Origin of the sequence: Streptomyces sp. NPDC002994 (assembly GCF_040611155.1) — a bacterium.
Taxonomy (GTDB): domain Bacteria; phylum Actinomycetota; class Actinomycetes; order Streptomycetales; family Streptomycetaceae; genus Streptomyces.
The window spans coordinates 1-52,300 of the sequence record NZ_JBEXNQ010000040.1 but is presented as its reverse complement, the minus strand read 5'-3'; the positions used below and the strand labels follow the sequence as shown (position 1 = coordinate 52,300).

General features: G+C 70.8%; 48 protein-coding genes and 1 pseudogene. 29 read left to right on the top strand and 20 right to left on the bottom strand.

The window, feature by feature from the left end; translation table 11 throughout:
• Nucleotides 1-137 precede the first annotated feature (137 nt).
• Nucleotides 138-419 (bottom strand): HPr family phosphocarrier protein, encoded by a 282-nt coding sequence (locus ABZX79_RS34960; protein ID WP_355267126.1) that lies wholly within the window; start codon nucleotides 417-419, stop codon nucleotides 138-140.
• A 156-nt stretch (nucleotides 420-575) separates the two neighbouring features.
• Between ABZX79_RS34960 and ABZX79_RS34955 the strand changes: the two genes are divergently transcribed.
• Genes ABZX79_RS34955 through ABZX79_RS34940 form a run of 4 tightly spaced genes read left to right on the top strand, consistent with a single transcriptional unit; the run spans nucleotide 576 to nucleotide 6,086 of the window.
• Complete coding sequence (locus ABZX79_RS34955) at nucleotides 576-3,506, top strand: GNAT family N-acetyltransferase (RefSeq protein WP_355267117.1); 2,931 nt, start codon at nucleotides 576-578, stop codon at nucleotides 3,504-3,506.
• A 60-nt stretch (nucleotides 3,507-3,566) separates the two neighbouring features.
• Entirely contained in the window at nucleotides 3,567-4,154 is a 588-nt protein-coding gene (locus ABZX79_RS34950) for a DUF5998 family protein (protein ID WP_355267114.1), read from the top strand.
• Nucleotides 4,154-5,341, top strand: coding sequence for a nucleotide pyrophosphatase/phosphodiesterase family protein (locus ABZX79_RS34945; RefSeq protein ID WP_355267111.1), 1,188 nt, complete (start codon nucleotides 4,154-4,156; stop codon nucleotides 5,339-5,341). Before ABZX79_RS34950 ends, ABZX79_RS34945 begins: the two co-directional genes overlap by 1 nt.
• 58 nt (nucleotides 5,342-5,399) lie before the next feature.
• Nucleotides 5,400-6,086, top strand: coding sequence for a thymidine kinase (locus ABZX79_RS34940; RefSeq protein ID WP_355267108.1), 687 nt, complete (start codon nucleotides 5,400-5,402; stop codon nucleotides 6,084-6,086).
• On the opposite strand, the gene ABZX79_RS34935 is transcribed toward ABZX79_RS34940, so the two are convergent.
• Nucleotides 6,064-6,864: a VOC family protein gene (locus ABZX79_RS34935; RefSeq protein WP_355267105.1), complete on the bottom strand. Its 801-nt coding sequence runs from the start codon at nucleotides 6,862-6,864 to the stop codon at nucleotides 6,064-6,066. The genes ABZX79_RS34940 and ABZX79_RS34935 overlap by 23 nt on opposite strands.
• A 256-nt stretch (nucleotides 6,865-7,120) precedes the next feature.
• Between ABZX79_RS34935 and ABZX79_RS34930 the strand changes: the two genes are divergently transcribed.
• Nucleotides 7,121-7,948, top strand: coding sequence for a sulfurtransferase (locus tag ABZX79_RS34930; RefSeq protein ID WP_355267102.1), 828 nt, complete (start codon nucleotides 7,121-7,123; stop codon nucleotides 7,946-7,948).
• Between the two features lie 83 nt (nucleotides 7,949-8,031).
• On the opposite strand, the gene sepH is transcribed toward ABZX79_RS34930, so the two are convergent.
• The 3 genes from sepH to ABZX79_RS34915 all read right to left on the bottom strand — a co-directional run bounded on the left by sepH (nucleotide 8,032) and on the right by ABZX79_RS34915 (nucleotide 12,077).
• Nucleotides 8,032-9,099, bottom strand: a complete 1,068-nt coding sequence (gene sepH / locus ABZX79_RS34925) for a septation protein SepH (protein ID WP_355267099.1) — start codon at nucleotides 9,097-9,099, stop codon at nucleotides 8,032-8,034.
• A gap of 442 nt (nucleotides 9,100-9,541) precedes the next feature.
• Nucleotides 9,542-10,870 (bottom strand): D-arabinono-1,4-lactone oxidase, encoded by a 1,329-nt coding sequence (locus ABZX79_RS34920; protein ID WP_355267096.1) that lies wholly within the window; start codon nucleotides 10,868-10,870, stop codon nucleotides 9,542-9,544.
• On the bottom strand, nucleotides 10,821-12,077 hold the full coding sequence (locus ABZX79_RS34915; RefSeq protein ID WP_355267093.1) for an MFS transporter: 1,257 nt from the start codon (nucleotides 12,075-12,077) through the stop codon (nucleotides 10,821-10,823). The genes ABZX79_RS34920 and ABZX79_RS34915 overlap by 50 nt, the downstream gene beginning before the upstream one ends.
• 108 nt (nucleotides 12,078-12,185) lie before the next feature.
• On the opposite strand from ABZX79_RS34915, the gene ABZX79_RS34910 reads away from it, so the two are divergent.
• Together ABZX79_RS34910 and ABZX79_RS34905 are read left to right on the top strand one after the other, a co-directional pair.
• Complete coding sequence (locus tag ABZX79_RS34910) at nucleotides 12,186-13,325, top strand: ferrochelatase (protein WP_355267090.1); 1,140 nt, start codon at nucleotides 12,186-12,188, stop codon at nucleotides 13,323-13,325.
• A gap of 28 nt (nucleotides 13,326-13,353) precedes the next feature.
• Nucleotides 13,354-14,157 (top strand): inositol monophosphatase family protein, encoded by an 804-nt coding sequence (locus tag ABZX79_RS34905; RefSeq protein ID WP_355267087.1) that lies wholly within the window; start codon nucleotides 13,354-13,356, stop codon nucleotides 14,155-14,157.
• A gap of 141 nt (nucleotides 14,158-14,298) precedes the next feature.
• Here ABZX79_RS34905 and ABZX79_RS34900 read toward each other — a convergent pair whose 3' ends face one another.
• Nucleotides 14,299-14,472 (bottom strand): hypothetical protein, encoded by a 174-nt coding sequence (locus ABZX79_RS34900; RefSeq protein WP_214972965.1) that lies wholly within the window; start codon nucleotides 14,470-14,472, stop codon nucleotides 14,299-14,301.
• Between the two features lie 300 nt (nucleotides 14,473-14,772).
• Between ABZX79_RS34900 and ABZX79_RS34895 the strand changes: the two genes are divergently transcribed.
• From ABZX79_RS34895 to ABZX79_RS34880, 4 genes are all read left to right on the top strand, one after another.
• The gene (locus ABZX79_RS34895; protein WP_028814147.1) at nucleotides 14,773-15,426 is read left to right on the top strand and encodes a response regulator transcription factor; all 654 of its coding nucleotides are present in this window, start codon (nucleotides 14,773-14,775) and stop codon (nucleotides 15,424-15,426) included.
• A gap of 6 nt (nucleotides 15,427-15,432) precedes the next feature.
• Nucleotides 15,433-16,665, top strand: a complete 1,233-nt coding sequence (locus ABZX79_RS34890; protein ID WP_355267083.1) for a HAMP domain-containing sensor histidine kinase — start codon at nucleotides 15,433-15,435, stop codon at nucleotides 16,663-16,665.
• 393 nt (nucleotides 16,666-17,058) lie between these two features.
• On the top strand, nucleotides 17,059-17,355 hold the full coding sequence (locus ABZX79_RS34885) for a DUF4193 domain-containing protein (protein ID WP_355267080.1): 297 nt from the start codon (nucleotides 17,059-17,061) through the stop codon (nucleotides 17,353-17,355).
• 12 nt (nucleotides 17,356-17,367) lie between these two features.
• Nucleotides 17,368-18,258: a hypothetical protein gene (locus ABZX79_RS34880; RefSeq protein WP_355267077.1), complete on the top strand. Its 891-nt coding sequence runs from the start codon at nucleotides 17,368-17,370 to the stop codon at nucleotides 18,256-18,258.
• On the opposite strand, the gene ABZX79_RS34875 is transcribed toward ABZX79_RS34880, so the two are convergent.
• Nucleotides 18,255-18,713: a DUF3093 domain-containing protein gene (locus ABZX79_RS34875; protein WP_355267074.1), complete on the bottom strand. Its 459-nt coding sequence runs from the start codon at nucleotides 18,711-18,713 to the stop codon at nucleotides 18,255-18,257. The two genes, ABZX79_RS34880 and ABZX79_RS34875, sit on opposite strands and share 4 nt — an antisense overlap.
• A gap of 124 nt (nucleotides 18,714-18,837) precedes the next feature.
• On the opposite strand from ABZX79_RS34875, the gene ABZX79_RS34870 reads away from it, so the two are divergent.
• The 10 genes and pseudogenes from ABZX79_RS34870 (at nucleotide 18,838) to ABZX79_RS34825 (ending at nucleotide 26,809) form a co-directional block, all read left to right on the top strand.
• Nucleotides 18,838-19,380, top strand: coding sequence for a PaaI family thioesterase (locus ABZX79_RS34870; RefSeq protein WP_355267123.1), 543 nt, complete (start codon nucleotides 18,838-18,840; stop codon nucleotides 19,378-19,380).
• Nucleotides 19,377-19,892 carry a dUTP diphosphatase gene (gene dut / locus ABZX79_RS34865; protein WP_355267071.1) on the top strand — a complete coding sequence of 172 codons (516 nt, stop codon included), beginning with the start codon at nucleotides 19,377-19,379 and terminating at the stop codon, nucleotides 19,890-19,892. Before ABZX79_RS34870 ends, dut begins: the two co-directional genes overlap by 4 nt.
• A 1-nt stretch (nucleotide 19,893) precedes the next feature.
• Nucleotides 19,894-20,667 carry a DUF3710 domain-containing protein gene (locus tag ABZX79_RS34860; RefSeq protein WP_355267068.1) on the top strand — a complete coding sequence of 258 codons (774 nt, stop codon included), beginning with the start codon at nucleotides 19,894-19,896 and terminating at the stop codon, nucleotides 20,665-20,667.
• A 119-nt stretch (nucleotides 20,668-20,786) separates the two neighbouring features.
• Nucleotides 20,787-20,966, top strand: a complete 180-nt coding sequence (locus tag ABZX79_RS34855; protein ID WP_355267065.1) for a hypothetical protein — start codon at nucleotides 20,787-20,789, stop codon at nucleotides 20,964-20,966.
• Nucleotides 20,967-21,068: 102 nt separating this feature from the next.
• Nucleotides 21,069-21,326 (top strand): annotated as a pseudogene (locus tag ABZX79_RS34850) (potassium-transporting ATPase subunit C); the annotation flags it as partial.
• Nucleotides 21,327-21,436: 110 nt separating this feature from the next.
• The gene (locus ABZX79_RS34845; protein WP_355267062.1) at nucleotides 21,437-22,171 is read left to right on the top strand and encodes an ABC transporter ATP-binding protein; all 735 of its coding nucleotides are present in this window, start codon (nucleotides 21,437-21,439) and stop codon (nucleotides 22,169-22,171) included.
• Nucleotides 22,172-22,250: 79 nt separating this feature from the next.
• Nucleotides 22,251-24,794: a sensor histidine kinase KdpD gene (locus tag ABZX79_RS34840; RefSeq protein ID WP_355267059.1), complete on the top strand. Its 2,544-nt coding sequence runs from the start codon at nucleotides 22,251-22,253 to the stop codon at nucleotides 24,792-24,794.
• A 52-nt stretch (nucleotides 24,795-24,846) separates the two neighbouring features.
• Nucleotides 24,847-25,533 (top strand): response regulator, encoded by a 687-nt coding sequence (locus ABZX79_RS34835; RefSeq protein ID WP_355267056.1) that lies wholly within the window; start codon nucleotides 24,847-24,849, stop codon nucleotides 25,531-25,533.
• Between the two features lie 85 nt (nucleotides 25,534-25,618).
• Nucleotides 25,619-26,017 (top strand): OB-fold nucleic acid binding domain-containing protein, encoded by a 399-nt coding sequence (locus tag ABZX79_RS34830; protein ID WP_215134322.1) that lies wholly within the window; start codon nucleotides 25,619-25,621, stop codon nucleotides 26,015-26,017.
• A 3-nt stretch (nucleotides 26,018-26,020) separates the two neighbouring features.
• Nucleotides 26,021-26,809, top strand: coding sequence for a DUF3159 domain-containing protein (locus tag ABZX79_RS34825; RefSeq protein WP_355267052.1), 789 nt, complete (start codon nucleotides 26,021-26,023; stop codon nucleotides 26,807-26,809).
• 76 nt (nucleotides 26,810-26,885) lie between these two features.
• Here the strand turns inward: ABZX79_RS34825 and ABZX79_RS34820 are convergent, their stop codons facing one another.
• On the bottom strand, nucleotides 26,886-27,563 hold the full coding sequence (locus tag ABZX79_RS34820; protein WP_214972985.1) for a TrkA family potassium uptake protein: 678 nt from the start codon (nucleotides 27,561-27,563) through the stop codon (nucleotides 26,886-26,888).
• Nucleotides 27,560-28,231: a TrkA family potassium uptake protein gene (locus ABZX79_RS34815; protein ID WP_355267049.1), complete on the bottom strand. Its 672-nt coding sequence runs from the start codon at nucleotides 28,229-28,231 to the stop codon at nucleotides 27,560-27,562. The genes ABZX79_RS34820 and ABZX79_RS34815 overlap by 4 nt, the downstream gene beginning before the upstream one ends.
• Before the next feature lie 333 nt (nucleotides 28,232-28,564).
• On the opposite strand from ABZX79_RS34815, the gene ABZX79_RS34810 reads away from it, so the two are divergent.
• A complete protein-coding gene (locus ABZX79_RS34810; RefSeq protein WP_355267046.1) occupies nucleotides 28,565-30,616 on the top strand; it encodes an APC family permease in 2,052 nt (683 codons plus the stop codon).
• Nucleotides 30,617-30,700: 84 nt separating this feature from the next.
• Nucleotides 30,701-32,041: a TRAM domain-containing protein gene (locus ABZX79_RS34805; protein ID WP_355267043.1), complete on the top strand. Its 1,341-nt coding sequence runs from the start codon at nucleotides 30,701-30,703 to the stop codon at nucleotides 32,039-32,041.
• Between the two features lie 320 nt (nucleotides 32,042-32,361).
• Here ABZX79_RS34805 and ABZX79_RS34800 read toward each other — a convergent pair whose 3' ends face one another.
• From ABZX79_RS34800 to ABZX79_RS34775, 6 genes are all read right to left on the bottom strand, one after another.
• Entirely contained in the window at nucleotides 32,362-33,006 is a 645-nt protein-coding gene (locus ABZX79_RS34800; RefSeq protein WP_355267040.1) for a 4'-phosphopantetheinyl transferase superfamily protein, read from the bottom strand.
• Between the two features lie 162 nt (nucleotides 33,007-33,168).
• Nucleotides 33,169-34,290, bottom strand: coding sequence for a DegT/DnrJ/EryC1/StrS family aminotransferase (locus ABZX79_RS34795; protein WP_355267037.1), 1,122 nt, complete (start codon nucleotides 34,288-34,290; stop codon nucleotides 33,169-33,171).
• 7 nt (nucleotides 34,291-34,297) lie between these two features.
• A complete protein-coding gene (locus tag ABZX79_RS34790) occupies nucleotides 34,298-35,329 on the bottom strand; it encodes an NAD(P)-dependent oxidoreductase (protein ID WP_355267034.1) in 1,032 nt (343 codons plus the stop codon).
• A gap of 8 nt (nucleotides 35,330-35,337) precedes the next feature.
• Nucleotides 35,338-36,585: a cytochrome P450 gene (locus ABZX79_RS34785; protein ID WP_355267031.1), complete on the bottom strand. Its 1,248-nt coding sequence runs from the start codon at nucleotides 36,583-36,585 to the stop codon at nucleotides 35,338-35,340.
• 55 nt (nucleotides 36,586-36,640) lie between these two features.
• A complete protein-coding gene (locus tag ABZX79_RS34780; protein WP_355267028.1) occupies nucleotides 36,641-37,261 on the bottom strand; it encodes a dTDP-4-dehydrorhamnose 3,5-epimerase family protein in 621 nt (206 codons plus the stop codon).
• A 10-nt stretch (nucleotides 37,262-37,271) separates the two neighbouring features.
• Nucleotides 37,272-38,042, bottom strand: a complete 771-nt coding sequence (locus ABZX79_RS34775; protein ID WP_355267025.1) for a TylF/MycF family methyltransferase — start codon at nucleotides 38,040-38,042, stop codon at nucleotides 37,272-37,274.
• A gap of 351 nt (nucleotides 38,043-38,393) precedes the next feature.
• Here ABZX79_RS34775 and ABZX79_RS34770 point away from each other — a divergent pair, with 351 nt between their 5' ends.
• The 5 genes from ABZX79_RS34770 (at nucleotide 38,394) to ABZX79_RS34750 (ending at nucleotide 43,519) form a co-directional block, all read left to right on the top strand.
• Nucleotides 38,394-39,608: a cytochrome P450 gene (locus ABZX79_RS34770; RefSeq protein ID WP_355267023.1), complete on the top strand. Its 1,215-nt coding sequence runs from the start codon at nucleotides 38,394-38,396 to the stop codon at nucleotides 39,606-39,608.
• A 39-nt stretch (nucleotides 39,609-39,647) separates the two neighbouring features.
• A complete protein-coding gene (locus ABZX79_RS34765) occupies nucleotides 39,648-39,875 on the top strand; it encodes a ferredoxin (RefSeq protein WP_355267020.1) in 228 nt (75 codons plus the stop codon).
• Entirely contained in the window at nucleotides 39,872-40,867 is a 996-nt protein-coding gene (locus tag ABZX79_RS34760) for an NAD(P)-dependent oxidoreductase (protein WP_355267017.1), read from the top strand. The genes ABZX79_RS34765 and ABZX79_RS34760 overlap by 4 nt, the downstream gene beginning before the upstream one ends.
• A gap of 95 nt (nucleotides 40,868-40,962) precedes the next feature.
• Nucleotides 40,963-42,150, top strand: coding sequence for a hypothetical protein (locus ABZX79_RS34755; protein ID WP_355267014.1), 1,188 nt, complete (start codon nucleotides 40,963-40,965; stop codon nucleotides 42,148-42,150).
• A gap of 100 nt (nucleotides 42,151-42,250) precedes the next feature.
• Complete coding sequence (locus ABZX79_RS34750) at nucleotides 42,251-43,519, top strand: glycosyltransferase (protein ID WP_355267012.1); 1,269 nt, start codon at nucleotides 42,251-42,253, stop codon at nucleotides 43,517-43,519.
• A 95-nt stretch (nucleotides 43,520-43,614) separates the two neighbouring features.
• On the opposite strand, the gene ABZX79_RS34745 is transcribed toward ABZX79_RS34750, so the two are convergent.
• From ABZX79_RS34745 to ABZX79_RS34725, 5 genes are all read right to left on the bottom strand, one after another.
• Nucleotides 43,615-44,460, bottom strand: coding sequence for a putative RNA methyltransferase (locus tag ABZX79_RS34745; protein WP_355267009.1), 846 nt, complete (start codon nucleotides 44,458-44,460; stop codon nucleotides 43,615-43,617).
• Between the two features lie 93 nt (nucleotides 44,461-44,553).
• A complete protein-coding gene (locus ABZX79_RS34740) occupies nucleotides 44,554-46,836 on the bottom strand; it encodes an NDP-hexose 2,3-dehydratase family protein (RefSeq protein WP_355267006.1) in 2,283 nt (760 codons plus the stop codon).
• Between the two features lie 153 nt (nucleotides 46,837-46,989).
• Nucleotides 46,990-47,988 carry a dTDP-glucose 4,6-dehydratase gene (gene rfbB / locus ABZX79_RS34735; RefSeq protein ID WP_355267003.1) on the bottom strand — a complete coding sequence of 333 codons (999 nt, stop codon included), beginning with the start codon at nucleotides 47,986-47,988 and terminating at the stop codon, nucleotides 46,990-46,992.
• Between the two features lie 50 nt (nucleotides 47,989-48,038).
• Nucleotides 48,039-48,926, bottom strand: a complete 888-nt coding sequence (gene rfbA / locus ABZX79_RS34730) for a glucose-1-phosphate thymidylyltransferase RfbA (protein ID WP_355267120.1) — start codon at nucleotides 48,924-48,926, stop codon at nucleotides 48,039-48,041.
• Nucleotides 48,927-48,972: 46 nt separating this feature from the next.
• Nucleotides 48,973-50,217 (bottom strand): cytochrome P450, encoded by a 1,245-nt coding sequence (locus ABZX79_RS34725; RefSeq protein ID WP_355267000.1) that lies wholly within the window; start codon nucleotides 50,215-50,217, stop codon nucleotides 48,973-48,975.
• A gap of 515 nt (nucleotides 50,218-50,732) precedes the next feature.
• Between ABZX79_RS34725 and ABZX79_RS34720 the strand changes: the two genes are divergently transcribed.
• Nucleotides 50,733-52,300: polyketide synthase (locus ABZX79_RS34720; protein ID WP_355266997.1), on the top strand; the 1,568-nt coding region annotated here is incomplete at its 3' end.

Below are 52,300 nucleotides of genomic sequence, written 5' to 3'. Positions count from 1 at the left end.
TCTCGGCGCTCTTGGGGGGGTTTTACTTCCGCACCCCGCTTTTGGCGGCCCACACCACCACACAAAACACTGCGCGCGCGGCCACCCCCATCCCCCCCCCCCACGGCTCCTTCGTGAGAATTCGCCCGACCGAGTGGTCAGACGGTCTCGGGAAGCTCGTCCAGGCCCTCCGAGACCAGCTTCGCCAGGCGGTCGAGAGCGGCGTCGGAGCCGTCGGCCCCGGAAGCGAGCACGATCTCTTCGCCACCCTGCGCGCCCAGGCCGAGCACCGCGAGCATGGAGGCGGCGTTGACCGGCTTGCCGTCGGCCTTGGCGATCGTCACGGGCACACCCGAGGCGGTCGCGGCGCGAACGAAGATGGAGGCGGGCCGGGCATGGAGGCCTTCGGCCCAGCCGACGGTGACACGGCGCTCAACCATGGTGTTGCCCTTCATGTTCTAACGGTTGTCTAGACCAGTCTCTCACGGTGCGCGGGGCAGCCGTGCCCCCGGCCCGGCGCCGCCCCGCTCCGAGGTCCAGTCTGCCGCCTCAGCCTGCCTCGCCCCGAGCGGGGCCGCGACCCGTAGGCTTTCGTCATGCAGCCCCCGCTGGAGCAGGCCCTGCCGGATCACAACGGGCACCACGCGTACCCGGCTCACTGGGAAGCCGACGTGGTGCTGCGTGACGGAGGTACGGCGCGCATCCGACCCATCACCGCCGACGACGCCGAGCGCCTGGTCAGCTTCTACGAGCAGGTGTCGGACGAGTCGAAGTACTACCGCTTCTTCGCGCCGTACCCGCGCCTTTCCGCCAAGGACGTCCACCGCTTCACCCACCACGACTACGTGGACAGGGTGGGGCTGGCCGCCACGGTGAGCGGTGAGTTCATCGCCACCGTCCGGTACGACCGCATCAACGCGCAGGGTCGCCCCTCTTCCGGCCCCGACGCCGACCTGGCCGAGGTCGCCTTCCTGGTCCAGGACGCGCACCAGGGGCGCGGTGTCGCCTCCGCCCTTCTCGAACACATCGGCGCGGTCGCGCGGGAGCGCGGCATCCGGCGCTTCATGGCGGAAGTACTGCCCGCCAACTCCAAGATGATCAAGGTCTTCACGGACGCCGGCTACACCCAGAAGCGCAGCTTCGAGGACGGCGTCGTCCACCTCGAATTCGACCTCGAGCCGACGGACCGATCCGTCGCGGTGCAGCGCGCCCGCGAGCACCGCGCCGAGTCCCGCTCCGTGCAGCGCCTGCTCGGCCCCGGCTCGGTCGCGGTCGTCGGGGCGGGGCGCGCGCCGGGCGGCGTGGGGCGTACGGTCCTGCGCAATCTGCTCGCCGCCGGATTCACCGGCCGTACGTACGCCGTGAACCGGGCCTTCCCCGAAGACCTCACCGAGCTGGACGGCGTGCCCGCCCACCGCTCCGTCGCCGGGATCGGCGAGGCCGTCGACCTCGCGGTCGTCGCCGTACCGGCCGAACGGGTGCCGGAGGTGGTCGCGGACTGCGGCGAGAACGGCGTCCAGGGGCTGGTCGTCCTGTCCGCCGGGTACGCCGAGAGTGGCGGCCAGGGGCGGGCGCGGCAGCGCGAACTGGTGCGGCAGGCCCGTTCGTACGGCATGCGCATCATCGGGCCGAACGCCTTCGGGATCATCAATACGTCGGAGGAGGTACGCCTCAACGCCTCCCTCGCGCCGGAGCCGCCCGCGCGCGGGCGCATCGGCCTGTTCACGCAGTCCGGCGCGATCGGCATCGCGCTGCTGTCGGGGCTCTACCGGCGGGGCGCCGGCCTTTCGTCATTCATCTCGTCCGGCAACCGGGCGGACGTCTCCGGCAACGACTTCCTCCAGTACTGGTACGACGACCCCGACACCGACGTCGTCCTCCTCTACCTGGAGTCGATCGGCAACCCGCGCAAGTTCACGCGACTCGCCCGGCGCACGGCGGCGGCGAAGCCGGTCGTCGTGGTGAAGGGCGCGCGCCACAGCGGGAGTACGCCGCCGGGGCACGCGGTGCCGGTGCCCGCGACGCGCATCCCCGACGCGACGGTGTCCGCGCTGCTGCGGCAGGCCGGGGTCATCCGCGTCGACACGGTGACGGAACTCGTCGATGCGGGGCTGCTGCTCGCGGGCCAGCCGCTGCCGGCCGGGCCGAGGGTCGCGATCCTCGGCAACTCGGAGTCCCTGGGCCTCCTGACGTACGACGCCTGCCTGGCGGAAGGCCTTCGCCCGCTCCCGCCGCTCGACCTCACGACGGCCGCGACTCCGGCGGACTTCCGCGCGGCGCTGGCCGAGGCGCTGGCGGACGGGGGGTGCGACGCGGTCGTGGTGACGGCGATCCCGTGGGTCGGCGAGGGCGGAGTGACGGAATCCGGCGACGGAGAGGTCCTGGCGGCGGCGCTGCGGGAGGCGGCGGCGTCGGGGCCGGCGAAGCCGGTGGCGGTGGTGCACGTGGAGATGGGCGCGCTGGCGGACGCGCTCGCCGCTGCGACGAGCACGGCGCCCGTCCAGAACCGGGGCGCCGCCCCGGACCCCGGTCCTCACACGCCGGACGGGCCGGATGTGGCCGGGAGGATGCCCGCCGCGCGAGAAAATCAAGCCCGTCCGGCGACTGAGGACACGGCCGAAGGGCCTCCGGAGGCCGCCGGGCGGCGGATCCCCGCCTACCCCGCCGCCGAGCGCGCCGTCCGCGCCCTCGCGGAGGCCGTCAAGTACGCGCAATGGCGACGGCAGGCCGCCGAGCCCGGGCGGGTGCCCGAGTACGACGACATCGACGAGGCCGGGGCGGCGGACCAGATCCACGCACTGCTGGACGCGGGCGGGCGCGCGGGCGACACCGGCCCCCGCTCCATGCCCCTGACCGGCGACGCCGCCCGCGAGCTCCTCGGGCGGTACGGCATCGACGTACGGCCCACCCTGCCCGCGCCCCGCCCCGACGACGCCGTCGCGGCGGCCGGCCGGCTCGGTTACCCCGTCGCGCTCAAGACCACCGCCCCGCACCTGCGCCACCGCCCCGACCTCGGCGCCGTACGCCTGGATCTGGCCGACGAGACGGAACTTCGCAGGGCCTACGAGGAGTTGACCGGAGCCCTCGGCAAGCCGGAAGAGCTCCAGCTCGTCGTCCAGGCCATGGCCCCCCGCGGCGTCGACACCGTCGTCAAGGCGTCCATCGATGCCGCGGCCGGCGCCGTCCTGTCCTTCGGGCTCGCCGGAGCCGCCTCCGAGCTGCTCGGGGACATCGCGCACCGGCTGGTTCCGGCCACCGACCGGGACGTCGCCGAGCTCGTCAGGTCGATCCGGACCGCTCCCCTCCTCTTCGGCTGGCGCGGCTCGGACCCCGTCGACACCGCCGCACTCGAAGAGCTCCTGCTGCGCGTGTCACGGCTCGTCGACGATCACCCGGAAGTGGTTGGGGTCGCCCTCGAGCCCGTGGTCGTCGCCCCGCACGGCCTGTCCGTCCTCGGCGCGACCGTACGTCTCGCACCCCCGCCCGCCCGCGACGACCTCGGCCCCCGCCGCCTCCCCAGCTACTGACCGGGGCGGTCATCCACAGACCCGGCATCGCGGTCCCCGGAGCCCCGTAGGATGGAGGGCATGGCGAAGACCGGTACGACGACCCAGGGGCTGCGCGCGGCGATCGAGCGCAGCGGCTACTACCCGGCCCTCGTGGCCGAAGCGGTGGAGGCCGCTGTCGGCGGCGAGCCGGTCTCTTCATTCCTCGTGCACCAGGAGACGACGTTCGACTCCAACGAGGTCCGCCGGCACGTCACGGTCCTCGTCCTGACCGGCAACCGCTTCATCGTCAGCCACACCGACGAGCAGGCGGCCGACACCACCTCCCCGGCGCCGTACGCCACCACCTCCACCGAGTCGGTCAAGCTCGACCGGATCTCGTCGGTCGTGGTCAGCCGCGTCGTCGCCAACCCGGAGAAGTACGTGCCGGGCACGCTGCCCCGCGAGGTCGTCCTGACCATCGGCTGGGGCGCCGTATCCCGTATCGACCTGGAGCCCGCCGCCTGCGGCGACCCCAACTGCGAGGCGGACCACGGCTACACCGGCAACAGCACCGCCGACGACCTGAGCCTGCGCGTCAGCGAGGCCGGCGACGGCCCGGACACCGTGCGCCAGACGCTCGCGTTCGCGCAGGCGCTCTCCGAGGCGACCGCCGCGGCCGACCGCTGATGGCACTGCCCGCCTGGTCCGACCCGGTGCCGCTCGCCCTGGACACCGCGCCCGTGCCCGAGTACGGCAGCGGTTCGCTCGCCGACCTCCTGCCCACCCTCGCGGCAGGCATGGACGTACCGGGGACGACCGCGACGATCCCCGAGCTGACGCCCGCCGACCGGAACTGCGTGTTCCTCATTGACGGTCTCGGCTGGGAGCAGATCAAGGCGCACCCGGAAGAGGCCCCGTACCTCCACTCCCTCCTCGGCAGCTCGCGCGGCGGCACCGGCCGCCCGCTCACGGCCGGGTTCCCCGCCACCACCGCGACCTCGCTCGCCTCGGTCGGCACCGGCCTGCCGCCCGGCGCGCACGGCCTGCCCGGTTACACCGTCCGGGATCCCGACACCGGCTCGCTGATGAACCAGCTGCGCTGGAAGCCGTGGACCGACCCGCACCTGTGGCAGCCGTACCCCACGGTCTTCCAGCTCGCCGACGCCGCGGGCGTGCACACCGCGCAGGTGTCCTCCCCGGACTTCCAGCACACCCCGCTCACCAAGATCGCGCTGAGCGGCGGCACGTTCCGTGGCAAGCTGACCGGCGAGGACCGGATGGATCTCGCCGCCGAGCAACTGGCGGCGGGCGACCGGTCGCTGGTCTACACGTATTACAGCGAGGTCGACGGCAAAGCCCACCGCTTCGGCATGGACTCCGACGCCTGGCGCGGCCAGCTGATGTACGTCGACCGGCTCGCCCAGCGCCTGGCCGAGCAGCTGCCGCCCCGCGCCGCGCTGTACATCACCGCCGACCACGGCATGATCGACATCCCCTTCGACGAGGAGTCGCGCATCGACTTCGACGAGGACTGGGAGCTGAGCGCCGGCGTCGCCCTGCTGGGCGGCGAGGGACGGGCCCGTCATGTGTACGCCGTCCCGGGAGCCGAGAACGACGTGCTCACCGTCTGGCGCGAGGTGCTCGGCGAGCAGTTCTGGGTGGCGAGCCGGGACGAGGCGATCGCGGCCGGCTGGTTCGGCCCGGTGATCGACGAGCGGGTTTACGGACGCATCGGTGACGTCGTCGCCGCGTCCCACGACGACGTCGTGGTCATCGCGTCACGCCGTGAGCCGCACGAGTCCGCGATGGTGGGCATGCACGGTTCCATGACGGCCGCCGAGCAGCTCGTCCCGCTCATCGAAGTCCGCTCGTAACCGCAGCAGCAGCACGCGCGCCCCGCCCCGCACAGACCCGAAAGGCCCTCAACCCCTCATGCCCGAGCTGGTGTTCTTCTCCGGAACGATGGACTGCGGAAAGAGCACCCTCGCTCTTCAGATCGAGCACAACCGGTCCACGCGCGGCCTCCAGGGCATGATCTTCACGCGCGACGACCGGGCCGGCGAGGGCAAGCTCTCCTCCCGCCTCGGCCTGGTCACCGACGCCGTCGAGGCCGCCGAGGGCTTCGACTTCTACGCGTACCTCGTCGCCCATCTCTCCCAGGGCAACCGCGCCGACTACGTGATCGTGGACGAGGCGCAGTTCCTCGCCGGCGAGCAGATCGACCAGCTCGCCCGCGTCGTCGACGACCTCGACCTCGACGTCTTCGCCTTCGGCATCACCACCGACTTCCGCTCCAAGCTCTTCCCGGGATCGCAGCGCCTGGTCGAACTCGCCGACCGGGTCGAGGTGCTTCAGGTCGAGGCGCTGTGCTGGTGCGGCGCGCGGGCCACGCACAACGCCCGCACGATAGGCGGCGAGATGGTCGTCGAGGGCGCCCAGGTCGTCGTCGGTGACGTCAACCAGTCCCCGGACGAGGTGGGTTACGAGGTGCTGTGCCGCCGTCACCACAGGCGCCGGATGACGGCCGCGGCCGCGCACGCCGGGGCCCTGTCGCCCGACGTGCTGCCCGTCGACCCGCTCTCCCTCGCCGACCCCGTCAGCCGCTCGGCGGCGTCGTAGCGGACCGTACGATCGTGAACACCGCGCCCTCCGGATCCGATACGGTCGCCACCCGGCCGGCGGCCGTGTCGTGGGGCGGCTCCAGTACGTGCCCGCCGAGCTCCGTCACCAGCCGGGCCCACGCGTCGGTGTCCTCGACCTCGAAGTACGTCATCCAGTGCGCCCCCCTGTCGCGCGGCAGAGCCTGTCCCACCCCGCGCACGGAGGCCACCGGCCGGCCTTCGAGGCGCAGCGTCAGATGGCCGAAATCGGCCGGTGCCCCCGCTGCCTCCGCTTCTACCTCGTAGCCGAATACCGCCTCGTAGAACTTGCCGACCGTCGACGTCTCACGTGTCAGCAGCTCGTTCCAGACCGGCGTGCCATGGGTGCCGGCCAGTGCGGTGCCCAGATGCGCCGAGGCCTGCCAGATCCCGAAGACCGCGCCCGCCGGGTCCGAACCGATCGCCATCCGGCCGGCGTCCGCCGCGTCGAGCGGCCCGACACCGACGGTGCCGCCGTGGCTCCTGATCGACTCGGCCGTGACATCGGCGTCGTCGGTGGCGAGGTACGGCGTCCAGGCGATCGGCAGATGCCGGTCGGGCGGCAGTTGTCCGATGCCCGCGATCTCCTTGCCGTCGAGCATCGCCCGTACGTACGGGCCGAGCTGCTGCGGTCCCGGCCGGAACTCCCAGCCGAACAGCGCTCGGTAGAACTCCTGCGTGGTGGCCAGGCCGTGCACCATCAGGCTCACCCAGCAGGGCGCACCGGGCGTCGGCCGCCGGGTCGCTGCCTCGGTCATCGTCACTCTCTCCTCGGACCATCGTGGTGGTGGTCGTGCGGGAACGGGCGCACCCCGTCATGAAGCTGTGAATCCGTGAACCAGTGGAGGGGCGCGCCCGTGCAGATGCTTGCACCACCTGTCGTGCCGCGCGTCCCGGCCGCGCCGCTTTCTGTGAGTTCCCGCAGGAGAATGCCCGATTTGGCATTTCCCCACCCGTTCCGGCGCCATGGCCGTACGGTGTCGGTCGTACGGAGGGCTGCGCGAGGATGGCCGTATGAATGCCATCATCACCGCAGCCGAACTCGCCGGCGAGCTCACCGGAGACCGGCCGCCGGTCCTCCTGGACGTCCGTTACCAGCTGGGCGGACCGCACGGCCTCGCCGCGTACGAGGCCGGTCACATCCCCGGAGCGGTCTATGTCGACCTCGAAGCGGAACTCGCCGGTCCGCCGGGCTCCGGCGGCCGCCACCCGCTCCCCGACGTCGAGGCCTTCGGTGCCGTCATGCGCCGCGCGGGCGTCCGTCACGACACCCCGGTCGTCGTGTACGACGGCGGGCAGGGCTGGGCCGCGGCGCGCGCCTGGTGGATGCTGCGCTGGACGGGCCACCCCGGCGTAAGGGTCCTGGACGGCGGTCTCGCGGTGTGGGAGGGCCCGGTCGAGGCCGAGGTCCCGGCCCCGGCTACCGGCGATTTCCAGCCAGTTCCCGGCGCCGTACCACTCCTTGACGCCGACGGCGCCGCCGAGCTGGCCCGCACCGGGCTGCTGCTCGACGCGCGGGCGGGGGAGCGGTACCGGGGCGAGGTCGAGCCGATCGACCGGATCGCCGGCCACATCCCGGGCGCGGTCTCCGCCCCCACCATGGAGAACGTCGGTCCCGACGGCCGCCTGCTCCCCGCGTCGGAGCTGGCCGCCCGCTTCAAGTCGCTCGGCGCCGAGGAAGCCCCGGCGGTCGGCGTCTACTGCGGCTCGGGGGTCTCCGCGGCCCAGCAGGTGCTGGCGCTGGAGGTCGCGGGCATCCCGGCGGCGCTGTACGTGGGGTCGTGGTCCGAGTGGTCGGCCGACGAGTCCCGCCCCGTCGCGAGCGGAGCCGGATCCCGGTAACTCGGCGGGCCGTACCGCGCGCCGTAACTCCGCATGCGCAGAGGCCCGTACGCGATCCGTACGGGCCCCTCCGCTCAAAGCGTCTAGTCCTGCTTCTTGCGGCGCGTACCGAAGACGATCTCGTCCCAGCTCGGTACGGCCGCCCGCCGCCCGGGACGGACCCCGTCGGCCTCGGCCTGGCGGTCCGTCGTACCGGTGAGCCGGTCGCGGTGACCGGCGACAGCGCGCGGCATGAGCACATCGGCGTACGCCGAACCGGCTCCGGAGGCGGCGGACGCCGCGGGCTCCTCGGCCTCCGGCTCCTGCGCGGCGTCGGGCTCGGTCGTCGGCGGCTCCGGCGGCGGCGCGGGACGCTCGGGCACCACCATGTCGCCGCGGAAGCTCGGTACCGCCTCCAGCAGACTGGTCAGCGAATCCCGCTCCTCCTCAGGATCGGGCACGGGCGCGGTGGGCCGCTCCATCTGCCGGTCCATCTGCCGGTCGAGCGCGCGGTCCAGCGGCCGGTCGCGGGGCAGCCGGGCGATCCGCGGTACGAACGGGAAGCTCGGCTCGGGCGCTGCCGCCATCGCCGTGTCGTCCGTCTCGCCGATCAGCGCGCGCGCCTCGTCGTCCACGGCCTGCACGAGCCGCCGGGGCGGGTCGTACGTCCAGCTCGCGGAGTGGGGCTCGCCCGCGACGCGGTAGACCAGCAGCACTTCCCACGTACCGTCGTCGCGCCGCCAGGAGTCCCACAGGACCGTTTCCTTGTCGGCGCCGCGCAGCAGCAGCCGCTCCTGCACCGCCTCACCGAGCTGGGGTCCGGTCCCGGTGTTCTCACCGGGGCGGCGTACGGGCGTCTTCCTGGCGCGCTCGGCCATGAAGGCGCGCTCGGCGAGCACGGGTCCTTCGAACCGGCGGACCCGGTCCACCGGGATGCCGGCGTGCTGCGCGACCTCTTCAGCAGAGGCACCGGCGCGTATACGCGCCTGGATGTCGCGAGGACGGAGGTGGCTCTCCACCTCGATCTCGATCTGGCCGAGACGGGCGCGGTCGTTGCGCACCGCGGCACGCAGCCGCTCATCGATCGGAAGCGTGTACTCCGTGCTGTCAGCAGCCTTCAGCACCAGTCGTGTGCCGTCATTCGAGACGGCCACGACACGCAGTTCGGGCATGGGAACCTCCCGGGTGGTGCCTGCCGACGTCACGTGCGTCGCTGCTTCCGCTAGTCGAGTGTGGCCTGCCCGGGTGCAGCCTGCCACAACCTTGCCCAGTTGCCCGGCGTGTCGGGCATCAGCCCGGGATCGCCGTTATGGCACGGTTACCATTTCGCCACTCATAGTGACCACTTCGTCACTGTCAGCAGCGGGCGTCCGCGATGGGGGCCGGACCCAGGGCTCGCCACAGTACTCCATTCGGGCCATGGGGGTGGACCGGCGCGCCACCGAAGTTCTCTTGGGGTACGGGAGTTGAGCCCGTCGGTTTGCCGCCGAGTGCCCTCTGTAGTGGCCTGCTTCACAGAATCGCCCGAAACGGAACTATCTACTTCTCCCAAATGTCCCTTCATGGTGCGAGGTTGAACAGATGGGCCAGATGGGTGAGATGGAACAGATGGGCCTAGTCGCCCAGGACTCGGCGCAGGTAGTCGTTGGCGAAGAGCCGCTGCGGGTCCAGCCGGTCGCGCAGCGCCGTGAACTCGGCGAAGCGTGGGTACGCCCCGGCCAAGTACTCCGCGTCGCGCGTGTGCACCTTCCCCCAGTGCGGCCGCCCCCCGTGCGCGGTCATGATCCGCTCCACCGCGGTGAAGTACGCCTGGTACGGCGTCCCCCGGTAAAGGTGCACCGCGATGTACGCCGTGTCTCTGCCCGACGCCGTGGAGAGCGTGATGTCGTCCGCCGGAGCCGTGCGTACCTCCACCGGGAAGCTGACCCGCAACCGCGAGCGCTCGATCAGCGCCTTCACCTCGCGCAGCGCCCCCACCGCCGCCTCACGCGGAACGGCGTACTCCATCTCCATGAAGCGCACCCGGCGCGGGCTTGTGAAAACCTTGTAGGGAATGTCCGTGTACGTACGGGCGGACAGCGCGCGGCTGGAGACCTTGGCGATCGCGGGAACGGCCGCGGGAAAGGCCCGGCCCACCGAACATGCCACCTGGAAGACGCCGTTGGAGAGCAGCTCGTCCTCGACCCAGGCGCTGACCCGGCCGGGCGGGGCCGCGGGGCCCGCGCTGCGGTTGTTGCGCTTGGTGTTGCAGTTGCCGGTGTGGGGGAACCAGTAGAACTCGAAGTGCTCGTTCTCCGCGTGCAGCGCGTCGAAGTCCGCCGTCACCCGGTCGAAGGTCATCGGCTCTTCACGGGCCGTCAGCAGGAAGACCGGCTCCACGGCGAAGGTGACCGCCGTGATGACGCCCAGCGCGCCGAGCCCCACTCTCGCCGCCGCGAAGACATCGGCATTCTCCTTCTCGGAGCAGGTGAGCAGCGACCCGTCCGCGAGAACCAGCTCCATCGCGCGGATCTGCGCGGCCGTCGCAGCCGAGTCCCGGCCCGTGCCGTGCGTGCCGGTGCTCGTCGCGCCGGCCACCGTCTGCTCCATGATGTCGCCCATGTTGGTGAGCGACAGGCCTTCCCTCGCCAGCGCCACGTTCAGGCGCTTGAGCGGAGTGCCGGCCTCCACGGTCACGGTCCCGGCCGCGCGGTCGATGTCGCGGATGCCGGTCAGCAGGTCGGGGCGGATCAGCACACCGTCCGTCGCGGCGGCCGCCGTGAACGAGTGGCCCGTGCCGACCGGCTTCACCTTCAGGCCGTCCTCGGCGGCCCTGCGCACGGCCTCCGCGAGCTCCCCGGCCGAGGCCGGGGTCACTTCCCGCACCGGACGGGCGGTCACGTTCCCCGCCCAGTTACGCCACGTGCTCGCCGTCCTGGACGCCGTCCTTGATGTGCGCGCCATCTGTGCCGTGCCCTCCCCGTGTCGGCGCCGGCATCCGCAGCCGGCGATACCCCAGGAACGCCACCAGGGCCGCGAGCGCTCCCGCCGCGACGGGCACCGCGTACCCCGCGTCCGCCCCCGCCGCGTCGACCACCCAGCCTGCGGCCGAGGAACCGAGAGCGACGCCGACGGCGAGCCCGGTTCCTGTCCAGGTCATGCCCTCGGTCAGTTTGGTGCGCGGTACGTGCTGCTCGATGAGAGCCATGGTGGTCACCATCGTGGGTGCGATGGACAGGCCCGCGACAAAGAGCGCCACGGCCAGCAACGGCAGGTTCCCGGCCAGTAGGAGGGGGATCATACTCACGGCCATCGCGCAGACGCCCACCAGCCACCGGGTGGATGCCCGCCCCTTGAGATGCAGCAGCCCGAAGACGGCCCCCGCGAGGCAGGAACCGAGCGCGTACACGGCCAGGACGAGGCTGGCGGCGGCCTTGTGGCCCTGCTCCTCGGCGAACGCCACCGTCACCACGTCGATCGACCCGAAGATCGCGCCGACGGCCACGAAGGTGCCCACCAGCACCTGAAGCCCGCGGGAGGCCAGCGCGGAGCCGCCGGTGTGCTCGTGGCGCGGGTGCGGGACGGGCTCGGTGGCGCGCTGGGCGGTCAGCCAGAAGACGCCGACGGCCAGGAAGACGGCGGCGAGCAGCGGACCGGCCTCGGGGAACCACGCGGTCGACAGCCCGATGGCGATGATCGGTCCGAAGATGAAACAGACCTCGTCGGCGATCGACTCCCAGGAGTACGCCGTGTGCAGCTCGCGCGGGTAGCCCCGGTAGATCTCCGCCCACCGGGCCCTGACCATCGAACCGACGCTCGGTACGCAGCCCGCGCCCGCCGCGAAAACGAACAGTGTCCAGTCGGGCGCGCCCTGCTGGGCGCAGATCAGCAGCCCCGCGACGGCCGCGACCGCGACCACGGTGGCGGGGCGCAGGATGCGGCGCTGTCCGTACCGGTCGACGTACCGCGATATCTGGGGCCCCATCACGGCGGCCGCCATGGCGAGGGTCGCGGAGACGGCGCCCGCGAGCCCGTACCGGCCGGTGAGCTCGGAAATCATGGTGACGATGCCGATGCCCATCATGGAAATCGGTATCCGGCCGAAGAAGCCTGCGACGGAGAACGCCTTGGTGCCTGGGGCGGCGAAGATCGCGCGGTACGGGCTGGGCAAGGGGGTGCTCCGGTAAGGCGTATAGATGGGACTTGCATCTTACGGCTGCCGGGGGCGTGCCGCACGGCGGTTTCACCGCCGCCGGGCGCGAGTGGCAGGATCGTTCCCATGCCCGATCAGCGCGATCCCGCCCCTTACGACGCCCTGCTGCTTCTCTCCTTCGGCGGCCCCGAAGGCCCGGACGACGTGGTCCCGTTCCTGGAGAACGTCACCCGTGGCCGCGGCATCCCCAAGGAGCGGCTCAAGGAGGTGGGGCAGCACTACTTCCTGTTCGGCGGAGTCAGCCCGATCAACGAGCAGAACCGCGCGCTCATCGACGCCCTGCGCAAGGACTTCGCCGAGCAGGGCCTGGGCGGTCCGGACGGCCTGCCGGTCTACTGGGGCAACCGGAACTGGGCGCCGTACCTCGTGGACACCCTGCGCGAGATGGCCGCGGACGGCCGCCGCCGGATCGCCGTCCTCGCCACGAGTGCGTACGCCTCGTACTCCGGCTGCCGCCAGTACCGCGAGAACCTCGCCGAGGCGGTCGCGACGCTGGAGGCCGAGGGGATCGAGCCGCCGCGCGTCGACAAGTTGCGGCACTACTTCAACCACCCGGGTTTCGTACGTCCGATGGTCGACGGGGTCGTCAAGTCCCTGGCGGAGCTGGACGAGGGCGTACGGGCGGGGGCGCACCTCGCCTTCACGACGCATTCCATCCCTACGGCTGCGGCGGACACGTCCGGGCCCGTGGAGGCGCACGGGGACGGCGGCGCGTACGTCGCCGAGCATCTGGACGTCGCCCGGGTGATCGCCGAGGCGGTGCGCGAGGAGACCGGGGTCGCGCACCCCTGGCAGCTCGTCTACCAGTCGCGCAGTGGGGCGCCGCACATTCCGTGGCTGGAGCCGGACATCTGCGACCACCTGGAGGAGCGGCACGCGGCCGGCGCGCCGGCGGTGGTGATGGTTCCGATCGGGTTCGTCTCGGACCACATGGAGGTGCTGTACGACCTCGACACCGAGGCCACCGCCAAGGCCGCCGAACTCGGCCTGCCGGTGCGGCGGTCCGCGACCGTCGGCGCCGATCCGCGCTTCGCCGCCGCCGTGCGGGAACTGCTCCTGGAGCGTGCGGCCGCCGAGCGGGGGCTGCCGGTGGAGCGGTGCGCACTGGGGGCGCTGGGCCCCAGCCACGACCTCTGCCCGGTCGGGTGCTGCCCGGCGCGGTCGCCCAGGCCCGCGGCGGCGGGCGCCGACAGTCCGTACGCCTGACCTTCGCCATTCGCCAGCTAGGAGAGCCGTGACTGATCCCCTCTTGTCCGAGCTGCTCGAACTCGCCCTGGAGGCCGCGCGGCGGGCCGGTGCGCTGCTGCGGGACGGGCGGCCGGCCGATCTCGGTGTGGCCGCCACCAAGTCGAGTCCCATCGATGTCGTGACCGAGATGGACATCGCCGCCGAGAAGCTGATCACCGGCTTCCTCGCCGAACACCGGCCGGACGACGGGGTACTGGGCGAGGAGGGCGCGAGCAGCGAGGGCACGAGCGGGGTGCGGTGGGTGATCGACCCGCTCGACGGCACGGTCAATTATCTGTACGGGCTGCCGACTTGGGCGGTGTCCATCGCGGCCGAGCGGGGTGGCGAGACGGTCGTGGGGGTCGTGGCGGCGCCGATGCGGCGTGAGACGTACCAGGCGGTGCGGGGTGGCGGGGCGTACGCCAATGGCTCCGCGCTGCGGGTGCGGCCGGCGCCGCCGCTGCTGGACCAGGCGCTGGTCTCTACTGGCTTCAATTACGTCGCCGCTGTGCGGAGCCATCAGGCGGACGTCGTGCAGCGGCTGATTCCGAGGCTGCGGGACATCCGGCGTGGTGGGTCGGCGGCGATTGACCTGTGCGATGTGGCTGCGGGGCGGCTGGACGGGTACTACGAGCGGGGGCTCAGGCCCTGGGATCTGGCTGCGGGGGATCTGATCGCGCGGGAGGCGGGGGCGGTTACGGGTGGGCGGCCGGGTGAGCATCCGTCCGGGGAGCTGACGATCGCGGCGTCGCCGGGGGTGTTCGAGCCGCTGCAGGCACTGCTGGAGGACTTCGGCGCTTGGCACGACTAGGACGCAGCGCGGCAAAATCAAGCCCGTCCGGCGATTGAGGACCGGGGGCCGGGGCGGAGCCCCGGGGACGCGCAAGGGCCCCGGCGCCTTCCCCGGCGCCGGGGCCCTGCTCGCACTCCGTACGGTCGACCGGCAGGGGGGTCACGCGCTCGCGGCGGTTACCTTTACGCCGTGCTCCGCGGCGAGGCGGTGCAGGTCCTCCAGCTCCGCCTGCTCCACCTCCGCCAGGAAGTCGTCGCCCGTTTCTCGAGCCATCGTGAGGTCGGATTCCGTGGCCTTTATGCGCTGCAGCAGGCCTGCGGTGAAAGCGTCCATGGGTTGCGCCCCCTCGTCATGGGTCGGTGGCACGGGGGTGTGCCGAGGGTGGGTGGTTCGATCACGTGGCGTGCCGAATACAGGGCGTGATCGCGGGGTGTGAAGTCGTCCTCCCCACACCCCGCCTCAGGAAAACCTCAACTCGCCCGGGAATCATGGAAATCCCCACCCATGTCAGCCCTCCGGCCCCTTCCCGGCGTATCGCCTTACCGCCGGTTTATGGCCGAAAGGGGCAGGATGGCTGCACACAGCCATGGGAGACACCTGCCCGCATGGGCAAATCAACGGAAGGACTGCGACGTGCGCGTACTCGTCGTCGAGGACGAGCAGCTGCTCGCCGATGCGGTGGCCACCGGACTGCGCCGGGAGGCCATGGCCGTCGACGTCGTGTATGACGGCGCGGCCGCTCTGGAACGTATCGGGGTCAACGACTACGACGTCGTCGTGCTCGACCGTGACCTCCCGCTCGTCCACGGTGACGACGTCTGCCGGAAGATCGTCGAACTCGGCATGCCCACCCGCGTCCTGATGCTCACCGCTTCCGGTGACGTCAGCGACCGCGTGGAGGGGCTGGAGATCGGCGCCGACGACTATCTGCCCAAGCCGTTCGCCTTCAGCGAGCTGACCGCACGCGTACGCGCCCTCGGACGGCGTACGACCGTCGCTCTGCCGCCCGTCCTGGAGCGCTCCGGCATCAAGCTCGACCCGAACCGCCGCGAGGTGTTCCGCGACGGCCAGGAGATCCAGCTGGCGCCGAAGGAGTTCGCGGTGCTGGAGGTGCTGATGCGCAGCGAAGGTGCCGTCGTGTCCGCCGAGCAGCTGCTCGAAAAGGCCTGGGACGAGAACACCGACCCGTTCACGAACGTGGTGCGCGTCACGGTCATGACGCTGCGCCGCAAGCTCGGCGAGCCGCCGGTCATCGTCACGGTGCCCGGCTCCGGCTACCGGATCTGACGCGCGATGGCCTCCACCCCGGCGCCACCCCTGGCGCCACCGAAACCGACCTGGGACCCGAGGGAGCAGGAACCGTCGTTCCCCTGGCTGCGCCCGACCATCCGGATACGGCTCACGCTGCTGTACGGCGGCATGTTCCTGATCGCGGGCATTCTGCTGCTCTCGATCATTTACCTGCTCGCCGCCCAGGCCCTCGCGGTGGGCAGTGATCTGCCGTTCAAGATCGTGAGCGGCCAGGTCAAGAGCACGGTGTGCGACCTGCCCGACGAGGCCACGCCGGACCAGTTCAACGCGGCCATGAACGCCTGCGTCAACCACCAGCGCCAGCAGGCGCTCGACGAGCTGCTCAGCCGTTCGCTGCTCGCCCTGCTCGGCCTCAGCATCATCGCCTTCGCCTTCGGATACGCGATGGCGGGACGCGTCCTTTCACCGCTCGGCAGGATCACGCGTACGGCCCGCAGGGTGGCCGGCACGGACCTGACCCGGCGGATCGAGCTGGACGGCCCTGACGACGAGCTGAAGGAGCTTGCCGACACCTTCGACGAGATGCTCGACCGCCTGGAGCGGGCGTTCACCGCCCAGCAGCGGTTCGTGGGCAACGCGTCGCACGAGCTGCGGACACCGCTGGCGATCAACAGGACGCTGCTCGAGGTGCATCTGTCGGACCCCGAGGCGCCCCCGGAGCTTCATCAGCTGGGCAAGACGCTGCTTGCCACCAACGAGCGCAGTGAGCAGCTCGTGGAGGGCCTGCTGCTGCTCGCCCGCAGCGAGAACCAGATCGTGGAGCGCAAGCCGGTGGACCTGGCCGAGGTCGCCTCCCGCGCCATCGACCAGGCGCACGGCGAGGCGGCGGAGAAGGGCGTGCTGATCCGTGGCAAGCGCGAGCCCGCCGTCGTACAGGGCAATGGCGTACTGCTGGAGCGGATCGCGCTTAACCTGGTGCAGAACGCCGTGCGCTACAACGTCCCCGAGGACGGCTGGGTCGAGGTCACCACCGAGATCCAGCACGGTCAGGCGCTCCTGGTGGTTTCGAACACGGGTCCAGTGGTTCCCGCATACGAGATCGACAACCTCTTCGAGCCGTTCAGGCGCCTGCGTACGGAGCGCACCGGCAGCGACAAGGGCGTGGGTCTCGGCCTCTCGATCGCGCGCAGCGTCGCGCGGGCCCACGGAGGCCGTATCATCGCGGAGCCCCGCGAGGGCGGTGGCCTTGTGATGCGTGTGACGCTCCCGATCTGAGACGTTTCGCGCAGCCACGCGGCTGTTCGCTTTAAGCGGAATTTTCGGGACCCGGCGCTGACCGGTCTGTGTGTGATCGATCACAGGCTCGAATTTCCGTCCCTCTACTCTCCGTGATCGCGAACTTCCCCGGAAACCCGGGAAAAGTCCGGGTTTCCTGGGGGTGAGATAACGGGAAGTACACGGGGTGGCGCTCGTGAAGTGCGACATTCGGACCGTGTACGGTCCCGATCGCCATCCAAACCGATCACCCCTGGGGAGATCGGTTGGGTGTCGATTGAGTAACAGACCTTGATGTGAGGCAAAATCTCCGCCTCAGGTCGGGCACAAGTCCGGCCTCTCACGCGTTACGTGCGCTGAGACACCGCAACTACCCAGAGGGGGAGAGCGACAGTGGCAACGGATTACGACACCCCACGCAAGACCGATGACGACGTCGATTCCGACAGCCTTGAAGAGCTCAAGGCACGTCGGAGCGACAAGGCGACATCGTCGGTTGACGTGGATGAATTCGAGGCGGCGGAAGGGCTTGAACTGCCCGGCGCCGACCTCTCCAACGAAGAGCTCGCCGTACGTGTCCTGCCCAAGCAGGCCGACGAGTTCACCTGCATGAGCTGCTTCCTCGTGCACCACCGCAGCCAGCTGGCCAGGGAGAAGAACGGTCAGCCGATCTGCCGCGACTGCGACTAGGTCGGGCCGGCCGTGGCAGGCGCGACACCGTCCAGGAGGAAGCGCTTCCGGCGGAAGGACTCCCCGGAGGCACCGCACGGCGTGAGCGCGGCCGTCGGCGCACGTGACGACGAGCGGGGCCTGCCGGCCTCGCTCGAAACCGCGGAAGGGCCCACGACACGGGCCCGGCGCCTGGCGGCTGTCAGGCAGGGCGTACGGAAGGGCGGCGAGAGCGCGAAGGCCGGTATCGGCTATCTCGCCGACCGGGTCATCGAGACCGCGCCGCGCATTCCCGTACGTGACCTGCCGACCCTGCGCAAGCAGTTCCCGGGCCTCGGCCCGGAGCAGATCGCCGACAAACTGGTGGCAGGTGCGGCCAACGGCACCTCCACCGTGGGGGCGGGCATCGGCGCGGCGGCCATGCTGCCCGTACCCCCCGCCATGCCGGCCGAGCTGGCTGCCGAGATCACCGGCGTCGCCGCGATCGAGCTGAAGCTCATCGCGGAGCTGCACGAGGTCTACGGCATGCGGCCGCCCGGCGGGCCGGCCCAGCGCAGCACGGCCTACCTCACGTCCTGGACCCAGGAGCGGGGGATCGACGTCACCAAACCGGCGACGTACAACACGGCGCTCGGCACTCAGATGAAGCGCCAGCTCCGGCAGCAGATCATGAAACGCATGGTCCGCAATCTGCCGAACCTCATCCCGTTCATGGTCGGGGCCGCGGTCGGAGCCGTGATGAACCGGCGCGACACCAGACGCCTCGCCGAGCGGATCCGCAATGACCTGCGCAAGAGCCAGGTCCCCTGGGACGCGCTGCCCGAACTGCCGCCCCTTGAGAGACCCGAGAAACTCGAGAAACCCGAAAAGCCCGAGCAGCCTCAGGTCGAGCCGAAGCCCGGCCGCAAGGAGCTGGGCGGCTAGCCCGCCCGTACGGCCGCGAGAGCCGCGGCCAGGCCCTCGGGATCGCGTGTCGAGAGGTAGAGGTACGGCGTCGGGTCGGCCGGGTCGGTGATCTCTACGCGCAGCGCCCCGGGAATGTAGCTGCGCAGCAGCATGTGGGCGCGCGGGTCGGCCTTGTACGACCGCCAGGCGCGGGCCTCTTCGGCGTCCAGCACCTGGGCCTCGCCGAGCGCGGAGACCGGGATACGGGCGTCGCCCGCGATCAACGCGTCCCCGACCACCCGGATCCGCTGGGAGCCGTACGAACTCACCCCGGCCGCGGCGAGCGCGCCGGCGCCGATCAGTCCGCCCAGCATCGGCAGGGCGCCCAGGGGCAGCAGCATCAGCCCGCCCGCGATGCCGAGAAGCCCGGCGATGATCCACCAGGAACGAGGGGCGGTCAGACGTTCTGCGTACTGCGGGGCGGAAGGCTGCATGAAACCAAGCTTGGCACGGCGCGACCTGCGCGTACCCGCGCGGGTAAGGTCTGCGCCTGTGAGTACTGAGAACTCCCGGGAGCCGGCCCCCGGGCCCGCGGCCCTCAAGCCCCCGGCCGACGCCATAGCCCCGGTCAGGCACCCCGACGCACCCCCGCCCGGAGAGCTGCTCGGCGCGCACTACGAACACTGCTTCGGCTGCGGCGGGGGCCAGCCCCACGGGCTGCACCTCCAGGCCCGGGCCGGCGAGGGCGTACGCGTCTCGGCCGAGTTCACGGTCAAGCCCGCCCACCAGGGCGCCCCCGGCCTCGCGCACGGCGGCGTACTGGCCACGGCGCTCGACGAGACGCTCGGCTCGCTGAACTGGCTGCTGCGGGTCATCGCGGTGACCGGCCGGCTGGAGACCGATTTCGTACGTCCCGTGCCGGTGGACACCGTGCTGCACCTCGACGCCGAGGTGACCGCGGTGCACGGCCGCAAGATCTACTCCTCGGCGACCGGCCGGATCGGCGGCCCCGACGGGCCCGTGGCCGTCCGCGCCGACGCCCTTTTCATCGAAGTCAAGGTCGACCACTTCATCGAGAACGGACGCCCGGAGGAGATCCGGGCGGCGATGGCCGACCCCGATCAGGTCAGGCGTACTCGCGCCTTCGAGGTGAACCCGTGACCCGTAACCCTGTCGACGTGCTGATCCGCCGGACCGACCCCGACGTACCCATCCCCTCGTACGGACATCCGGGCGACGCGGGGGTCGACCTGGTGACCACCGAAGCCGCCGAACTCGCCCCCGGTGAGCGTGCGGTGCTCCCGACCGGGGTGTCTGTCGCGCTGCCTGATGGGTACGCGGCCTTCGTGCACCCGCGATCCGGTCTCGCCGCCCGCTGTGGAGTCGCCCTCGTGAATGCCCCGGGGACGGTGGATGCCGGGTACCGTGGGGAAATCAAGGTGATCGTGGTCAATCTCGACCCGCGCGAAAGCGTGCGGTTCGAGCGCTTCGACCGGATTGCCCAACTGGTCGTCCAGCAGGTCGAGAAGGTGCGCTTCCACGAGGTCGCGGAGCTTCCCGGCTCGGCGCGGGCCGAGGGGGGCTTCGGTTCCACCGGCGGTCATGCCGCCGTGGACGGCCGGGCGGGTGGGAATCGATACGCATCGGTCGTATCCGACCGGGAAGGACAGTGACGTGTTCGGACGTCGCAAGAAGAGCGAATCCGCCGACGAAGTAGTGGCGGGCGAGGCCGAGCAGGTCGTCGACGACGTCGAGCCTGACGAGGCCGCGGACGGCGACGGGTCGCTGCGCAGGGTGAACCTGCCGCCGGCACCCCGCCCGGACGGTCCGTGGGACGTGTCCGAGGTGATGGAACCCGGCGAGGGCCGGGTCGACCTGGGCGGAATGTTCGTGCCCGGAGTCGAGGGCATGGAACTGCGGGTCGAGGTCGCGGGCGACGCGATCGTCGCGGCGACCGTCGTACTGCGCGACAGCGCCGTACAGCTGCAGGCCTTCGCGGCGCCCAAGAAGGAAGGCATCTGGGGCGAGGTCCGTGAGGAGATCGCGTCGGGCATCACCCAGCAGGGCGGCGTCATCGACGAGATCGAGGGCCCGCTGGGCTGGGAGCTGCGGGCCCAGGTGCCCGTACAGCTGCCGGACGGTACGGGCGGCGTGCAGATGGTGCGCTTCGTCGGCGTCGACGGGCCGCGCTGGTTCCTGCGTGGAGTGATCTCCGGTCAGGGCGCGGTGCAGCCGGAGGCCGCGGGGGTGCTTGAGCACGTCTTCAAGGACACCGTGGTCGTACGGGGCGAGGGGCCGATGGCGCCGCGTGACCCGATCGTGCTGAAGCTGCCGAACGATGCGCAGATGGTGCCCGAGGGCGTCCAGCAGGAGGAGCAGGAAGGCTCGCGCTTCTCCGGTGGCATGGGACAGCTGCAGCGTGGTCCGGAGACCACTGAGGTGCGCTGACCCGAACCTGACGTGATCTGACGTGGCCGGTGGGCCGTACTCCCCGAGAGGGAGTGCGGCCCACCGGCTTTTTCGCTGGTCAGGGGCGGGCCCGTATCGATCTCGTCAAGGCGGCGCCCGTGGCCGTAAGGGAGGCGTCAACCGACGGCTCGGGTGCTTCTGGAGGAGGTTTCCTCGGGAGGTCGGACAATCCCTACCTCCTCCAGGAGCACACGATGGCCGACGTGGCCTTCGTCGTCGCCGCGCTCGCGGTCTTCGCGCTGGTGGCAGCAGTCGCCAAGGGGGTGACGAAGCTGTGAGTACCGAGAACGTCGTCGGCCTGGTCGTGGCCGAATTCACCCCGTGGGCCAGTTCTTGAATGAGCACAGCGCGGGCGGTACGCAGCAGTGGAACGGCGGGGCCTCAGGGACAACTCCACGGCCGGTTACCGGGTCGACCCCACCGGCGTGCCGGCGGAGGCCGTCGCCTCCTCCGGCTCGGGGCTCGACCCGCACATCTCGCCGCAGTACGCCGCCCTTCAGGCGCACCGGGTCGCGGAGCGGAACGGGCTCGACGTCGGGCAGGTCGAGCGGCTGGTCGAGGAGCACACCGAAGGCCGGACCCTCGGCTTCATGGGGGAGCCCCGGGTGAACGTCCTCGCCCTCGACATCGCGCTCAAGGACGCGCTCAAGGAGCTCGCGGCCGCTCCGGCCAAGGGCCGACCGTTGCGGGGCCGGGCGCGCGGTGACCATACTGGCGCCCGGCCGAACGACCGTACGGGGGAGCACGTATGAACGAGAGCACCAAGGGCAGCACCGGCACGGCCGTCGCCGAGAACGCCGGTGGCCGGCCCATGGTCGAGGTGACAGACCTGCACCGCTCCTACGGCACCGGAGCGGCGGCCGTCCACGCGCTGCGCGGCGTCTCCTTCAGCGTGCCGCGCGGTGAGCTCGTCGCACTCAAGGGCCGTTCGGGCTCCGGCAAGACGACCCTGCTCAACCTGGTCGGCGGCCTGGACACCGCCGACGAGGGCCGCATCGTGGTCGACGGCACCGAACTGGCGGGCCTCGGGGAGAACGGCCTGCTCGAACTGCGCCGCGACCGCATCGGCTTCATCTTCCAGTCCTTCGGCCTGATCCCGATCCTCACCGCCGCCGAGAACGTCGGCGTACCGATGCGGCTGCGCAAGACCGACCCCAAGGCGCGCGAGGAGCGCGTCGAGCTGCTGCTTGCCCTCGTCGGCCTCGCCGACCAGGCCGCCCAGCGCCCCGGCGAGCTCTCCGGCGGCCAGCAGCAGCGTGTCGCCATCGCCCGCGCGCTCGCCAACAAGCCGGCGCTGCTGATCGCCGACGAGCCCACCGGCCAGCTCGACGCGGAGACCGGCCTCGCCGTGATGGAGCTGCTGCGCGCGGTCGTACGGAGCGAAGGCGTGACGGCGCTGGTCGCCACGCACGACGCGCAGCTGCTGGACCTCGCTGACCGGGTCCTGGAGCTCAGCGACGGTCACCTCGTCGAGCACGTCTGAGCATCAGAATCGTGTCAAGGCGCACCTGAAGTCGGCCCCCGCGCCCGTTTTGCCTGGAGACAGCGCAGACAATGGGGCCATGGGACGCGGCAAGCTTCGGATATACCTGGGTGCGGCGCCCGGTGTCGGCAAGACGTACGCCATGCTGTCCGAGGCCCACCGGCGCGTGGAACGCGGCACCGACTGCGTCGTCGCGTTCGTCGAGCACCACGACAGGCCGCGCACCGAAGTGATGCTGCGGGGACTTGAGCAGGTCCCGCGCCGCGAGATCGAATACCGCGGCTCCGTCTTCGCCGAGATGGACGTCGATACGGCCCTCGAACGCCGTCCCGCCGTCGCCCTGGTCGACGAACTCGCCCACACCAACGTCCCCGGATCGCGCAACGCCAAGCGCTGGCAGGACGTCGAAGAGCTGCTCCAGGCGGGCATCGACGTCATCTCGACCGTCAACATCCAGCACCTCGAGTCCCTCGGCGACGTCGTCGAGTCGATAACCGGCGTACGGCAGCGCGAGACCGTACCGGACGAGGTCGTACGGCGCGCCGACCAGATCGAGCTGGTCGACATGTCGCCCCAGGCCCTGCGCCGACGCATGGCCCACGGCAACATATACAAGCCGGACAAGCTGGACGCCGCGCTGTCCCACTACTTCCGGCCGGGCAACCTCACCGCGCTGCGCGAGCTGGCGCTTCTGTGGGTCGCGGACCGCGTCGACGAATACCTCCAGCAGTACCGCGGCGAGCACAACATCCGCTCCACCTGGCAGGCACGCGAGCGCATCGTCGTGGGCCTCACCGGCGGACCCGAGGGCCGTACGCTCATCCGCCGCGCCTCGCGCATGGCGGCCAAGGGCTCCGGCAGCGAGATCCTCGCCGTCTACATCGCCCGCAGCGACGGCCTGACCTCGGCCTCGCCCAAGGAACTCGCTGTACAGCGCACCCTCGTCGAAGACCTCGGCGGCACCTTCCACCACGTCATAGGCGACGACGTGCCCTCCGCGCTGCTGGAGTTCGCGCGCGGCGTCAACGCCACCCAGATCGTGCTCGGCTCCAGCCGGCGCAAGGCCTGGCAGTACATCTTCGGCCCCGGCGTCGGCGCCACCGTGGCCCGCGACTCCGGGCCGGACCTGGACGTACACATCGTCACCCACGACCACGTGGCCAAGGGCCGCGGCCTGCCCGTCGCCCGTGGCGCCCGCCTGAGCCGCGCCCGGATCGTCTCCGGCTGGCTGGTCGGCGTCGCGGCGCCCGTCCTGCTCTCGCTGCTGCTCACCAGCCTGGAGAACGGTCCCGGGCTCGCCAACGACGTCCTGCTCTTCCTCTTCCTCACCGTGATCGCCGCCCTGCTCGGCGGGCTGCTGCCCGCGCTCGCGTCGGCCGCCGTCGGCTCGCTCCTGCTGAACTACTACTTCACGCCGCCCACCCACACCCTCACGGTCAACGACCCCGAGAACCTCGTCGCCATCGTGATCTTCTTCGCGGTGGCCGTGTCGGTCGCCTCCGTGGTCGACCTGGCGGCCCGCCGCACCCACCAGGCCGCCCGGCTGCGCGCCGAGTCCGAGATCCTCTCCTTCCTCGCGGGCAGCGTCCTGCGCGGCGAGACGACCCTGGACGCCCTCCTGGAGCGGGTCCGCGAGACCTTCGCCATGGAGTCGGTGGCGCTGCTGGAGCGCGCGAGCGACGTCGACCCCTGGACCCGCGCCGCCAGCGTCGGCCCCAGGCCGCTCAGCCGCCCCGAGGACGCCGACGTGGACATGCCCGTCGGCGACCACATGGCGCTCGCCCTCTCCGGCCGCGTGCTGCCCGCCGAGGACCGCAGGGTGCTCGGCGCCTTCGCCGCCCAGGCAGCCGTCGTACTGGACAGACAGCGCCTGGTGGGGGAGGCGGAGGGTGCGCGCAAGCTCGCCGAGGGCAACCGCATCCGCACCGCCCTGCTCGCCGCCGTCAGCCACGATCTGCGTACGCCGCTGGCCGCCATCAAGGCCGCCGTGTCGTCCCTGCGCTCCGACGACGTGGCCTGGTCGGACGCCGACGAGGCCGAACTGCTCGCGGGCATCGAGGACGGCGCCGACCGCCTCGACCACCTCGTCGGCAACCTCCTCGACATGTCCCGGCTCCAGACCGGCACCGTCACCCCGCTCATCCGCGAGACCGACCTCGACGAGGTGGTCCCGATGGCGCTCGTCGGCGTACCCGCTGAGAGCGTCGGTCTCGACATCCCGGAGAGCCTTCCCATGGTGGCCGTCGACCGCGGGCTGCTGGAGCGCGCCGTCGCCAACATCGTCGAGAACGCCGTCAAGTACAGCCCCGGCGACACCCCCGTCTCCGTCGCCGCCAGCGCGCTCGGAGAGCGCGTAGAGCTGCGCGTCGCGGACCGCGGGCCCGGCGTCCCGGACGACGAGAAGGACCGGATATTCGAACCGTTCCAGCGCTACGGCGACGCCCCGCGCGGCGCCGGAGTGGGCCTCGGCCTCGCCGTCGCCCGCGGCTTCGTCGAATCCATGGGCGGCACTCTGACCGCCGAGGACACGCCCGGGGGTGGCATGACGATGGTTCTCACCCTCAAAGCGGTCCCCGGGCATGCGCCGGTACGCCCGGAGCTTGCGGCAAGGGTGACCTCCTGACCCCGCCGTCCGTCATTTCCTTCCGTACGTCCCGTAGAAAGGCAGGCACTCCATGACCCGGGTGCTCGTGGTCGACGACGAGCCGCAGATCGTGCGCGCCCTCGTGATCAATCTGAAGGCGCGCAAGTACGAGGTGGACGCGGCCCCCGACGGCGCGACCGCGCTCCAGCTCGCCGCCGCCCGCCACCCCGACGTGGTCGTCCTGGACCTCGGCCTGCCCGACATGGACGGCGTGGAGGTGATCAAGGGGCTGCGCGGCTGGACCCGCGTACCGATCCTGGTGCTCTCCGCCCGCCACACCTCCGACGAGAAGGTCGAGGCGCTCGACGCCGGGGCCGACGACTACGTCACCAAGCCGTTCGGCATGGACGAGCTGCTGGCCAGGCTCCGCGCGGCGGTCCGCAGGGCCGAGCCCGCCGGCGCCGCCGAGGACGACGTGCTCGTCGACGCGGGCGGCGACTTCACCGTCGACCTGGCCGCGAAGAAGGTGCACCGCGCGGGGAGGGACGTACGGCTGACGCCCACCGAGTGGCACCTGCTGGAGGTGCTCGTACGGAACACGGGCCGCCTGGTCAGCCAGAAGCAGCTCCTCCAGGAGGTCTGGGGCCCTTCGTACGGCACCGAGACCAACTACCTGCGGGTCTACATGGCGCAGCTGCGCCGCAAACTGGAGGCGGACCCCTCGCACCCCAGGCACTTCGTGACCGAACCCGGGATGGGCTACCGCTTCGAGCGGTAGCGGCAGCGGGCGTGGTAGCGGGCGTGGTCGTGGTGGTCGGGTCCGGGGTGATCCAGGCGGGCCTGCTCCCCGGTACCCTTCGTGTATGAGTGCCGTACCACGTTCGGAGAAGCCTGCCGGCCGGTTCCGCCGGATGCTCGACCGGCTGTCCACCTCGCAGGAGGACCTGCACCACGCGGAGCTGCAGGAGGACGCGCAGGCCGCGGGGTGCTCACGCATCTGCGACTGCGACGACCGCCAGGTGGTGAAGGTGACTGGTACGTTGCGCACGGTCACCCTGCGTCCGCGGGCCGGTGTGCCCGCCCTGGAGGCGGAGCTGTTCGACGGCACCGCACCCCTGGACGTGGTGTGGCTGGGCCGCCGTTCCATCGTGGGCATAGAACCGGGCCGCAGGCTCATCGCCTCGGGCCGGATCTCCATGAGCCACGGCCGCCGGGTGCTTTTCAATCCCAAATACGAGCTCCGACCGCTCGGACAGGAGTAGCCGGTGACGTCTCTCGACAAGCCGACCGCGACGGATCGCAACAGCAGCGACAGCAGCGACAGCAGCGAAGAACAGCCCGAAGCCGGGGCCGCCCAGGACGCGAAGGCCGTCACCGAGGCGGCCCTGTTCGAGGCCTTCGGCGGCCTCAGGGGCATGGTGGAGACCGTCCTGCCCGGTCTGCTGTTCGTGACCATCTTCACGATCAAGAAGGACCTGCACGTCTCGGCCATCGCCGCCCTCGCGGTGTCCTTGCTGCTCGTCGCCGTACGGCTGATCCGCCGGGACACCGTCAAGCACGCCTTCAGCGGCGTCTTCGGAGTCGCCTTCGGTGTCGTCTTCGCGATGATGACCGGCAACGCCAAGGACTTCTATCTGCCGGGCATGATCTACACCCTGGGTCTCGCCCTCGCGTACATCGTGACCACGCTCGCGGGCGTCCCGCTGATCGGCCTGATCCTCGGCCCGATCTTCAAGGAGAACCTCTCCTGGCGGACACGGAACCCGGGACGCAAGAAGGCGTACGCCAAGGCCAGCTGGGCCTGGGGCCTGATCCTGCTCGGCAAGTGCGCGATCCTCTTCCCGCTGTACTGGTGGGCCGACACCGCCCAGCTCGGCTGGGTCCTCGTCGCGCTGAAGATCCCGCCGTTCCTGCTCGCGGTCTACCTGACGTGGGTCTTCCTGGCGAAGGCTCCGCCGCCCATCGACGTGTTCGCGGAGATGGAGGCGCAGGAGAAGGCCGAGAAGGAGCGCAAGGCGGCCGCTGCCGCCGCTTCGGCGCAGCGCGAGGCCTGATTTCCCGTACGCACGTGAGTGGGGCCCGGAACCGTCATGGTTCCGGGCCCCACTTGCGCAGCAGTACGTACCGCCGTCAGCTCGCCGCGTCTTCCCTGCGGACCGACAACAGGTCCTCCAGCTGCTCCTCGCGCGCCTGAGCGGCCACGAACAGCAGCTCGTCGCCCGCCTCCAGGGTCTCCTCCTGGCCGGGAGTGAGCACACGCGAACCGCGGATGATGGTGACCAGTGAGGTGTCCTCGGGCCATGCCACATCGCTGACCTGCGTGCCGGCCAGCGCCGACTCCGGCGGCAGCGTCAGCTCGACGAGGTTGGCGTCGCCGTGGCTGAAGCGGAGCAGCCGTACGAGATCGCCCACGCTCACCGCCTCCTCGACCAGCGCCGACATCAGACGCGGTGTGGAGACCGCGACATCGACGCCCCAGGCCTCGGTGAACAGCCACTCGTTCTTGGGGTTGTTGACGCGGGCGACGACCCGCGGCACGCCGTACTCGGTCTTCGCGAGCAGCGAGACGACCAGGTTGACCTTGTCGTCACCGGTCGCCGCGATCACCACGTTGCAGCGCTGGAGCGCCGCCTCGTCGAGCGAGGTGATCTCGCAGGCGTCGGCCAGCAGCCACTCGGCGAGCGGCACGCGCTCCACCGAGATGGCGGTCGGCGCCTTGTCGATGAGAAGGACCTCGTGGCCGTTCTCCAGCAGCTCGCCCGCGATGGAACGTCCCACCGCGCCGGCGCCGGCAATAGCGACCCTCATGCGTGACCGCCTTCCTCGGGACCCTGCGCGCAGGCCGCCTCGACCTTCGCGATCTCGTCCGTACGCATCATCACGTGGACCAGGTCGCCCTCCTGGAGCACCGTCTGGGAGGTCGGCAGTACGGCCTCGCCCAGCCGGGTGAGGAAGGCGACGCGTACGCCCGTCTCCTCCTGGAGCCGGCTGATCTTGTGCCCGATCCAGGCGGGAGAGGTGTGCACCTCGGCGAGCTGCACAACGCCGCTCGGGTCACGCCACAGCGGCTCGGCGCCCGACGGCAGCAGCCGGCGCATCATCTGGTCGGCGGTCCAGCGGACCGTGGCGACGGTGGGGATGCCCAGGCGCTGGTAGACCTCGGCGCGGCGCGGGTCGTAGATACGGGCCGCGACGTTCTCGATGGCGAACATCTCGCGGGCCACCCGGGCCGCGATGATGTTCGAGTTGTCGCCGCTGCTCACCGCCGCGAACGCGCCGGCGTCCTCGATGCCCGCCTCGCGGAGGGTGTCCTGGTCGAAGCCGACCCCGGTGACCCTGCGGCCACCGAAACCGGACCCGAGGCGGCGGAAGGCCGTGGGGTCCTGGTCGATCACCGCGACCGTATGCCCCTGTTGCTCAAGGTTCTGCGCGAGAGCGGCACCCACTCGCCCGCAGCCCATGATGACGACGTGCATCGTCCCGTTACCCCGCACTCCTGGTCGCCCCGCTGACCCGCACAAACACCCTGCTCACATCTTCCTTCTCGGCTCACCGGGGGAGGCGCGGGCACCAGTGCCCGGTACTGCCTCGCCCCTGTCTTCGTCCACCGTAGCGGCAACGCCGAACGCGCCATCGATCACCTCGGGCATCTCCGGGTTCATTCAGGGGTACGCGCGGTGGTTCGCGGGCGGTCGGCGGGCGGTTCGCGGGTGGTTCACGTGGCGGACTTGTGGCGGACCGGGAAGTTTCCGCAGCCAAGAGGGGTGGTGGGTGGGCGGTGTCCTTTTCGAACGCTTACGATCCTCTGCGTGTCCAAACTGACCGACGTGCCCAAACGGATCCTGATCGGCCGGGCGCTGCGCAGCGACAAGCTGGGAGAGACTCTTCTCCCCAAGCGCATCGCACTTCCCGTCTTCGCCTCCGACCCGCTCTCGTCCGTGGCGTACGCACCGGGAGAAGTGCTCCTCGTGCTCTCCATCGCGGGCGTGTCGGCGTACCACTTCAGCCCGTGGATCGCGGTCGCTGTCGTGGTGCTGATGTTCACCGTGGTGGCCTCGTACCGCCAGAACGTGCGCGCGTACCCGAGCGGAGGCGGCGACTACGAGGTCGCCAACACCAACCTCGGTCCCAAGGCGGGCCTGACCGTCGCCAGTGCCCTGCTCGTCGACTACGTCCTCACGGTCGCCGTGTCGATCTCGTCGGGCGTGGAGAACCTGGGTTCGGCGATCCCCTTCGTCGTCGAGAACAAGGTGACGTGCGCCATCGGCATCATCGTGCTGCTGACGCTCATGAACCTGCGCGGTGTGAAGGAGTCGGGCAAGCTCTTCGCGATCCCGACGTACGTCTTCGTGGCGGGCGTCTTCCTCATGATCGCCTGGGGCGCCTACCGCGGAATCGTCGCGGGCGAGACCATGCACGCCCCGACCTCCGACTTCGAGATCAAGGCCGAGCACCAGGGCCTGGCCGGCTTCGCCCTCGTCTTCCTGCTGCTGCGGGCCTTCTCCTCCGGCTGTGCGGCGCTCACGGGCGTCGAGGCGATCAGCAACGGTGTGCCGGCCTTCCGCAAGCCGAAGAGCAAGAACGCCGCGACGACGCTGGCCCTGATGGGCGGCCTGGCCGTCACGATGTTCTGCGGCATCATCGGTCTCGCCATGGCCACCGACGTGAAGATGGCCGAGAACCCGGAGCACGACCTGCTCCACAACGGCACCGCCGTCGGCCCGGACTACGTACAGGACCCGGTGATCTCACAGGTCGCGGCCGCCGTCTTCGGTGACGGTACGTTCTTCTTCGTGCTGCTCGCGGCGGCCACCGCGCTCGTTCTGTTCCTGGCCGCGAACACGGCGTACAACGGCTTCCCGCTGCTCGGCTCGATCCTCGCGCAGGACCGCTACCTGCCGCGCCAGCTGCACACCCGCGGCGACCGCCTCGCGTTCTCCAACGGCATCGTGCTGCTGGCGGGCGCGGCCATCCTGCTCGTGTGGATCTACGGCGCCGACTCGACCCGGCTCATCCAGCTCTACATCGTCGGCGTCTTCGTCTCCTTCACGCTCAGCCAGATCGGCATGGTGCGGCACTGGAACCGCCACCTGCGGACGGAGAAGGACAAGGCCAAGCGCGGTCGCATGGTCCGCTCCCGCGCGATCAACACCTTCGGTGCCTTCTTCACGGGCCTGGTGCTCGTCGTCGTACTGGCCACCAAGTTCACGCACGGCGCGTGGGTCGCGCTGCTCGGCATGGTGATCTTCTACGGGACGATGACCGCGATCCGTAAGCACTACGACCGCGTCTCCGAGGAGATCGCCGCCGACGAGGGCCCGTCCGACGACAGCGTCCGCCCGTCGCGCGTCCACTCCATCGTCCTGGTCTCCAAGGTCCACAAGCCGACGCTGCGGGCCCTCGCCTTCGCGAAGCTGACGCGCTCGGACAAGCTGGAGGCGCTCAGCATCAGCGTCGACCCGGCGGAGACGAAGGCGCTCAAGGAGGAGTGGGAGCGGCGCGGCATCAATGTGCCGCTGAAGATCCTTGACTCGCCGTACCGCGAGATCACACGGCCGATCATCGATTACGTGAAGGGTCTGCGGCGGGAGAGCCCGCGGGACGCGATCAGCGTCTACATCCCGGAGTACGTGGTGGGCCACTGGTACGAGCACCTCCTCCACAACCAGAGCGCGCTGCGGCTCAAGGGCCGGCTGCTGTTCACGCCGGGAGTGATGGTCACCTCGGTGCCTTACCAGCTGCAGTCCTCGGAGCTGGCGAAGGAGCGGGCGAAGAAGCGCCAGGAGTGGAACGCGCCGGGAGCGGTGCGGCGCGGTCCGGTGGACGACCGCCGCCCGAAGGAGCCGACCGGCAAGCGCTGACGTGGTGAACGGCCGGACGACACCCACGTAGACTGGAGGGCTGAAGTCCGGCCGTACCCCTTAGATCCCTGGAGTCACCCCGTCATGCAGTCAGAATCCAAGGAAACGGCCGACAACTCTCTCGTCGGTACCGAGTACGAGGTCGAGGTCGGCCCCGTCGCCCACGGCGGCCACTGCATCGCCCGTACCGACGAGGGGCGGGTGCTGTTCGTACGGCATACGCTGCCCGGCGAGAAGATCCGCGCCCGCGTGACGGACGGCGGGGAGACCTCGCGCTACCTGCGCGCCGACGCCGTCGAGGTCATAGAGGCGTCCAAGGACCGCATCGAGGCGCCGTGCCCGTACGCCGGACCAGGCATGTGCGGCGGCTGCGACTGGCAGCACGCCAAGCCGGGCGCGCAGCGGCGGCTGAAGGGCGAGGTAATCGCCGAGCAGCTCATGCGCCTCGCGGGCCTCACGCCGGAGGAGGCGGGCTGGGACGGCACCGTCATGCCGGCGCCGGGCGACAAGCTGCCGCAGGGCGAGGTGCCCGCGTGGCGCACGCGCGTCCAGTACGCCGTCGCCCCCGACGGCCGCGCCGGACTGCGCAAGCACCGCTCGCACGACGTACAGCCGATCGACCACTGCATGATCGCCGCGCCGGGCGTGAGTGAGCTGGGCATCGAGAAGCAGGACTGGCCCCAGATGGCGTCGGTCGAGGCGATCGCGGCCACCGGCTCGAACGACCGCCAGGTGGTCCTCACCCCGCAGCCGGGCGGCCGCCTGCCCCTCGTCGAACTCGACAAGCCGGTCTCGGTCCTGCGCGTGGAGGAGAAGGACGGCGGGGTGCACCGGGTGCACGGCCGCGCCTTCGTGCGCGAGCGGGCGGACGGGCGTACGTACCGCGTCGGCATGGGCGGCTTCTGGCAGGTCCACCCGCAGGGTCCGGACATCCTGATCAAGGCCGTCATGCAGGGCCTGATGCCGAGGAAGGGCGAGTCCGCGCTCGACCTGTACTGCGGCGTGGGCCTCTTCGCCGGTGCGATCGCCGAGCGCATCGGTGACAAGGGCGCGGTGCTCGGCATCGAGACCTCGAAGCGCGCCGTCGAGGACGCCAGGCACAACCTCCAGGACATGGAGTACGTACGCATCGAGCAGGGCAAGGTCGAGCAGGTGCTGCCGCGCACGGGCATCACCGAAACCGACCTGATCGTCCTCGACCCGCCGCGCGCGGGCGCGGGCAAGCAGACGGTGAAGCACCTGGCCTCCCTGGGCGCCCGCCGCATCGCGTACGTGGCTTGCGACCCGGCGGCGCTGGCGCGAGACCTGGCGTACTTCCGCGAGGCGGGCTACAAGCCGCGCACGCTGCGCGCGTTCGACCTGTTCCCGATGACTTCGCACGTTGAGTGTGTGGCGATTCTCGAACCGGCCACAAGGGGCGCCTGACCTGCAGTTTCATCGAGATCTCGTAGATTTCGGCTGGGTCGGTCGACCTGTTTCACTGGAGTGCACCACGTGGAGTGCATGGTCCATTGGTTTGCGGCGTTGTTCGGAAGGATTGCTCGCTGAGGTGTGGCAGGTTGCCGGGCAGGTTCTGGGGAAAACCCCACATCCTCAAAGTGTCCCGGTCAGGGTTCTACCGCTGGCGCACGGCAGCGCCGACCCGGCAGGCCGGGGTTGCGGTAGAAGCCGACAGCGTTCACTCGGCTCCGGTAGCCTGAACCTCGTGCACAGGCCGTAGATGTCCACGTAGTGGGGAAAAGCGTTCACTCTCCGAGAACCAGCCAGCGCCCGGAGAAGCCCTTCAGTTCACGCCCTGCCACTATTGGCCCAGCGCGGAGCAGACGGGCGAAGAACGTGCCCTGATCGGGTTCGAAGCGTATTTCTGCCTCCTCGAAAGCCAATTCCAAGCCGGTTACCGGGTACCACGCTTTGAAGACGCTTTCCTTGGCACTGAAGAGCAGCCGGTCCCAGTACACCTTGGGGTCGAATCCCTCGCATTCGAGCACCCATCGGCGTTCAGACAGCAGCGAGACAGATTCCAAGACTCCGTCCGGCAACGGGTCGTGCGGTTCCGCATCGATCCCGACGGCGATGGTGTCGACGGACCTCGCCACAGCAGCCGCCCGGTATCCGTGACAGTGCGTCATGCTGCCAACTACCCCGTCAGGCCACTGTGGGGCGCCTCGCCCATTGGGCAGCAACGGCACGCGAGGTAGACCCATTTGGGCGAGTGCGCGTCGCGCGCAAGCCCGCACGGTCGCAAACTGCTGCCGCCGTTGCGCCACGGACTCGGCCACGACCGCCGCTTCTTCGGGGAACAGCACGGACTCCGGGCCCAGTTGACCAAGCATCCGGTCGTCACAAGCACACACAGAAACTACCTCGGCGGGGAGTATCTCCTCGATCATCGGTCCCCTGCGTTCTCGGTCGGTTGTGTGCGCGAAAAGCGGGTAGCGAAGGATACGGGTGGGGAATCGCGTGAGCGGAAAGTGGTTGACCAGGCCCGTCTGTTGAGCGGGATCGACAGACGGGCCGACCGCTAACAAGGCGTCGGCAATGGGGCAACGCCCTCAGGTCGCGCCCAGCACCTCGTGCACGGCCGCGATCACCTTGTCCTGTACATCAGGGGCGAGTGCCGGGTACATCGGCAGCGAAAATATCTCGTCCGCCAGCCGCTCCGTGACCGGCAGCGAGCCCTTGGCGTACCCCAGGTGCGCGAAGCCGCTCTGGGTGTGGACCGGCCACGGATAACTGATATTGAGGAAGACTCCGTAGGACTTCAGCGCCTCGATGATCTCGTCACGACGCGGATGGCGGACGACGTACACGTAGTAGACGTGGTCGTTGCCCTCTCTGACGGACGGCAGTACCAGGCCGCCGGGGCCCGTCAGGTCCGCCAGTCCCTCGGCGTAACGCCTGGCGACCGCGCGCCTGCCCTCGATGTAGCGGTTGAGACGGGTGAGTTTGCGGCGCAGGATCTCCGCCTGCACCTCGTCGAGCCGGCTGTTGTGGCCCGGCGTGCGCACGACGTGGTACACGTCCTCCATGCCGTAGTAGCGCAAGCTGCGCAGCGCACGGTCCACGTCCGCGTTGTCAGTCACCACCGCACCGCCGTCGCCGTACGCGCCGAGGACCTTCGTCGGGTAGAAGGAGAAGGCCGCGGCGTCACCCATCGTGCCCGCCAGTTCGCCGTGGTGGCGGGCGCCGTGCGCCTGGGCGCAGTCCTCCAGCATCACGAGGCCATGCTCTGCGGCCAGGGCGCGCAAGGGCTCCATGTCGACGCACTGCCCGTACAGATGCACCGGCAGGAGGGCCTTCGTGCGCGGGGTGATGGCTTGCGCGACCTGGTCGGTGTCCATGAGGTAGTCGTCGGCTCGGACATCGACGAAGACGGGTGTGGCACCCGCCCCGTCGATGGCCACTACCGTGGGGGCGGCCGTGTTGGACACGGTGATGACCTCGTCCCCAGGGCCCACCCCCAGGGCCTGCAGACCCAGCTTCAGGGCATTGGTGCCGTTGTCGACACCTGCGCAGTGGCGCAGGCCGTGATAGCCCGCGAACTCCTTCTCGAACCCCTCCACGCTGGGGCCGAGAACCAACTGCCCGGAGCCGAAGACGGTCTCGACCGCGTCAAGGAGATCCGCGCGTTCGTTCTGGTATTCCGCCAGGTAGTCCCAGACGTAGGTAGTCACGGAGAGCTCAACCTCCAGAGGGTTTCGAAAGAGTGGGGGGCGGCCGGTGCGCACGGACCAAGGCGTTCCAGCAGTCGCGAACCGACTCCTGCAGGGAACGGCGCGGCTCCCAGCCCAGCAGGCTGCGCGCCGCGCCGATGTCGACCCGTAGCCAGTCGTGCCGGAGACCGGCCTCCCGGTCGGCAGCAGGGCGCTCCACCACCCGCGCCGGGATGCCGCTCGCCTCGATGAGAAGGTCTACCAGGTCGCGGACGGCGACCACCTCGCCCCGTCCGATGCCGACGGCGACCGGGACAGCTGGTGCGCAGGCGGCAGCGACCACGGCATCGGCCACGTCCCGGACATCGACGTAGTCCCGGTGCGCGTGCAGCCGAGACAACTCCACAACGGCCTCCGGGCCCCCGCTCGGGCCCGCCAGCAGACGCTGGGCGACCTGGCCCAGCAGACTGATCCAGGGTGTGCCGGGTCCCGAGACGTTGGATACCCGGAGTACCACGCCGTCGACCCACCCGCCGGCGGTGCCCCGCAGCACCGCCTCGCTGGCGGCCAGTTTACTCCTGCCGTACGCCGTGTCCGGGCGCGGCTCGGCGTCGGCACCCACCGAACTGCCGGGCCGCACCGGACCGTATTCCAGCACTGAGCCGAGGTGCACCAGCCGCGGCCGCGTGGTCATCAGCGCCAGCGCCTCCAGCAGCCGCAGTGTGGGTACGGCGGTGGCGGACCACATCTGCTCGTCGGTACGGCCCCAGATGCTCCCGACGGCGTTGACGATCGTGCCCGGACGTGCCGCGTCCAGCGCCGCGGCCAGCGCCGCGGGGTCGCCACCGGCCAGGTCCAGGGTCACGCAGCGGTACGGCATGGGTTCCTCGGGCGGGCGGCGGCCGACCACCACCACGTCACGGTTCTGCGCGGCGAACGCCGCGCAGACGTGACGGCCGACGTATCCGGCGCCGCCGAGCACGAGGACGCTGCCGTGCGGCACGGCCCGCGCCGCGCCGCCGGGCCCCTGTGCCCCGGGATCGGGCCCGCGCTTCGGCATCGGATCGCTCACCATGCAACGGGCAGTCGGTCCGGCACGCGCAGCAGCAGTCCCGGCTGCCACCGCACGTCCGCCGCGGGGACGGCCAGGCGCAGCCCGGGCAGCCGCCGGGTGAGGACCTCCAGCACCACCTGGAGCTCCAGCCGGGCCAGCGGGGCGCCCATGCAGTAGTGGATGCCGTGGCCGAAGCCCAGGTGGGCGTTGCGCTCCCGGGTGAAGTCGAGGCGCCCGGGTTCCGGAAAGACCTCCGGATCCAGGTTGGCGGCGGCCACGGAGGTGAACACGGCCTCTCCGGCGCGGATGAGGGTGCCGCCGACCATCACGTCCTCCAGCGCGATCCGCGCGTAACCGTCCACCGTGGTCAGCGGGGTGAATCGGAGCAGTTCCTCCACCGCTCCTCGGATCAGCCCCGGGTCCTCGACCAGTGACGCGTACAGCCGACGGTCGCGCAGCAGCAGGTAGGCGAAGTTCCCGATCTGCGTCGCGGTCGTCTCGTACCCGCCGACCAGCAGGCCTGCGCCCAGCATGTACAGCTCGTTCTCGGACAGCCGGTCCTCGTCGTCACGCGCCTGGACCATCGCCCCCAGCAGGTCGTCGGTCGGCGACTCGCGCCGCTCCTCGACCAACTGCGCCAGATAAGTGACGAATTCCTCGCCCGCCCGCCTGACCTCCTCGGGCGGCAGGGCGGTCGACATCAGGGCGTCGGAGAACTGCCGGAAGATGTGCCGGTCCTCGTAGTCCACCCCGAGCAGCTCGCAGATCACGCCGATCGACGCCGGCAGCGAGAGCGCCTCCTGCAGGTCGGCGGTCGGGCCCGCGGCGGTCATCTCGTCCACCAGCCGGTGCGCGAGCGCGGTGACCGAGGGGCGCAGGCCCTCCACCCGCCGGTGCGTGAACGCGCCGCCCGCCAGCCGGCGCAGCCGGGTGTGCTCGGGCGGGTCCATCGCGACCAGCCCGCCCGGCTCCAGGAGTTGTTCCGTGGGGCGCGGGATGTCTCTGCCGGCGCCCGCCGCCATGCTGAACCGCGGGTCGCTGAGCACCAGTTTGGCGTCGGCGTGCCGGGTCACCAGCCAGCCTTCGCCGCCGTACGGCATCCGCACCCGCGCCACCGGTTCGCGCTCGCGCAGCTGCCCGTACAGGGGGTCCAGTCCCAGCCCCGTGGCGGTGCTGAACGGATACGGCCGCGCGGCAGCGTCGGCCTCGGCCTGTGCAGCGGCCCCGCAGGCCGCCTCGGAGATGGAACTGTCGGACGTCATGAGCCTTTCCTGCCGTCAGCGGTACGGATGCCCTGCGTGTGCCCCCGCGCTACCCTCATCCGGGCCCGGGTCCGCCGCCCGCGGCGCACAGCCGCGCGTGGTGGTCCTGGTAGGAGTCGTAGGAGGGGAGGTGGCCGAGCCGCATTGCCTCGGCGAGGGTCGGTGCGTCGGCGTCCTGGGCGGAGACCACCGGTTGGATCCCGTCCGGCCAGCCGATGGCGAGGCCGGGGTCCAGCGGACTGATCGCACGGTCGGACTGCGGGGCGTACCCGCTCGTACACAGGTAGATCAGCGTGGTGCGGTCGGTCAGCGCGAAGAAGGCCCTCCCCAGGCCCGCGGCCACATACACCGCGGTGCGGTTGTGCTCGTCCACGGGCACCGCCTCCCACCGCCCGAACGTGGGTGAGCCCGTCCGGATGTCGACGACCACCTCGATGCCGGCCCCCTGGACGCACGCGCTGTACTTCGCCTGGCCCGGCGGGAGTTGGGTGAAGTGGATCCCGCGCAGCGCGCCACGCCGGTTCACCGCGACGTTCGCCTGCGCCAGCGGCAGCGGATGCCCGACGGCGCGGCGGAACCTCTCGCTCTGGAACCACTCGTGGAACTCGCCGCGCCGGTCGGGGTGCACCGCGGGCTCCACCACCCAGGCACCCTCGATGCCGAGCGGGCGCGGCACGCCCCTCTCCTCAGCCACCGTTGCGCCAGTAGGCACCCTGCCGGTCCACCTGGTGGATCTCGTCGTCGATGCCCATGCGGTCGCGGAAGTCGTGGACGGCCTGCTGGCAGGCCGGGATGCAGTAGTCGTCGACGATGACGTACCCGCCGGGCGACAGCCTCGCGTACAGGTGGGTGAGGACGTCCATCGTGGCGCCGTACGAGTCGCCGTCCAGGCGCATGACGGCGAGCCGCTCGACCGGCGCCGTCGGCATGGTGTCCTTGAACCAACCCGGCAGGAAACGGACCTGCTCGTCCAGCAGGCCGTAGCGGGCGAAGTTCGCCCGGACGGTCTCCAGTCCGGTGGGCAGGCTCACCGCCTCGTTGTACTGGTGGAGGTCCATCTCGACGTCCATGGGATGGTCGTCGGCCTCGGTCTTGGGGAACCCCTGGAAGGAGTCGGCGACCCAGACCGTACGGTCCGTGACCCCGTGCGCCGCCAGCACCCCGCGGGCGAAGATGCACGCACCGCCCCGCCACACTCCGGTCTCGATGATGTCGCCCGGCACACCGTCCCGCAGCACGTCCTCGATGCACCGGTGCAGGTTGTCCAGCCGCTTCATGCCGATCATGGTGTGCGCGACCACCGGGTAGTCCTCACCGCTCTCGCGGGCCTCCCGGTCGAAACGGGGTTCCTCGATGAGGCCCGCGGCGTGCGTCGGGTCCTCGTAGATCATGTTGGTGACGACCTTCTTCAGCAGGCCCAGGTACAGATCTCGGCCGTCCGCGGTGGCGACTGTCAAAGGGATCCTCCAGTGGGGCGGGAGCAACCGGTGCCTGACGGGTGCCCATGAGGCCTTCGACGCTAGGGACAGGGGAAGCCGGAACGCCACTCCCCCGGGGAGCCGTATGTCAGGTCGGCCGCCGGCCCCGACCGTGCCCGCCGGCCTGGCCTGCCGTGGGCGAACCCCCAGGTTCCTGAACGGAGTTCGGCCGTTGGTCCATGTCCGCTTCCATCGCCCCGGCCCGCCGCCGCGCCGACCTGACGAAGACCGGCGGACCTTCCTTGCCGGTCCCAGCGGCACCGTGCTTCGTTGACGGGACGCGGCGGGCTGTACGCGCCGTACCGTTGCCGAAGACATAAGGGGATTCCGTTGCCCACAGCACGTGCCGCCGACGCCGAGCCGCAAGGGGACGTCGCGTGGCCGATGGCCCGCACCTGTCCCTTCCAGCCCCCCGGCCGGTACGCCGAGCTGCGTGCCCACGCCCCGATGGCCCGCGCCCGCGTCTGGGACGGCTCACGGACCTGGCTCATCACCAAGCAGGAGCACATGCGGGCCCTGCTCGCCGACTCCAGGGTTCGGATCGACCCCGCCAGAGTGCCCCGGCTCTCCCCGGCCGACGGCGAGGCCGAGGCGACCCGCTCGCTGCTGACCCTCGACGCCCCCGACCACGGCACCCTGCGCCGCGTCTTCATCCCCGAGTTCACCGTACGGCGGGTGCGCGCGATGCGGCCCGGCATCGAACGGATCGTGGAGGGACTCCTTGACCGGCTCGGCACGCTCGACCGGCCCGCGGACCTAGTCGCCGAGCTGGCCCTGCCCATGTCCACCCTCGTCATCTGCGAGCTGCTCGGAGTGCCCTACGAGGACCACGCCTTCTTCCAGAGCCGCAGCGAGCGCGCCACCAGGCTCACGGGGGACGACGAGTCGGTGACCGCGCTCCTCGAACTGCGCGACTACCTCGACCGGCTGATCGCCGCCAAGTCCGCGGTCACCACACCCGACGCGGGCGTCATCGGCACCCTCGCCACCCAGGGCCTGCGCACCGGCGAGCTGACACACGCGGACGTCCTCGACAACGCGGTGCTGCTGCTCGCCGCCGGACACGAGACGAGCGCCGCGATGACCGCGCTCAGCGTGCTGACGCTCCTCCAGCACCCCGAGGCCTGGCAGGAACTCACGGCAGACCCCGCCCTGTTGCCCAACGCCGTCGAGGAACTGTTGCGTTACCTCACCGTCGCCGACGGCCTGCGCCGCTCCGCCGCCGCCGACATCGAGCTCGACGGCCACACCATCCGGGCCGGTGACGGGCTGATCTTCCTGCTGGCCTCGGGCAACCGCGACGAGGACGTCTTCCCCTCGCCGGACACCTTCGACATCCACCGCCCGGCCCGACAGCACGTCGCCTTCGGTTACGGGCCCCACCAGTGCCTCGGCCAGAACCTGGCCCGCCTCGAGCTGGAGGTCACCCTGGGCGCGGTGCTCCGCCGACTGCCCGGTCTGCGCCTCGCCACGGACGTCGACGCGCTACGGGTGAAGGAGGACTCCGCCATCTTCGGGCTGCACGAGCTGCCCGTCACCTGGTGACGGAGCCACGGAAGCGACAGCGAACGAAGGACGCATGACATGCGTGTACGCGTAGCCAGGGAACTGTGCGTCGGTGCGGGCCAGTGCGAACGTGCCGCCCCGGAGGTCTTCGCCCAGGACAACAGCGGCCTGAGCCGGGCCCACGTACCGGTGCCCCGCGCCGAGCAGTGGCCGGCCGTCCACGAGGCCGCCGACCTCTGCCCGGTCGGCGCGGTTCTGGTGGCCGCGGACCGGGCGGCGGCGGACGACCCGCGGGAGCCGTCATGACGCGCGGGCACTGGGCCGGACGGACCGTGATGGTCACCGGCGCGCTGGGCTTCATCGGCTCCCACTTCGTGGAACGGCTCGCCGCCGAGGGCGCCACCGTGCTGGGCCTCCACCGCACCGACCGGCCCGGCGTCAGGGAGGAGCTCACCCGCCGGGCCGGGGACCGGCTCCGGCTCGCCCGGGTCGACCTCACGGACGGGCAGGAGACGCGCGCGGCTTTCCGCTACCTGGCCCCGCACGTCGACGCCGTCCTCCACTGCGCCTCCCTGGACGGCAACGCTCAGTACAAACGGGAACACTCGGCCGAGATCCTCGACGCCAACGTGCGCACCACGGCTCATCTCCTCAACTGCTCCCGCGAGTTCGAGGTGGACAACGTCCTGTTGCTGAGCTCCTCCGAGGTCTACTGCGTACCCCGGTCCGGTCCGGCGTCCGAGGACGAGGACGTTCGCCGCAGCCCCCAGTACACCGAGAACGGCTACGTACTGTCCAAGATCTTCGGGGAGATCCTCGCCGACCACCACCAGCGGCAGTTCGCCACCCGGGTTTTCCGCATCCGGCCGGGCAACGTCTACGGCCCCCGGGACGGCGCGGCCGGCCCGCGCAACCGGGTCATCCCCAGCATGATCGCCCGTGCCGCCGCGGGTGAGGAGATCGAGATCTGGGGCGACGGCAGCCGGACGCGGTCCTTCATCCACGTGTCCGACCTGGTGCGCTGCGCGCTGCGGGTGGTCGAGACCGGCAAGTACGACGTCGTGAACGTCGGCTCCGCGGAGGAGGTGTCGATCCTGGAACTGGCCCGCCTGGTGGCCGCGGCCCTGGGCGTGCCCTCGCACGTGCGGACCGACCCGGCCAGACCCGCCGGCGCCGCGGTCCGCAACCTGGACCTCACCCGGATGTGCGAAGTGATCGACTTCGAGCCCCGTTCACTGCGCGAGGGGTTGCGGGACACCGTGCGCTGGTACCGCGACCATGCGCGCACGCCACTCTAGTCCGCCCTCCCGGCATGCCACCTCATCGATTCCTTCAATGATCCCCTCACCTCTTCAACGATCCCCCTACCCGATCACGACCTGGAAGGCTCTCCGTGGCCGAGAACACCGACCTCTCCCTCGTGCAGGACATCATCCGGGCGGCCGGAGGACACGTCGCCTCCCTCAGCGGGTTGACGGAGCGCCACCGCGCGGACGACATCACCCGGGTGCTCATGGACGAGATCTGCTCGCGCTGCCCGGCCCCCGTGAACGACGAAGCGGTTCTCGTCGAGTTCGTCGTCACCACGGAGGGTGAGAAACTGTCCCACTGGCTCCGTGCCGTCCAGGGCGCCCCCGTCCGGCCCGCCCCACGCGGCGACGAGTTCGTGGCCATGCGGATCGAGTACAGCCTGGCCGACCTGGTCCGCGAGCTGTTCGGCCCCTCTCGCGAGCAGCACTCGGGCATCCGCGGGACGACGCTGTTCCCGTACGCCGGTTCCGACGCAGCCGAAATGATCGGCCCCTACTTCCTGGCCGCCCAGCAGGCGACCGCCACGGTACTGGCCGGCTGCACCTCCGCCAAGCCCGACCTCAACGACCTGACCTCCCGCTACCTCACACCCAAGTGGGGGTCGCTGCACTGGTTCACCCCGCACTACGACCGCCACTTCCGGCCCTACCGCAACGAAGAGGTACGGGTCCTGGAGATCGGCATTGGCGGCTACAAGCACCCCGAGTGGGGCGGCGGCTCCCTGCGTATGTGGAAGCACTACTTCCACCGCGGGCTGATCCACGGCCTCGACATCGTCGACAAGTCGCACGCCGACGAGCAGCGCATCACCACGGTCATCGGCGACCAGAACGACTCGGACTGCCTCGCGGAGATCGCCGCGAAGTACGGCCCCTTCGACATAGTGATCGACGACGGCAGCCACATCAACGAGCACGTCCGCACCTCGTTCCACGCCCTGTTCCCGCACGTGCGCAACGGCGGTCTGTACGTCATCGAGGACCTGTGGACCGCTTACTGGCCCGGCTTCGGCGGCAACGAGGACCCCGAGCGGAGCGGCGCGACCAGCCTCGGCCTGGTGAAGTCCCTCATCGACAGCCTCCAGCACGAGGAACTGCCGCCCGAACAGGGCCGCACAGTCGGCTACGCGGACCGGCACGTGACGGGTCTGCACGTCTACCACAACCTCGCCTTCATCGAGAAGGGCACCAACGCCGAGGGGGGCATCCCGCCTTGGATCCCCCGCGACTTCGACTCCCTGGTGGCGGCCTCCTCCGGGGGCGCCGCATGACTCCGCGGACCGCCCCGGACCCGTACTCGTCCCTGGTCCCGCCTCACGTCCTCCGTACCGCCCCCGGGCATCGCACCGGACGCACGCCCGGGAGGGCCGTATGCGCATAGCACTGCTCACCATGGGCTCGCGCGGCGACGTCCAACCCTTCGTCGCCCTGGGCAGCGGTCTGCGCGACCGAGGGCACCAGGTGGTGCTCGGCGCGCCCGAGGCCCTGCGTCCCCTCGTCCAGCGGGCGGGCCTGGAGCACCGCACCACCCCGGGCGACCCGGACGGCTTCTTCACGATGCCGGAGGTGGTGGAGGCCCTGCGCCGGGAACCGTCGATGAGGAACCTGATCAAGGCCCTCCCGAACGCACCCGAGGGCTACGACCAGCAGGTGCTCGACGACATCGAGACCGCCGCGGAGGGTGTGGACCTCGTCGTGCACTCGCCGCTGACCGTCGCGGCGGCGTTCGGCACCTCGCGAACACCGTGGCTTTCCGCCTGCTGGTGGCCCGACACGCAGACCACCGCGTTCCCCGCGATCGAGTCCGGCCAGCGCGCGATGGGCCCCCTCGCCCCGCTCTACCATCACTTCACCCACGTACGGGCCGCCACAGAGGACTGGAGGTGGCGGGGCCCCGAGATCGACGAGTACCGTACGCGACGCGGCCTGCAGCCGTTCGGCGCTGACTCACCCCTGCGCCGCCTGGGCCACGACCAGCCCCACCTCTATCCGTTCAGCCCGAGCGTGCTGCCGAAGCCGGCCGACTGGCCCGCGGACTGCCATGTCACCGGGTACTGGTTCTGGGACGAGCCGGGCTGGGAGCCGCCCGCAGGGCTGGAGGCCTTCCTGGCCGACGGCGCGCCGCCGGTGGCCCTCACACTCGGCAGTACCTGGCCGGTCCACCGGCAGGAGGCCACCCTGGAATATGCGATAACCGCGGCACGCGGCGTCGGCCGCCGCCTCGTCGTGGTCGGCGGCCCGGACGGGATGCTGCCCGACGACGTCTTCCGGCTCGACGGTGCGGACTACTCCTGGCTGTTCCCCAGGACCGCCGCGGTGATCCACCACGGCGGGTTCGGCACCACGGCCGAGGTCCTGCGCGCGGGTGTGCCCCACGTCGTCGTGCCGGTGTTCGCGGACCACCCCTTCTGGGCGGCCCGGCTGCACCGGGCGGGACTGGCCGGCCCGCCGGTGCCCATGCGCCGGATGAACCGCCGGGAACTCGTCGCGAGCGTGCGGGAGGCGGTGGCCGACCCGGCCGTGGCAGCACGGGCCCGACGGCTTGGAGAGGCGGTGGCGGCCGAACGTGGGGTCGACACCGCGTGCGACGCCATCGAAGCGTGGGCCACGGCCAAGGGGGTCGCGGCAGCCACCGGCTGAGCACCTGCCAAGGGTCGAGGCGGTCGCGGGCCGAGCCCCCGGCCGCCTCTCCCGTTCCCGGCAAGGGCCGGCCCGCCGGGAACGCGGGAGCCGGATCAGGCCAGCGGCCGGTACGCGGTCAGGGTGACCGCCAGCGTCACGTCGCAGGGCTCCGGCAGCCGGGCGATGCGCTGCTCCAGCTGGTCACCTTCCTGGTGCCAGGCGTTCGGGCCCATTCTCACCAGCTGCGACAGCGCCTTGTGGTCCAGCGCCATGGTGCACCGCACCCGCTCCCTGGCGACCTCCGTGAAGTGCGCGGCGAACCGGTCGGCCAGCCGCTCCTCCTTCTGCTCGCCCACCCGCAGCAGCCCCAGCGCGTCCACCAGCTCGCCCAGGTGGTCGGACTGCGGCGTGACCACCAGGAGTACGCCCTCCGGGCGCAGGATCCGCCGCAGTTCGGCCGGGTTGCGCGGGGCGAAGACGTTGAGCACCACCGAGGCGGCCCGGTCGCCGAACGGCAGGCCGTCCCAGGCGTCGGCCACCACCGCGCTGATACGAAGGTGCGCCCGCGCGGCGCGACGGGTGGCGAACTTGGAGATGTCGAGCAGGACACCCTCGGCGTCCGCGAACTCCGACATCACGCGCGCGTGGTAGTAGCCCGTACCGCCACCGATGTCGACGACGCAGCCGGCGCCCCCGCCCTCGGGCGCGGTCTCGCGGGCCAGCGCGGCCAGGGACCCGGCGATCGGCGCGTAGTGGCCTGCGGCGAGGAAGTCGTCGCGGGTCGCGACCATCTCCGCAGTGTCCGCGTGGAACTTGGGCGCCCCGCGCAGCAGGTTCACGTACCCCTGCCTGGCCACGTCGAAGCTGTGCCCCGAGCCGCAGCGCAGTGCGCTGCCGTCCCTGGTCATGGTGTCGGAACAGTGGGGACAACGAAGGTGCCGCACCGCCTCATCTCGCATGGTGTCCCCTGGTGCCGCTCCGGTCCTGACAAGGACCCAGCTTATGCAACGCGGCGCGGGAGGCCGCCCCGGCCCGTGCGGCGGGCGGGCCGGTCAGTACCACGTGTGCGCACACGCCACCAGGGTGCGCAGTTCGATGTTGAGGTAATTGCCGTGCGCCAGCAGGCCGGTGAGCTGGGCGAGCGACAGCCAGGCGAAGTCCTCCGGAGCGTCTTCGGGAAAGTCCGGCGGGACCTCCACGATCACGTAGCGGTTCTGTGCGTGGAAGAAGCGCCCGCCCTCCTCGGACTGGACGCTGTCGTGGCGCAGCTGCCCGGCCGACGCGGACAGCACCTGATCCAGGTACGGCGGCCGGGGCGGCGACTCCGGGCCGGTGTGCTCCGCCGGCCGGCACTGGACCGTCGGGGCCAGCTCGGCGACGTTCAGGTGCCCGACGTCCACCCGTGCCTGTACGAGCGCGTGCAGCACGCCGTCGACGGGCTTGACCAGCAGGGCCATCAGCCCCGGCACCTGCGGCTCGATGAGCGGTTGCGTCCAGGAGGTGACCTCCCGGCTGCTCGCGCCGACCTCGGCGGCCATGACGCGGAAGTGCCGCCCGCTCTCGTGCGCGATCTCGTGCGGCGTGCGGTACCAGCCGTCCGCCTGCACCGAGTTGAGCGGCACCCGGTTCTGCACCAGTTCCCGGAGGGCGCGCACACCGCTCAACCACGTGAGGATCTCGGCGGCACCGTGCCGCGCCTCGCCCGGCGTACCGAAGATGGAGCGCAGCACGGGTGACGTGGCGCCCGTGTCGGCCCCCGCCGTGGGCAGGCAGGCCAGGATGGACCGTGCGTCCATGTTGACCATGTTGTCCCGCGTCAGCAGCCTGCGGATCTGCCCCAGGGTCAGCCAGCGGAAGTCCTCGCCGATGTCGAGGCGGTCGTCGGCCGCCAGCTCGACGATCATGTTCCGGTTGCGCTTGGCCAGGAACCAGTCCGCCTGCTCCGACTGGACCGAGTCCACCAGGACCCGCCCCCGCCCCGCCCCCATGAACAGTTCCAGGAACCGGATGTCGCGCCCCCGGTGCACTCCGGTGAAGTTGCTGCGGGTCGCCTGCACGGTCGGCGACACCTGAAGGACGTTGACGTTGCCGGGCTCCATCTTGGCCTGCATCAGAAAGTGCAGCACCCCGTCGATCTCCCGCGCCACGATGCCGAGCAGCCCCACCTCCGGCTGCACGATGATGGGCTGCGTCCAGCCCCGTTCGGGCAGCCGGTCGGTGCGGACGTGCAGTCCCTCCACGGAGAAGAAGCGACCCGACTCGTGCCGCAGGTTCCCCGTACCGGGTTGGAAGCTCCAGCCGCGCAGCGCGTCGAAGGGGATGCGGGACACCTCGAAGCGCCCGGCCCGGAGGCGCTCGGCCAGCCAGCCGGAGATGCCGTCGTACGGCGTGACCGGGCTGTCGGGGGTCCGCGCGGAGATCAGCACCCGGCGCGCCGTGTCCACCGGGTCACCGAGTGGCGCGGCACTCGTACGGCGTGGTGCGGGCGCGGGAGGGGTCGGGGAGGTGCGTGGCGTGGCGCGGGCGGGTGCCGCCCCGGTGGCCGGGCCGGCCAGCGCGCGCCCGATGGTGCGGCACACCTCGTCGGTGCGGTCGTTCAGATAGAAGTGGCCGCCGGGGAAGCTGTGCAGGGCGAAGGGGCCCGTGGTCAGGTCCCGCCAGGCGTTCGCCTCCTCCGGCGGGACGTTGGGGTCCTGGGCCCCGGTGAGCACCGTGACGGGACAGTCCAGCACGGGACCGGGCACGTACTGGTAGGTGCCCGCCGCACGGTAGTCGTTGCGGATCGCCGGCAGGGCCAGCCGCAGCAGCTCCTCGTCCTGGAGGATGGCGTCGTCGGTGCCCTGCAGCTTGGCGATCTCCGCTATCAGATCGTCGTCGTCCAGGAGGTGCGCGACGTCCCGCCGGTTCACCGTCGGCGCGCGGCGGCCCGACACCAGCAGGTGGACGGGGGACGCCCGGCCCGCGCCGCGGAGCCTGCGCGCGACCTCGTACGCCACGGTCGCCCCCATGCTGTGCCCGAACAGGGCGAGCGGACGGTCGGCCCGGCGCAGGAGGTACGGGACGATCTGGTCCACCAGCTCCGGTACGGACGGGACGAACGGTTCGTGGCGGCGTTCCTGGCGGCCCGGGTACTGCACCGCCAGTGCCTCCACCGTCCCGCCCAGGCCACGGGCCAGGGAGACGAAGGAGGTCGCTGCCCCGCCGGCGTGCGGGAAGCACACCAGACGCAGTTCCGGATCCGCCACCGGGCGGTACCGGCGGAGCCACAGATCCTCGTCCTGGTCTGCGGCCGAAAACCGGCCTCCGGGTACGGGCGGTACGGAACGGGTACTCACGGCGGATGCAGCTCCTCGCGGTAGGTGGACCGCAGTTCGGGACGGCGCGTCGGGTTCTGGCCCGCAGCGCAGCGGGGCGGTGCGGGAGGCGGGGCGGCCCGGGGCCGGGTCGGGGAACCGGGGGCCGGCGGTGTTCCGGGCCGACGGGTGCGGTCAGTCGGGGCGCCGGGCTTCCTGCGAGGCCTTCTTCAGCGGCTCCCACCAGGAGCGGTTCTCCTCGTACCAGCGCACCGTGTCCGCAAGCCCCGTCGTGAAGTCCGCGCGTGGGGCGTAGCCCAGCTCGTCCGCGATCTTGCGGGTGTCCAGCGCGTACCGCAGGTCGTGTCCCGGCCGGTCGGTGACATGGCGCACGGACGAGGCGTCGGCGCCGCACAGCCGGAGCAGCCGTTCGGTCAGCTCCCAGTTGGTCAGCTCCGTACCGCCGCCGATGTGGTACACCTCGCCCGGCCGCCCGAGGGCCGCCGCCAGGCTGATCCCCCGGCAGTGGTCGTCCACGTGCAGCCAGTCCCGGCGGTTGCCGCCGTTGCTGTACAGCGGCACCGTCAGGCCGTCCAGCAGGTTCGTGGCGAAGAGCGGTACGACCTTCTCGGGGTGTTGGTAGGGACCGTAGTTGTTGGAGCAGCGGGTGACGACGACCGGCAGCCCGTACGTGCGGTGGTAGGCCAGTGCCAGGAGGTCCGAGGCGGCCTTCGAGGCGGCGTAGGGGGAGTTCGGCGCCAGCGGCTGGTCCTCGCGCCACGACCCCTCGGCGATCGAGCCGTACACCTCGTCCGTGGACACGTGCAGGAACCGCCCGACCCGCGCCTCCAGCGCGGTCTGCAGGAGGATCTGCGTCCCCTGGACGTTCGTCTCGACGAACGCCGACGCGTCGGCGATGGAGCGGTCCACGTGTGACTCCGCCGCGAAGTGGACCACGACGTCCGCCCCGCGCACGACCCGGGCCATCGCCTGGGCGTCCCTGATGTCGGCGTGCACGAACTCCAGCGACGGGTGGTCCGCGACTGAGTCCAGGTTGGCCAGGTTGCCGGCGTAGGTCAGCTTGTCGACCACCACCGTGTGCGCCCCGGCCAGCTCCGGATACGCACCGGTCAGCAGTTGTCTGACGAAGTGCGAGCCGATGAAGCCGGCACCTCCGGTGACCAGCACGCGCATGGGAACAGACCTTTCTGCCACGGGTTTCTGTCACGGATTTCCTGGGACGGCTACGCGGCCGGGCCGGACATGAGGGTCTCCGCCACGTTCAGCAGGTACCCGCCGTAGCTGGAGCTCTCCAGCTCGCGGCCGAGTTCGAGGCACTGCTGGGGGCTGATGTATCCCATCCGCAGGGCGATCTCCTCGATGCAGGAGATCCGCACGCCCTGCCGCTGCTCCAGGAGTTCTACGTACTGCCCCGCCTGGAGCAGCGAGCTGTGCGTGCCCATGTCCAGCCAGGCGAAGCCGCGTCCCAGTTCCGTCATGCGGGCGCGGCCCTGCGCCAGGTACACCTTGTTGACGTCGGTGATCTCCAGCTCGCCCCGCGCGGACGGGGTGAGCCGCCGGGCGATGTCCACCACGCCGTTGTCGTAGAAGTACAGCCCTGTCACCGCCAGATGAGAACGGGGCTTCTCCGGCTTCTCCTCCAGGGAGACCAGCCGGCCCTCGGCGTCGATCTCCCCGACGCCGTAGCGCCGGGGGTCCTTCACGGGGTAGCCGAACAGCTCGCAGCCGTCCAGCCGCGCCGCCGTGTCGGCGAGCACGGACGAGAACCCCGGCCCGTGGAAGACGTTGTCGCCCAGGATGAGCGCCACCGGACTGTCACCGATGTGCTCCTCACCGATGAGGAACGCCTCGGCGATGCCCCGGGGCTCCTCCTGCTCGGCGTAGTCGACGCGGATCCCGATGCGGCTGCCGTCGCCCAGCAGCGAGCGGAACATCTCCAGATGCGTCTTCGAGGTGATGATCTGGATGTCCCGGATCCCCGCCAGCATGAGGACCGAGAGCGGGTAGTAGATCATGGGCTTGTCGTAGACCGGCAGCAACTGCTTGGACAGCGCTCCGGTCAGGGGGCGCAGGCGCGTGCCGTTGCCGCCTGCCAGGATGATGCCCTTCAAGGGCCGGCGGTCCGCAAGAGTCTTCGTCATGGAGGAGCCGCCCGGGTCAGGAGCGCGTTATCCGAACGGGAAGGTGACGCGCGGTGAGCTGATCCGCGTCGTAGAACTCCACCCGGTCGTGGTCGATGTGGTAACTGGTGAATTCGTCCAGGGCGAGGTCGAGGAACACCTTGGCCTCCTGCCGGGCGAGGAAAGCCCCCAGGCAGTGGTGGATGCCGTGCCCGAACGCCATGTGTTTGTTGGCGCTCCGGCGTATGTCGAACCGGTCCGGGTCCGGAAAGTGGTCCGCGTCCCGGTTGGCCGAGGCACTCCAGGCAATCACCATCTGATGGGCTTTCATGGGGTGCCCGAGGATATCCGTGTCCTCCGTCAGCAACCGGAAGATGTTGTTGAAAGGACTGCGGTAACGCAGTGTCTCCTCAATTGCTCCGGGAATCAGCGAACGGTCGGCCCGCAATTCCCTCAGAGCTTCTGGATGCTCGTCCAGCACCAGGAAAAGGTTCCCGAGCAGAGTGGCGCTCGAAATGTGGCCCGCGGTGAGCAGTAACGCCACGATGTTGACGATCTGTTCGTCCGTCAGCCGCTGCCCGTCGGCCTCCGCCTCGACGAGCCCGCTCATCAGGTCGTCGGCCGGTGCGGCCCGCTTCTTCGCGATGTGCGCGTACAGGTACTCCGACCACTCCTTGATGGCCGGCCCCATCGTCTCCGCGAAGTCGTCGGGCAGATTGGGGTACTGCAGCCCCTCGTTGTTGAGGATGACGTCCACCCACTCGCGGAACAGATCCCGGTCCTCGGCGGGGATGCCCAGCAGTTCCGCGATGACGATCACCGGCAGCGGATACGCGAGGTCGGCCACCACGTCCACCCGGTCCCGGTCCCGCAGACCGGCCAGCAACTCGCGCCCGATGGCCGAGGTACGCGACTCCAGCCGGGCGATGCGCCGCGGCGTGAACGCCTGCGAGACCAGCTTGCGCAGCGGCCCGTGCCGGGGCGGGTCGATGCCGCCGAAGGTACCGGGGCCCATGAGGAGGGCCAGCTCCTCGGGCACGGGGAACACTGGTGAGAAGTCCGACGAAAACAGCTGGGGGTGGGTGGAAACGGTGAGGTAGTCCTCGTAGCGGAAGACCTGCCACGCCTGCCGGGACTCGTCCCAGAACACCGGTGCTTCCGACCGGCCGCGGGCGAACCACTCCAGCAGTTGCCGCGCGTCGGCGTCCGCCGGCTGGGCCAGCGACTGGACGGGCGGCTCCGGTTCCGTACCGGTTGAGGTGTCCCTGGTCTGCGTCGTCATCTCGACTCTCTCGTGGGGGCGGTATCCGTTCCACTGGTCCCGGAAACCGGTTCAGTACCCTTTGTCGTGTCGCCAGCCGTTCGGTCATTGCTGAATTGAGGCTTTGCTGCGTGAATGCCGTGCGTCGCGTGAACGTTTGCGTCGCATGAATGTCCTGCGCTGCGTGAATGCCTTGCAATGCCGGGCGATGCCGTGCAATGTCGAGAAAGCTAGACTGCGGCCTTCCGTGACCGCAAGACGGGACCTGACATAGTGCCCGGGTCGCTTTCCGGGCAGGTGGATACGGCCGGATACGGGGCCGCCGCAGCGACGCGGGTGACCTGACACAGTTGCCCGACAGATTCCGTTCAGCGTTCCGGACGGGGGTTGACTGACAGAACTGACAGTCAGCAACGACAGCCGGCCCGGTGCCTCTCGCTCTTTTCCCCGCTCCTTGTCTGCTGCCCCTCCTTCGATCCTTCGAGCGGACTCCGGCACATCGCGCCCCTCGCTATGACTTTGGCTACGGAGATTTGATGAACGCGGAATTCGGTGTAAAGCGCAACGGCGACGACAGCGACGAAACGGGCCGGCGCGACTCGGGTTCCGCCCCCAGGGGATCGGCCCTCGGGTCGGCCAGGGGTGACGCGGACGCGGGTTCCGGGTGGGGAACGGGTGCCGCGGACGCGGGTTCCGGGTCGGCCAAGGGTGACGCGGGTGCGGGCTGTGGCACCGACATCGCCGTCGTCGGGATGTCGTGCCGTCTGCCCGGTGCCGGCACGGTGGACGAGTTCTGGGACCTGCTGCGCGCCGGACGCAATCAGGTCACCCGCTGTCCGGACGGCACCCGGCGGGCGGCCCTGGCCGACCACGCGGGCTTCGACGCCGCGTTCTTCGACATGTCTCCCCACCAGGCCGCCGCCACGGACCCGCAACACCGTCTTCTGCTCGAACTCGGCTGGGAGGCATTGGAGAGCGCGGGCGTCGCCCCCGGACGGCTCGCCGGGTCCGACACCGGCGTCTTCGTCGGTATCGCGTCCGACGACTACGCGGACCTCGTGCGCCGCGCCGGCACGGAATCCGGCGCGCACACCGCGACCGGCCTGCACCGGGCCCTCGCACCCAACCGGCTGTCCTACTTTCTTGGCCTGCGCGGTCCCAGCATCGCGGTGGACACCGCCCAGTCGTCCTCGCTCGTGGCCGTGCACCTCGCCTGCGAAGGCCTGCGCCGGGGGGAGAGTTCGCTCGCCGTCGTCGCCGGTGTGCACCTCGTCATGGCGGACGGGAGCACCGCAGCCATGGAGAAGATGGGCGCGCTCTCCCCGGACGGGCAGTGCCACACCTTCGACGCCCGGGCCAACGGGTACGTCAGGGGCGAGGGAGGGGCCGCCCTCGTACTGAAGCCGCTGCACAGGGCTCTAGCGGACGGCGACCGCGTCCACTGCGTCATCAAGGGCGGCGCGGTCAACAACGACGGTGGCGGCGACAGCCTCACCTCACCGCACCGCCAGGCCCAGGAGGAACTGCTCCACGCCGCGTACACCCGCAGCGGGACGAGCCCCGAGCGCGTCCGGTACGTCGAGCTACACGGAACCGGCACCCGGGCCGGCGACCCGGTGGAAGCCGCAGCCCTGGGCTCCGTCCTGGGCGCGGCCCGTGCCGAGGCCGGTGCCGCCCCGCTCGCGGTGGGATCGGTCAAGACGAACGTGGGACATCTGGAGGGCGCCGCCGGCATCGTCGGCCTGCTCAAGGCCGCCCTGTGCGTACGGGAGGGAATGCTGCCCCCCAGCCTCAACTACCGCACGCCTCACCCGGACATCCCCCTGGATCAGCTGCACTTGGACGTGCAGACGGCCCTGGAGCCCTGGGCCGAAGAGCCCGGCAGGCGCCGCGCGGCCGGCGTGTCGGCCTTCGGCATGGGCGGAACGAACGCGCATGTGGTGCTGGAGCAGGCGCCGCTACCGAAGTCGGGGTCGATGCCGGGGCCGATGCCTGAGTCCGTCAGGGCCCCGGTGCCGGTGGTGGTGTCGGGTGTGTCGGTGGGTGCGGTGGAGGCGGGGCTGGAGCGCTTGGCCGCACTGGTGCACTCCGACGATCAGTTGGG

What these genes read in the sequence shown, in the direction of transcription:
- ABZX79_RS34960 (WP_355267126.1), bottom strand. Translation starts at nt 419, where the DNA reads ATGGTTGAGCGCCGTGTCACCGTCGGCTGGGCCGAAGGCCTCCATGCC.
- ABZX79_RS34955 (WP_355267117.1), top strand. Translation starts at nt 576, where the DNA reads ATGCAGCCCCCGCTGGAGCAGGCCCTGCCGGATCACAACGGGCACCAC.
- ABZX79_RS34950 (WP_355267114.1), top strand. Translation starts at nt 3,567, where the DNA reads ATGGCGAAGACCGGTACGACGACCCAGGGGCTGCGCGCGGCGATCGAG.
- ABZX79_RS34945 (WP_355267111.1), top strand. Translation starts at nt 4,154, where the DNA reads ATGGCACTGCCCGCCTGGTCCGACCCGGTGCCGCTCGCCCTGGACACC.
- ABZX79_RS34940 (WP_355267108.1), top strand. Translation starts at nt 5,400, where the DNA reads ATGCCCGAGCTGGTGTTCTTCTCCGGAACGATGGACTGCGGAAAGAGC.
- ABZX79_RS34935 (WP_355267105.1), bottom strand. Translation starts at nt 6,864, where the DNA reads ATGACCGAGGCAGCGACCCGGCGGCCGACGCCCGGTGCGCCCTGCTGG.
- ABZX79_RS34930 (WP_355267102.1), top strand. Translation starts at nt 7,121, where the DNA reads ATGAATGCCATCATCACCGCAGCCGAACTCGCCGGCGAGCTCACCGGA.
- sepH (WP_355267099.1), bottom strand. Translation starts at nt 9,099, where the DNA reads ATGCCCGAACTGCGTGTCGTGGCCGTCTCGAATGACGGCACACGACTG.
- ABZX79_RS34920 (WP_355267096.1), bottom strand. Translation starts at nt 10,870, where the DNA reads ATGGCGCGCACATCAAGGACGGCGTCCAGGACGGCGAGCACGTGGCGT.
- ABZX79_RS34910 (WP_355267090.1), top strand. Translation starts at nt 12,186, where the DNA reads ATGCCCGATCAGCGCGATCCCGCCCCTTACGACGCCCTGCTGCTTCTC.
- ABZX79_RS34900 (WP_214972965.1), bottom strand. Translation starts at nt 14,472, where the DNA reads ATGGACGCTTTCACCGCAGGCCTGCTGCAGCGCATAAAGGCCACGGAA.
- ABZX79_RS34890 (WP_355267083.1), top strand. Translation starts at nt 15,433, where the DNA reads ATGGCCTCCACCCCGGCGCCACCCCTGGCGCCACCGAAACCGACCTGG.
- ABZX79_RS34875 (WP_355267074.1), bottom strand. Translation starts at nt 18,713, where the DNA reads ATGCAGCCTTCCGCCCCGCAGTACGCAGAACGTCTGACCGCCCCTCGT.
- ABZX79_RS34845 (WP_355267062.1), top strand. Translation starts at nt 21,437, where the DNA reads ATGAACGAGAGCACCAAGGGCAGCACCGGCACGGCCGTCGCCGAGAAC.
- ABZX79_RS34840 (WP_355267059.1), top strand. Translation starts at nt 22,251, where the DNA reads ATGGGACGCGGCAAGCTTCGGATATACCTGGGTGCGGCGCCCGGTGTC.
- ABZX79_RS34835 (WP_355267056.1), top strand. Translation starts at nt 24,847, where the DNA reads ATGACCCGGGTGCTCGTGGTCGACGACGAGCCGCAGATCGTGCGCGCC.
- ABZX79_RS34830 (WP_215134322.1), top strand. Translation starts at nt 25,619, where the DNA reads ATGAGTGCCGTACCACGTTCGGAGAAGCCTGCCGGCCGGTTCCGCCGG.
- ABZX79_RS34820 (WP_214972985.1), bottom strand. Translation starts at nt 27,563, where the DNA reads ATGAGGGTCGCTATTGCCGGCGCCGGCGCGGTGGGACGTTCCATCGCG.
- ABZX79_RS34815 (WP_355267049.1), bottom strand. Translation starts at nt 28,231, where the DNA reads ATGCACGTCGTCATCATGGGCTGCGGGCGAGTGGGTGCCGCTCTCGCG.
- ABZX79_RS34805 (WP_355267043.1), top strand. Translation starts at nt 30,701, where the DNA reads ATGCAGTCAGAATCCAAGGAAACGGCCGACAACTCTCTCGTCGGTACC.
- ABZX79_RS34800 (WP_355267040.1), bottom strand. Translation starts at nt 33,006, where the DNA reads ATGATCGAGGAGATACTCCCCGCCGAGGTAGTTTCTGTGTGTGCTTGT.
- ABZX79_RS34790 (WP_355267034.1), bottom strand. Translation starts at nt 35,329, where the DNA reads ATGCCGAAGCGCGGGCCCGATCCCGGGGCACAGGGGCCCGGCGGCGCG.
- ABZX79_RS34785 (WP_355267031.1), bottom strand. Translation starts at nt 36,585, where the DNA reads ATGACGTCCGACAGTTCCATCTCCGAGGCGGCCTGCGGGGCCGCTGCA.
- ABZX79_RS34765 (WP_355267020.1), top strand. Translation starts at nt 39,648, where the DNA reads ATGCGTGTACGCGTAGCCAGGGAACTGTGCGTCGGTGCGGGCCAGTGC.
- ABZX79_RS34760 (WP_355267017.1), top strand. Translation starts at nt 39,872, where the DNA reads ATGACGCGCGGGCACTGGGCCGGACGGACCGTGATGGTCACCGGCGCG.
- ABZX79_RS34750 (WP_355267012.1), top strand. Translation starts at nt 42,251, where the DNA reads ATGCGCATAGCACTGCTCACCATGGGCTCGCGCGGCGACGTCCAACCC.
- ABZX79_RS34745 (WP_355267009.1), bottom strand. Translation starts at nt 44,460, where the DNA reads ATGCGAGATGAGGCGGTGCGGCACCTTCGTTGTCCCCACTGTTCCGAC.
- rfbB (WP_355267003.1), bottom strand. Translation starts at nt 47,988, where the DNA reads ATGCGCGTGCTGGTCACCGGAGGTGCCGGCTTCATCGGCTCGCACTTC.
- ABZX79_RS34725 (WP_355267000.1), bottom strand. Translation starts at nt 50,217, where the DNA reads ATGACGACGCAGACCAGGGACACCTCAACCGGTACGGAACCGGAGCCG.